General features: G+C 72.1%; 56 protein-coding genes and 1 tRNA gene (1 of these 57 running past the window's edge). 27 read left to right on the top strand and 30 right to left on the bottom strand.

Translation table 11 applies throughout. The annotated features are described in order from the left end of the window. On the top strand, nucleotides 1-257 hold the end of the coding sequence (locus tag DEJ21_RS16680) for an SDR family oxidoreductase (RefSeq protein WP_111225354.1). Its footprint begins 1,210 nt before the window's first position; only the last 257 of its 1,467 coding nucleotides appear in the window; its start codon lies off the left edge, out of view; its stop codon occupies nucleotides 255-257. Nucleotides 258-396: 139 nt separating this feature from the next. On the opposite strand, the gene DEJ21_RS16675 is transcribed toward DEJ21_RS16680, so the two are convergent. Beyond that, entirely contained in the window at nucleotides 397-1,008 is a 612-nt protein-coding gene (locus tag DEJ21_RS16675) for a nucleotidyltransferase family protein (RefSeq protein ID WP_181435940.1), read from the bottom strand. Nucleotides 1,009-1,188: 180 nt separating this feature from the next. After that, nucleotides 1,189-1,260 (bottom strand) — tRNA-Gln (locus DEJ21_RS16670). A gap of 79 nt (nucleotides 1,261-1,339) precedes the next feature. Here DEJ21_RS16670 and DEJ21_RS16665 point away from each other — a divergent pair. Together DEJ21_RS16665 and DEJ21_RS16660 are read left to right on the top strand one after the other, a co-directional pair. Next, on the top strand, nucleotides 1,340-1,834 hold the full coding sequence (locus tag DEJ21_RS16665; protein ID WP_071406000.1) for a MarR family winged helix-turn-helix transcriptional regulator: 495 nt from the start codon (nucleotides 1,340-1,342) through the stop codon (nucleotides 1,832-1,834). Between the two features lie 47 nt (nucleotides 1,835-1,881). Beyond that, nucleotides 1,882-2,358, top strand: coding sequence for a VOC family protein (locus DEJ21_RS16660; RefSeq protein WP_146247825.1), 477 nt, complete (start codon nucleotides 1,882-1,884; stop codon nucleotides 2,356-2,358). Between the two features lie 15 nt (nucleotides 2,359-2,373). Here DEJ21_RS16660 and DEJ21_RS16655 read toward each other — a convergent pair whose 3' ends face one another. From DEJ21_RS16655 to glp, 7 genes are all read right to left on the bottom strand, one after another. Then, a complete protein-coding gene (locus tag DEJ21_RS16655; RefSeq protein WP_111225351.1) occupies nucleotides 2,374-4,221 on the bottom strand; it encodes an ABC-F family ATP-binding cassette domain-containing protein in 1,848 nt (615 codons plus the stop codon). A 178-nt stretch (nucleotides 4,222-4,399) separates the two neighbouring features. Then, entirely contained in the window at nucleotides 4,400-5,074 is a 675-nt protein-coding gene (locus DEJ21_RS16650) for a hypothetical protein (protein WP_111225350.1), read from the bottom strand. 2 nt (nucleotides 5,075-5,076) lie between these two features. Next, complete coding sequence (locus tag DEJ21_RS16645; protein WP_042537802.1) at nucleotides 5,077-5,475, bottom strand: PLDc N-terminal domain-containing protein; 399 nt, start codon at nucleotides 5,473-5,475, stop codon at nucleotides 5,077-5,079. Nucleotides 5,476-5,560: 85 nt separating this feature from the next. Further along, entirely contained in the window at nucleotides 5,561-6,001 is a 441-nt protein-coding gene (locus DEJ21_RS16640) for a molybdenum cofactor biosynthesis protein MoaE (RefSeq protein ID WP_111225349.1), read from the bottom strand. Beyond that, nucleotides 5,998-6,510: a molybdenum cofactor biosynthesis protein B gene (locus DEJ21_RS16635; protein WP_111225348.1), complete on the bottom strand. Its 513-nt coding sequence runs from the start codon at nucleotides 6,508-6,510 to the stop codon at nucleotides 5,998-6,000. The genes DEJ21_RS16640 and DEJ21_RS16635 overlap by 4 nt, the downstream gene beginning before the upstream one ends. After that, the gene (gene moaC / locus DEJ21_RS16630; RefSeq protein WP_111056875.1) at nucleotides 6,507-6,995 is read right to left on the bottom strand and encodes a cyclic pyranopterin monophosphate synthase MoaC; all 489 of its coding nucleotides are present in this window, start codon (nucleotides 6,993-6,995) and stop codon (nucleotides 6,507-6,509) included. Before moaC ends, DEJ21_RS16635 begins: the two co-directional genes overlap by 4 nt. Further along, entirely contained in the window at nucleotides 6,992-8,218 is a 1,227-nt protein-coding gene (gene glp / locus DEJ21_RS16625) for a gephyrin-like molybdotransferase Glp (RefSeq protein ID WP_258375120.1), read from the bottom strand. The genes moaC and glp overlap by 4 nt, the downstream gene beginning before the upstream one ends. A 106-nt stretch (nucleotides 8,219-8,324) precedes the next feature. Between glp and DEJ21_RS16620 the strand changes: the two genes are divergently transcribed. From DEJ21_RS16620 to DEJ21_RS16585, 8 genes are all read left to right on the top strand, one after another. Then, nucleotides 8,325-9,260, top strand: a complete 936-nt coding sequence (locus tag DEJ21_RS16620) for an MTAP family purine nucleoside phosphorylase (protein WP_111225346.1) — start codon at nucleotides 8,325-8,327, stop codon at nucleotides 9,258-9,260. Continuing rightward, nucleotides 9,257-10,327, top strand: coding sequence for an NAD(P)-dependent oxidoreductase (locus DEJ21_RS16615; protein WP_111225345.1), 1,071 nt, complete (start codon nucleotides 9,257-9,259; stop codon nucleotides 10,325-10,327). The genes DEJ21_RS16620 and DEJ21_RS16615 overlap by 4 nt, the downstream gene beginning before the upstream one ends. A 347-nt stretch (nucleotides 10,328-10,674) precedes the next feature. Beyond that, a complete protein-coding gene (locus DEJ21_RS16610) occupies nucleotides 10,675-11,424 on the top strand; it encodes a glycosyltransferase family 2 protein (protein ID WP_027465082.1) in 750 nt (249 codons plus the stop codon). Continuing rightward, entirely contained in the window at nucleotides 11,421-12,092 is a 672-nt protein-coding gene (locus tag DEJ21_RS16605; RefSeq protein ID WP_111225344.1) for a DUF2064 domain-containing protein, read from the top strand. Before DEJ21_RS16610 ends, DEJ21_RS16605 begins: the two co-directional genes overlap by 4 nt. Further along, nucleotides 12,089-12,751: a bifunctional 2-polyprenyl-6-hydroxyphenol methylase/3-demethylubiquinol 3-O-methyltransferase UbiG gene (locus DEJ21_RS16600; protein ID WP_071406012.1), complete on the top strand. Its 663-nt coding sequence runs from the start codon at nucleotides 12,089-12,091 to the stop codon at nucleotides 12,749-12,751. Before DEJ21_RS16605 ends, DEJ21_RS16600 begins: the two co-directional genes overlap by 4 nt. A 126-nt stretch (nucleotides 12,752-12,877) precedes the next feature. Then, nucleotides 12,878-13,123, top strand: coding sequence for a hypothetical protein (locus DEJ21_RS16595; RefSeq protein WP_111225343.1), 246 nt, complete (start codon nucleotides 12,878-12,880; stop codon nucleotides 13,121-13,123). A gap of 143 nt (nucleotides 13,124-13,266) precedes the next feature. Next, the gene (pgm, locus tag DEJ21_RS16590) at nucleotides 13,267-14,886 is read left to right on the top strand and encodes a phosphoglucomutase (alpha-D-glucose-1,6-bisphosphate-dependent) (protein WP_111225342.1); all 1,620 of its coding nucleotides are present in this window, start codon (nucleotides 13,267-13,269) and stop codon (nucleotides 14,884-14,886) included. Nucleotides 14,887-15,108: 222 nt separating this feature from the next. Next, nucleotides 15,109-17,568, top strand: coding sequence for an MDR family MFS transporter (locus tag DEJ21_RS16585; protein ID WP_111225341.1), 2,460 nt, complete (start codon nucleotides 15,109-15,111; stop codon nucleotides 17,566-17,568). Between the two features lie 193 nt (nucleotides 17,569-17,761). Here the strand turns inward: DEJ21_RS16585 and DEJ21_RS16580 are convergent, their stop codons facing one another. Further along, entirely contained in the window at nucleotides 17,762-18,652 is an 891-nt protein-coding gene (locus DEJ21_RS16580) for a site-specific DNA-methyltransferase (RefSeq protein ID WP_111225364.1), read from the bottom strand. A gap of 114 nt (nucleotides 18,653-18,766) precedes the next feature. On the opposite strand from DEJ21_RS16580, the gene DEJ21_RS16575 reads away from it, so the two are divergent. Then, nucleotides 18,767-19,057: a GNAT family N-acetyltransferase gene (locus tag DEJ21_RS16575; RefSeq protein ID WP_027465074.1), complete on the top strand. Its 291-nt coding sequence runs from the start codon at nucleotides 18,767-18,769 to the stop codon at nucleotides 19,055-19,057. Between the two features lie 37 nt (nucleotides 19,058-19,094). Here DEJ21_RS16575 and DEJ21_RS16570 read toward each other — a convergent pair whose 3' ends face one another. From DEJ21_RS16570 to DEJ21_RS16560, 3 genes are all read right to left on the bottom strand, one after another. Then, a complete protein-coding gene (locus tag DEJ21_RS16570) occupies nucleotides 19,095-19,424 on the bottom strand; it encodes a hypothetical protein (protein WP_111225340.1) in 330 nt (109 codons plus the stop codon). Between the two features lie 166 nt (nucleotides 19,425-19,590). After that, nucleotides 19,591-20,640 (bottom strand): biotin/lipoate A/B protein ligase family protein, encoded by a 1,050-nt coding sequence (locus DEJ21_RS16565; RefSeq protein ID WP_027465073.1) that lies wholly within the window; start codon nucleotides 20,638-20,640, stop codon nucleotides 19,591-19,593. A gap of 131 nt (nucleotides 20,641-20,771) precedes the next feature. Beyond that, on the bottom strand, nucleotides 20,772-21,641 hold the full coding sequence (locus tag DEJ21_RS16560; protein ID WP_181435939.1) for an alpha/beta hydrolase: 870 nt from the start codon (nucleotides 21,639-21,641) through the stop codon (nucleotides 20,772-20,774). A gap of 87 nt (nucleotides 21,642-21,728) precedes the next feature. On the opposite strand from DEJ21_RS16560, the gene DEJ21_RS16555 reads away from it, so the two are divergent. The 5 genes from DEJ21_RS16555 to DEJ21_RS16535 all read left to right on the top strand — a co-directional run bounded on the left by DEJ21_RS16555 (nucleotide 21,729) and on the right by DEJ21_RS16535 (nucleotide 26,213). Then, on the top strand, nucleotides 21,729-22,889 hold the full coding sequence (locus DEJ21_RS16555) for an inorganic phosphate transporter (protein WP_111225338.1): 1,161 nt from the start codon (nucleotides 21,729-21,731) through the stop codon (nucleotides 22,887-22,889). Between the two features lie 11 nt (nucleotides 22,890-22,900). Continuing rightward, nucleotides 22,901-23,170, top strand: a complete 270-nt coding sequence (locus tag DEJ21_RS16550; protein ID WP_017886192.1) for a hypothetical protein — start codon at nucleotides 22,901-22,903, stop codon at nucleotides 23,168-23,170. A gap of 156 nt (nucleotides 23,171-23,326) precedes the next feature. Further along, the gene (locus tag DEJ21_RS16545) at nucleotides 23,327-24,268 is read left to right on the top strand and encodes an acetamidase/formamidase family protein (protein ID WP_111225337.1); all 942 of its coding nucleotides are present in this window, start codon (nucleotides 23,327-23,329) and stop codon (nucleotides 24,266-24,268) included. Nucleotides 24,269-24,468: 200 nt separating this feature from the next. Next, nucleotides 24,469-24,879, top strand: coding sequence for a MarR family winged helix-turn-helix transcriptional regulator (locus DEJ21_RS16540; protein WP_071406022.1), 411 nt, complete (start codon nucleotides 24,469-24,471; stop codon nucleotides 24,877-24,879). Beyond that, nucleotides 24,876-26,213, top strand: a complete 1,338-nt coding sequence (locus tag DEJ21_RS16535) for an MFS transporter (protein ID WP_372444931.1) — start codon at nucleotides 24,876-24,878, stop codon at nucleotides 26,211-26,213. The genes DEJ21_RS16540 and DEJ21_RS16535 overlap by 4 nt, the downstream gene beginning before the upstream one ends. Before the next feature lie 194 nt (nucleotides 26,214-26,407). On the opposite strand, the gene DEJ21_RS16530 is transcribed toward DEJ21_RS16535, so the two are convergent. Further along, nucleotides 26,408-27,301 carry an alpha-E domain-containing protein gene (locus DEJ21_RS16530; RefSeq protein WP_071406023.1) on the bottom strand — a complete coding sequence of 298 codons (894 nt, stop codon included), beginning with the start codon at nucleotides 27,299-27,301 and terminating at the stop codon, nucleotides 26,408-26,410. A 131-nt stretch (nucleotides 27,302-27,432) separates the two neighbouring features. Here DEJ21_RS16530 and DEJ21_RS16525 point away from each other — a divergent pair, with 131 nt between their 5' ends. Together DEJ21_RS16525 and DEJ21_RS16520 are read left to right on the top strand one after the other, a co-directional pair. Continuing rightward, nucleotides 27,433-27,951: a MarR family winged helix-turn-helix transcriptional regulator gene (locus tag DEJ21_RS16525; protein WP_111225336.1), complete on the top strand. Its 519-nt coding sequence runs from the start codon at nucleotides 27,433-27,435 to the stop codon at nucleotides 27,949-27,951. A 10-nt stretch (nucleotides 27,952-27,961) separates the two neighbouring features. Further along, complete coding sequence (locus DEJ21_RS16520; RefSeq protein ID WP_017886198.1) at nucleotides 27,962-28,165, top strand: hypothetical protein; 204 nt, start codon at nucleotides 27,962-27,964, stop codon at nucleotides 28,163-28,165. A 60-nt stretch (nucleotides 28,166-28,225) separates the two neighbouring features. Here DEJ21_RS16520 and DEJ21_RS16515 read toward each other — a convergent pair whose 3' ends face one another. From DEJ21_RS16515 to DEJ21_RS16490, 6 genes are all read right to left on the bottom strand, one after another. Next, nucleotides 28,226-29,062: an NAD(P)-dependent oxidoreductase gene (locus tag DEJ21_RS16515; RefSeq protein WP_258375125.1), complete on the bottom strand. Its 837-nt coding sequence runs from the start codon at nucleotides 29,060-29,062 to the stop codon at nucleotides 28,226-28,228. 73 nt (nucleotides 29,063-29,135) lie between these two features. Next, nucleotides 29,136-30,056, bottom strand: coding sequence for a M23 family metallopeptidase (locus tag DEJ21_RS16510; protein ID WP_146247824.1), 921 nt, complete (start codon nucleotides 30,054-30,056; stop codon nucleotides 29,136-29,138). Between the two features lie 19 nt (nucleotides 30,057-30,075). Continuing rightward, nucleotides 30,076-30,432, bottom strand: coding sequence for a hypothetical protein (locus DEJ21_RS16505; RefSeq protein ID WP_111225333.1), 357 nt, complete (start codon nucleotides 30,430-30,432; stop codon nucleotides 30,076-30,078). Nucleotides 30,433-30,567: 135 nt separating this feature from the next. After that, complete coding sequence (locus tag DEJ21_RS16500) at nucleotides 30,568-31,314, bottom strand: 1-acyl-sn-glycerol-3-phosphate acyltransferase (protein ID WP_111030846.1); 747 nt, start codon at nucleotides 31,312-31,314, stop codon at nucleotides 30,568-30,570. Between the two features lie 87 nt (nucleotides 31,315-31,401). Beyond that, complete coding sequence (gene recQ / locus DEJ21_RS16495; RefSeq protein WP_111225332.1) at nucleotides 31,402-33,270, bottom strand: DNA helicase RecQ; 1,869 nt, start codon at nucleotides 33,268-33,270, stop codon at nucleotides 31,402-31,404. Nucleotides 33,271-33,279: 9 nt separating this feature from the next. Continuing rightward, nucleotides 33,280-34,428 carry a CPBP family intramembrane glutamic endopeptidase gene (locus tag DEJ21_RS16490; protein ID WP_111225331.1) on the bottom strand — a complete coding sequence of 383 codons (1,149 nt, stop codon included), beginning with the start codon at nucleotides 34,426-34,428 and terminating at the stop codon, nucleotides 33,280-33,282. A gap of 36 nt (nucleotides 34,429-34,464) precedes the next feature. Here DEJ21_RS16490 and DEJ21_RS16485 point away from each other — a divergent pair, with 36 nt between their 5' ends. Continuing rightward, the gene (locus tag DEJ21_RS16485) at nucleotides 34,465-35,487 is read left to right on the top strand and encodes an EamA family transporter (protein WP_181435938.1); all 1,023 of its coding nucleotides are present in this window, start codon (nucleotides 34,465-34,467) and stop codon (nucleotides 35,485-35,487) included. On the opposite strand, the gene DEJ21_RS16480 is transcribed toward DEJ21_RS16485, so the two are convergent. Continuing rightward, nucleotides 35,471-35,941: a GNAT family acetyltransferase gene (locus tag DEJ21_RS16480; protein ID WP_111225329.1), complete on the bottom strand. Its 471-nt coding sequence runs from the start codon at nucleotides 35,939-35,941 to the stop codon at nucleotides 35,471-35,473. The genes DEJ21_RS16485 and DEJ21_RS16480 overlap by 17 nt on opposite strands. A 94-nt stretch (nucleotides 35,942-36,035) precedes the next feature. On the opposite strand from DEJ21_RS16480, the gene DEJ21_RS16475 reads away from it, so the two are divergent. Together DEJ21_RS16475 and DEJ21_RS18400 are read left to right on the top strand one after the other, a co-directional pair. After that, nucleotides 36,036-36,845 carry a class E sortase gene (locus tag DEJ21_RS16475; protein WP_244993373.1) on the top strand — a complete coding sequence of 270 codons (810 nt, stop codon included), beginning with the start codon at nucleotides 36,036-36,038 and terminating at the stop codon, nucleotides 36,843-36,845. After that, nucleotides 36,842-37,018: a hypothetical protein gene (locus DEJ21_RS18400; protein WP_156463787.1), complete on the top strand. Its 177-nt coding sequence runs from the start codon at nucleotides 36,842-36,844 to the stop codon at nucleotides 37,016-37,018. The genes DEJ21_RS16475 and DEJ21_RS18400 overlap by 4 nt, the downstream gene beginning before the upstream one ends. Before the next feature lie 37 nt (nucleotides 37,019-37,055). Here DEJ21_RS18400 and DEJ21_RS16470 read toward each other — a convergent pair whose 3' ends face one another. The 4 genes from DEJ21_RS16470 to DEJ21_RS16455 form a co-directional block, all read right to left on the bottom strand. Continuing rightward, nucleotides 37,056-40,046 carry an AAA family ATPase gene (locus DEJ21_RS16470; RefSeq protein WP_111225328.1) on the bottom strand — a complete coding sequence of 997 codons (2,991 nt, stop codon included), beginning with the start codon at nucleotides 40,044-40,046 and terminating at the stop codon, nucleotides 37,056-37,058. Continuing rightward, on the bottom strand, nucleotides 40,046-41,209 hold the full coding sequence (locus tag DEJ21_RS16465) for an exonuclease SbcCD subunit D (protein WP_111225327.1): 1,164 nt from the start codon (nucleotides 41,207-41,209) through the stop codon (nucleotides 40,046-40,048). The genes DEJ21_RS16470 and DEJ21_RS16465 overlap by 1 nt, the downstream gene beginning before the upstream one ends. A 61-nt stretch (nucleotides 41,210-41,270) precedes the next feature. Beyond that, nucleotides 41,271-42,467 (bottom strand): S24/S26 family peptidase, encoded by a 1,197-nt coding sequence (locus tag DEJ21_RS16460; protein ID WP_111225326.1) that lies wholly within the window; start codon nucleotides 42,465-42,467, stop codon nucleotides 41,271-41,273. Nucleotides 42,468-42,535: 68 nt separating this feature from the next. Next, nucleotides 42,536-43,135, bottom strand: coding sequence for a hypothetical protein (locus tag DEJ21_RS16455; protein WP_110864334.1), 600 nt, complete (start codon nucleotides 43,133-43,135; stop codon nucleotides 42,536-42,538). A 208-nt stretch (nucleotides 43,136-43,343) separates the two neighbouring features. Here DEJ21_RS16455 and DEJ21_RS16450 point away from each other — a divergent pair, with 208 nt between their 5' ends. Together DEJ21_RS16450 and DEJ21_RS16445 are read left to right on the top strand one after the other, a co-directional pair. Next, entirely contained in the window at nucleotides 43,344-43,922 is a 579-nt protein-coding gene (locus tag DEJ21_RS16450; RefSeq protein WP_111225325.1) for a MarR family winged helix-turn-helix transcriptional regulator, read from the top strand. A gap of 36 nt (nucleotides 43,923-43,958) precedes the next feature. Further along, the gene (locus DEJ21_RS16445; RefSeq protein ID WP_111034010.1) at nucleotides 43,959-44,468 is read left to right on the top strand and encodes a DinB family protein; all 510 of its coding nucleotides are present in this window, start codon (nucleotides 43,959-43,961) and stop codon (nucleotides 44,466-44,468) included. A gap of 217 nt (nucleotides 44,469-44,685) precedes the next feature. Here the strand turns inward: DEJ21_RS16445 and DEJ21_RS16440 are convergent, their stop codons facing one another. Then, nucleotides 44,686-46,872: a DEAD/DEAH box helicase gene (locus DEJ21_RS16440; protein ID WP_111225324.1), complete on the bottom strand. Its 2,187-nt coding sequence runs from the start codon at nucleotides 46,870-46,872 to the stop codon at nucleotides 44,686-44,688. 270 nt (nucleotides 46,873-47,142) lie between these two features. Then, nucleotides 47,143-47,997 carry a polyphosphate kinase 2 family protein gene (locus tag DEJ21_RS16435; RefSeq protein ID WP_181433175.1) on the bottom strand — a complete coding sequence of 285 codons (855 nt, stop codon included), beginning with the start codon at nucleotides 47,995-47,997 and terminating at the stop codon, nucleotides 47,143-47,145. A gap of 106 nt (nucleotides 47,998-48,103) precedes the next feature. Here DEJ21_RS16435 and DEJ21_RS16430 point away from each other — a divergent pair, with 106 nt between their 5' ends. Next, complete coding sequence (locus tag DEJ21_RS16430) at nucleotides 48,104-49,120, top strand: alpha/beta hydrolase (protein WP_146247823.1); 1,017 nt, start codon at nucleotides 48,104-48,106, stop codon at nucleotides 49,118-49,120. Nucleotides 49,121-49,299: 179 nt separating this feature from the next. Further along, nucleotides 49,300-49,596: a hypothetical protein gene (locus tag DEJ21_RS16420; RefSeq protein WP_111225321.1), complete on the top strand. Its 297-nt coding sequence runs from the start codon at nucleotides 49,300-49,302 to the stop codon at nucleotides 49,594-49,596. Here DEJ21_RS16420 and DEJ21_RS16415 read toward each other — a convergent pair. From DEJ21_RS16415 to DEJ21_RS16405, 3 genes are all read right to left on the bottom strand, one after another. Further along, nucleotides 49,593-53,054, bottom strand: coding sequence for an efflux RND transporter permease subunit (locus tag DEJ21_RS16415; protein WP_111225320.1), 3,462 nt, complete (start codon nucleotides 53,052-53,054; stop codon nucleotides 49,593-49,595). The two genes, DEJ21_RS16420 and DEJ21_RS16415, sit on opposite strands and share 4 nt — an antisense overlap. 77 nt (nucleotides 53,055-53,131) lie before the next feature. Next, nucleotides 53,132-53,806, bottom strand: a complete 675-nt coding sequence (locus DEJ21_RS16410) for a DUF6518 family protein (RefSeq protein WP_111024961.1) — start codon at nucleotides 53,804-53,806, stop codon at nucleotides 53,132-53,134. A 127-nt stretch (nucleotides 53,807-53,933) separates the two neighbouring features. Then, the gene (locus DEJ21_RS16405; protein ID WP_258375118.1) at nucleotides 53,934-55,385 is read right to left on the bottom strand and encodes a PLP-dependent aminotransferase family protein; all 1,452 of its coding nucleotides are present in this window, start codon (nucleotides 55,383-55,385) and stop codon (nucleotides 53,934-53,936) included. A 61-nt stretch (nucleotides 55,386-55,446) separates the two neighbouring features. Here DEJ21_RS16405 and DEJ21_RS16400 point away from each other — a divergent pair. After that, on the top strand, nucleotides 55,447-56,108 hold a 662-nt coding region (locus DEJ21_RS16400), incomplete at its 3' end, for a YitT family protein (RefSeq protein WP_111225318.1).

Raw genomic sequence — 56,108 nt, 5'->3', positions numbered from 1 at the left:
CCGTGAACATGCTCACCCGCACGAGCGCGCAGGAGATGTTCGAGACCGACAACATCCTGATGACGAGCGTCGACACCGGCTGGATCACCGACGAACGGCCGCACCCGACCAAGGTCCGGCTCGCCGAAGAGGGCTTCCACGCGCCGCTCGACCTGGTCGACGGGGCAGCCCGTGTCTACGACCCGATCGTCCGGGGCGAAGCCGGCGAGGACGTGTTCGGTGTCTTCCTGAAGGACTACGCGCCGAGTTCGTGGTGACGAGCGGCTGACCGGACCGGTCTAGTCAGCTTTACGACGGAGAGCGTCTCGGCTGACTCGAGGAAGCCCTTGGCCTTCTCGAGCCGACCGCGCATGAAAGCGCTGTCGCCGTCAGTGGTCGACGGCAGTTTCGGTGGAGTCAACGTGCGGCCTTCCTGAGGTGGGCTTGGAGCCATCGACGGTCTTCCACCAGGGGAATGCCCTCACGCGCGATGGAACCGATGAGCGGGTCATCGGGGCTGACCCCCGAGACGTCGTACACGATGGGGTTCACCTGGTTGCCGGTCCACCGGTGAACGGCAACGGTGAGGTCGTAGATGCGGTCCTCGGCATCCGTCCGCGAAACGGCATCCACGGCGAAGAACAGATCGATGTCGCTGTCCGGTCGCATCGCGCCTCGCGCGGCCGAGCCGAACAACGCTGCGTAGCGGACCGGCATCGATGCGATCTCCCCGCGGACCCTCTCGAGGAAGCGGGTACGAGCTCTGGCGACCTCGAGGACCGCCGACGCGAGGAGATGGTCTCGGTTGAGCGCGTACGTGCTCACGCCGCCGATGTCGTCGAACACGACGATGCCCTGCTCTGTCAGACGGTCAAGCACCTTCTTCACGCCGTTTCGAGAACGGCCTCCGGGGACGAGCCGCTGGACAGCGGACACCGTGAAGGGGCGGTCCGACAGGCCGCTCAGCACCATCAGGACGTCACCATCGAGGCCGCTCGACAACGCCGCGAATGGGCTCTGCAGCTGCACGACGCCTTCCTCACCTCGGTCATCCAGCATCACTATAGTGACGCGTACATCACTATAGTGATGGGAAGCAATCAGAAGGAACCTTTTCCGGGCAATCCCTGGAAAGATGCAGCGCACTCGCCCCTGCGGTCGGGTTGCTCGAATTGAGCAGCGAAGATGCGACCGGTCAGCGCGGAGTTGCTCCGCCTCCAGGATTCGAACCCGGACCTAACGGCACCAAAGGCCGTCGTGCTGCCATTACACCAAGGCGGAACGCACCCGGAGGTGCTCCTCCATCCTCCCACGACCGACGAGGCTGGCTGTCCGCTCCGGGTTCGGCCAAGATGGAGGGATGCCGCATGAGGACGAGGTCGATCGCATCGTCGCGGCGTGGGGTCGTGAGCGTGCCGACCTCGACTTCGGCCCGCTCGAGGTGCTGTCCCGCGTGGACCGGCTCGCCCGGCACCTGGACCGCGCCAGGCGGACCGCGTTCGACGCGAGCGACATGGAGCCGTGGGAGTTCGACGTCCTGTCGGCCCTGCGGCGCGCGGGTGAGCCGTACGAGCTGAGCCCGAAGACCCTGCTGCAGCAGACCCTGGTGTCGAGCGGCACGATGACGAACCGGGTGGACCGCCTGGCGGCCCGCGGCTTCGTGGGGCGGCGGACCGACCCGAAGGACGGCCGCGGCATCCTCGTCTCGCTCACGAGCAAGGGCCGGGTGGCGGTGGACGCGGCGATCGCGGACCTGCTGGCCGCCGAGCGCGACATCCTCTCCGGGGTCTCGGCCGACGAGCAGGGCCAGTTGGCCGGGCTGCTCCGCCGACTCATCCTGGGTCTCGGGGACTGACCGACAGCGTGACACGGGCCGAGCGGCCCCGGCGTAGCGTGCGGCGCATGCACGCCATCACCCTCGCCGTCGCCGACGTCGCTCGATCGGCTGAGTTCTACCGCGCCCTGCTCGGCATCGAGGGCAGCGGCGTCATCGGCACCGAGTACTCCGCCACGGACACGCAAGCCGGCGGCACCACGGCGATGTTCACCCTCGACGACGGCCTGATCATCAGCGTCTACGGCAGTGACGACATGGCGAAGGACTCCGGCGTGCAGTTGGCCACGGCACCGAGCAGCACGATCGGGCACTTCACGAGCAGCCAGGCCGAGGCCGAGGCGTTCCTCGAGCGAGCGCAGGCAGCGGGCGCCACGATGCCCGAACCGCCCTACACGCGCCCGTGGGGCATGTGGTCCGGCTTCTTCCAGGACCCGGACGGGCACCTGTGGGAGGTCGTGGCGAACCCCGGCGGCGGAGCCCCCGAGGACGCCACACCGACGGATGCAGACCAGGACGCGGTCGACCCCGCGTCCGTCGAGTAGTCCGCTCAGTCCGGCTCAGACCCCGAGCAGCTCCGCGACCTCGAGCCAGCGCTCCTCGAGCTGCTCGACCTCGGCCTCGAGCGCACCGAGCTTCGACTGCAGTTCGCCGAGCCCGGCGTAGTCGGACTGGTCGTGCGTCGCGAACTGGTCGAGCAGCTTCTTGCGGTCCGCGCCGACCTTCGCGATCTTGCGGTCGAGCGCCGACATCTCCTTCTCGGCCGTCCGCCGGTCCGCTCCCGACAGGGCGGACGCACCGGCGGCCGTGGACCCGGCCACGGCACCAGCCGAGCCGCTCCCGCCCACGGTGTCGGGCCTCCCGGCAGACGCGGCGGCAGCCGCAGAGGCGGTCCCGCCACCGGTGCCGGCCTCGCGCAGACGCATGTACTCGTCGACGCCGCCGGGCAGGTGGCGCAGGTGCCCGCCGAGCACGGCGTACTGCTGGTCGGTGACGCGCTCGAGCAGGTACCGGTCGTGGCTGACGACCAGCAGGGTGCCGGGCCAGGTGTCGAGCAGGTCCTCCATGGCGGCGAGCATGTCGGTGTCGAGGTCGTTGGTGGGCTCGTCGAGGATGAGCACGTTCGGCTCGTCGAGCAGGATGAGCATGAGCTGCAGACGACGCTTCTGCCCACCGGACAGGTCCTTGACGGGCGTGGAGAGCTGCTCCGAGGTGAAGCCGAGCCGCTCGAGCAGCTGCGATGGCGTCATCTCCTTGCCGTCGGCGACGTAGCTCGTCTTCTTGCGGGCCACGACCTCGCGCACGCGGTCGTCGGCGAACTGCTGCAGGTCGGCGAGCTGCTGGTCGAGCACCGCGACCTGCACCGTCTTGCCGGTCTTCACCCGCCCGCTCGTCGGCTGCAGCCGCCCGGAGACCAGGTTGAGGAGCGTGGACTTGCCGGCGCCGTTCGGGCCGAGGATGCCGGTCCGCTCCCCCGGTGCGATGCGCCACTCGATGCGGTCGAGGATCTGCGTGCCGTCGAACGAGACGCTCACGTCGAGCAGGTCGACGACGTCCTTGCCGAGGCGTGCGGTCGCCGTCCGGGACAGCGCGACCGTGTCGCGGATCGGCGGGACGTCGTCGATCAGGGCGTTCGCCGCGTCGATGCGGAACTTTGGCTTGCTCGTGCGGGCCGGGGCACCGCGGCGGAGCCACGCGAGCTCCTTGCGGGCCAGGTTCTGGCGGCGCTGCTCGATCGTGGCAGCCTGCCGGTCACGCTCGACGCGCTGCAGGATGTACGCGGCGTAGCCACCTTCGAAGGGGTCGACGACGCCGTCGTGGACCTCCCACGTGTCGGTCGACACGGCGTCGAGGAACCACCGGTCGTGCGTCACGACGACCATGCCGCCCTGGTTCGACGACCAGCGGCGGTTGATGTGCCCGGCGAGCCACTCGATGCCCTCGACGTCCAGGTGGTTGGTCGGCTCGTCCAGGAACAGGACGTCCCAGTCGCCGACCAGCAGCCGCGCGAGTGCCACGCGGCGACGCTGCCCACCGGACAGCTCGTCGACGCTGACGTCCCACGGGATGTCCGAGACCAGACCGCCGATGATGTCGCGGATCTTCGGGTCACCAGCCCACTCGTGCTCCTCGAGGTCGCCGACGACGGTGCTGCCGACGGTCGCGCCCTCGGGCAGGATGTCGCGCTGGTCCAGGTAGCCGATGGTCAGCCCGCGGCGGTGCGTGACGCGGCCGCCGTCCGGCTCGAGTCGCTGGGACAGCAGTGCGAGGAGGGTCGACTTGCCGTCGCCGTTCCGGCCGACGACGCCGATCCGGTCACCCTCGTCGATGCCGAGGGTGACGTTGTCGAAGACGACCTTGGTGGGGAACTCGAGATGCAGGTTCTCGGCGCCGAGGAGATGTGCCACGCGTCAAGGGTAGGTGGCGCGGCGGGGTGGTGGGTGCGGGGCGGGTGGTTGGGGGCGTGCGCACTTGTTCGAGTGGTGCGAGGTTGCCCGCTCGGTGCGAGCCTGGAGCGGCACACGGAACGCGCAACCTCGCACCAGCCGACGGACCGCGCACGGTGCGACGGCCGGGAGGCCCGGGTCAGCTCGCGGGGGCCGGCTCGGCTCCGGCGCGGGGCTCGGTCTCCTGCAGGAACGCTCGCCACCGCTTCCGCTTGCTGACGGTCCAGAGCAGCATCGCGAGGAAGAACACGGTGAGGAGCGCGTACAGCAGCCCGAACATCGTCGCCCAGTTGAGCAGGAACTGCGCGAACGCGAACGGCGTCCATCCGAGGGCGAGCCAGAACGTCGATGTCGATTGACCGAGCCGACGGCCGGCGAGTGCGACGAGCGCGGTCCGGTGCTGTGGATCGGCGGGCTGCTGCCCACGAGCCATGCGCTCGATCCGTCGGCGGTCGGCACAGGGAAGCCCGAGCAGCGGGTCGGAGATCGCGCTCTGGAACTGCCCACCGCCCCGGACAATGGCGATCACCCAGCAGACCGGGCCAACGATCATGAGCGGGACGATGACGAAGAACGCCCAGTCCGGCATGCCACTTCCGGTCGAGGGCAGCTCGAAGCGCGGCAGGTGTTCGGCGCTCAGCCACCCGGCTGCAACCGCGGCGACGACGGCCAGCACGATCCAGATGACCCGCCGGACCATCGAACGGCGGACACGCGGTCCGACTGGCGCCCCCGCGAGACGGTCCTCCACCTGCTGCCAGGTCTCCTCGGAGACCGTGGCTCCGGCGAACTCATGCGGGGCCGGCGTGGACACGATCAGCTCGCGGGGGCGGTGTCGCCCTCGCCCGCGGCTTCCTTCGCGCGCTTCAGGCGGGCCTGCGCCTCCCAGTACTCGATCTCGCGCTCGAGCTCGGCGAGCTCCTGCTCGGTACCGGTGACGCGCTTGGCGCCGTGCGCACTGCGGGCGTCGCCGAGGGTGGCGTACCGGTCCTCGTGGCGGGTGGGCTCGATGTAGCGACCGTGGTTCCGTTCGCCCGGAGCCCAGTCGTGGCCGATGGCGAACCAGACGATGCTGCCGACGACGGGGACCAGGATCACGAGGATCACCCACGCGATCTTCGGCAGGCCCCGGATCTGGTCATCCGTCTTCGTCAGGATGTCGATCAGGGCGAAGACCAGCAGGATGACGGTGATCCCGGGCAGCAAGACGCTCATGTTCGCGATTCTATGGATCCGCTTGGAGTGTCACCATTCCCCGAACGAGCGTCGTGGTTGCGAAGGTGCACAGGGTGGGGGCCGGTCACAGCGCCGCGACCCACTCGTCCGTCCCGTCGGTGAACCGCTGGTGCTTCCAGATCGGCACGCGCTCCTTCACCAGGTCGACCAGGGCACCGCACGCGGCGAACGCCTGCGCCCGGTGCGACGACGACACCGCTGCGGCGAGCGCGACGTCCCCGATGCCGAGCGCCCCGACCCGGTGCAGCACGGCGATCCGGACGTCGGGGTGGTCCTCGGCGATGGTCCGGGCGACCTCGGTGATGACCTCGCCGGCGCTGGGGTGCCGCTCGTAGTCGAGCGTGGTGACGCCCTTGCCACCGTCGTGGTCACGGACGATGCCGGCGAAGGTCACCACGGCGCCGTCCTGATCGGTGGCCACCACGGCTGCGACCTCGTCGACGCTGATGTCGCGGTCGACGACGTCGGCGAGCACGACCCGTGCGGCGGACTCGGTGGTGCTCACGAGGCGCTCCGCGGGGCGTGGCCCTCGCCGTGCACCTGGGCGACCACATGGTCGAGCACACCGTCGAGCACGGCAAGCCCGTCGGACACCCCACCGCGCGACCCGGGCAGGGTGACGAGCAGGCAACCGGCGTTCGTGACCCCGGCGACGCCGCGGGTGAGCAGCGCGGTGGGGCCGGCACCCGCGAGCCCGCGTCGACGGATCTCCTCGGTGATGCCGGGTAGTTCGAGGTCGATCAGCCCCGCCACCGCCTCGGGGGTCCGGTCGGTCGGGGTGACTCCGGTGCCGCCGGTGGTGATGACCACACGTGCGTCGGCCAGGAGTTCGGCGGTGACGGTCTCGGTGATCGCGCCGCCGTCGGGGACGATGATCGGGTCGCTCGTCGCGAACCCGCGGTCGCGCAGCCAGTCGACGATGACGGGTCCGGTGCGGTCGAGTGCGGGGTCGGCGGCGGCCTGCGTGGACACCACGACGACGGCGGCCCGGCCCCTGGTCGGCTCGGCGGTCATCGGTTGCTCCAGTCCCCGGAGCGCCCGCCGTGCTTCTCGAGCACGCGCACGTCCGTGATCACGGCCGCTCGGTCGACGGCCTTCACCATGTCGTACACCGTCAGGGCGGCGACGCTCGCCCCGGTCAGGGCTTCCATCTCGACCCCGGTGCGCGACGTCGTGCGGACCGACACCTCGATCAGCACGCGGTCGTCGGTGCCGGTGATGTCGACCTGCACGCCGGCGATCGGCAGCGGGTGGCACAGCGGGATCAGGTCGGAGGTCTTCTTCACCGCCATGATCGCGGCGATCCGGGCGGTGCCGACCACCTCGCCCTTGGGCAGCGAGCCGTCGAGGATGCGTGCGACGACGTCGGGACGGGTGACGACGGTGGCGGTGGCGGTGGCCGACCGGTCGGTGACGTCCTTCGCGGAGACGTCGACCATGTGCGCGCTGCCGTCGGCACGGACGTGCGACAGCTGGTCGGAGGCGGACGGGTCGGTCATCGGAGGCTCCAGACGGTCAGGGGGTCGCCGACCTCGACGGTGTCGACGCCGACGGGGACGTGCACCAGGTGGGTGGCGGCGGCGTAGTGCACGAGCAGGTGCGAACTCGGCCCACCGACGAAGTGCACGGCCCCGTTCTGCACCCGGCCGCGACGGACCTGGTGCTTGCCGACGGGTGAGCCGGCAGCGGACGCCGCCGGCAGGACCTGCGTGGGGCGGTCCGGCGTGAGTCCGACGGCGGCGGCGAGCAGGGGGCGCAGGAACACCTCAAACGAGACGAGCGCCGACACCGGGTTGCCGGGGAAGGACACGACCGGCACGGCGCGACCGGCACCGAACACGACGCTGCCGAACGCCTGCGGCCCACCCGGTTGCATCGCGACCGGCGTCACCGCGAGCCCCCGGGGTTCGAGCGCCTGTCGAACGACCTCGTACGCCCCGGCGCTGATGCCCCCGGTGGTCAGCACGAGGTCGGCCCAGTCCCCCACGGCTGCATCGAGGGCCCGGTCGAAGGCAGCGACGTCGTCGGGCACCCGGACGGCCCGTGAGTCCGCACCGACCTGGGCGAGGGCTGCCCGCAGCGCGATGCCGTTCGCGTCGCCGATGGTCGCCGCGTCCGTGTCGGCGCCCTGCAGCTCCGAGCCGGTCGACACGACGAGGACCCGCAGCGGTCGGCGCACCGACACGGTCGTCACCCCCGCAGCAGCCAGGGCCCCGAGCAACGCCGGCGTGACCGCGGAACCGGCCGGAGCGAGCTCGGCACCGGCGGGCAGGTCGCTGCCGGTGACCCGCACGAACGTGCCGGCGGTCAGGTCAGCGGGCACCGTCACCCGGGGCAGCTCGAGCGCCGCCGGGAACGCCCCGGGCTCGGTCGCCTCGACCGGGAACACCGCGTCGGCGCCGGTCGGGATCCGTGCACCGGTCATGATCGGCGCGGCCGTGCCGGGCTCGAGCGGTTCGGGCACCACGCCGGCCGGGATGGGGGCGACGACCCGGACGGCCTGCCCCGCGTCCGCGGCCCGCACGGCGAACCCGTCCATCTGACTGTTGTCGAACGGCGGCAGCGGAACGGGCGACAGAACGGCCGACGCGATCACGCGGTGTGCGAACCCGGCACCCGCACCGGCGAGTTCGTCGAGTGGCAGTTCTTCTGCTCCGAGGCCCGCCACCACCGGCGCGAGCAACGCCGCCAGGTCGTCGCGGTGTTGACCGATCGTTCGCACAGGTGCCTCCGAACAGGGGTTGGTGGCGCCGTTCCCGGTTCGCCCGGTGGCGCCGTCAGTAGCGTATCCAGCGCGCAGCCCGCGCCGACGACCAACCGGAGGACCTGTGGAGAACGACGAAGCCGTGACGATCGGTGTCATCGGAGGCTCCGGCCTCTACCAGCTGTTCGAGGAGGGCACCGCCGACGAGCTCGACGTCCCGACCCCGTTCGGCCCGACGTCGAGCCCGATCAGCATCGGCAGGATGGCCGGACGACGGGTCGCGTTCCTGACCCGCCACGGCCGTGAGCACTCCGTCGCCCCGCACCGCATCAACCACCGTGCGAACGTCTGGGCGCTCCGTTCGCTCGGTGTCCGCGCCATCGTGTCCTCGAGTGCCGTCGGCGGCCTGCACCCTGACTACGCGCCTGGGACCTTCGTCGTGACCGACCAGCTCATCGACCGCACCTGGGGCCGCGCCGACACGTTCTTCGAGGACGACGTGCAGCACCTGTCCTTCGCCGACCCGTTCGACCCGACGCTCCGCCGCGCTGCGATCGACGCCGTCGCCGGACTCGACGTGCCGTTCCGTCCGACCGGCACGTGCGTCGTCATCCAGGGTCCCCGGTTCTCCACCCGTGCCGAGTCCGTCTGGCTCCGCCAGGCCGGCGGCCACACGATCAACATGACGATGACGCCCGAGGTCCCCCTGGCCGCCGAACTCGGCATCGCCACCGTGAACCTGTCGTTCGTCACCGACGCCGACGCCGGCCTGGCCCCGACCGAGGACGAAGCCGCAGCCGCAGCCGCCGCCAGCGGCCCCGACGTCGACGACGCCGGCGCCGTCGTCACCCACGCCCTCGTCATGGAACGCCTCGCCCGCGCCAACGAGATCATCGTCCGAGCCATCGGCCAGATCGTCGCCGCCATCCCCGCCGGCTTCACCCCGCGCGAGCTCGTCCCGACCAGCGCGAGCGCCAGCATCATGCAGACCCAGCCGACCGCCGCCGCCACCACCACGAAGGCCCAGCCCGCCACCACCACCACGGGCGCCACCGCATGACCCGCCTCCTCGTCACCGGCGGCGCCGGCTTCATCGGCTCCGCGATCGTCCGCCGCGCCCTGGCCGACGGCCACGAGGTCCGCGTCCTCGACTCCCTGCGCGACGACGTGCACGGCGACCCCGCCGAGGTCATCCGCGCCCACCAGCAGCAGGGCATCGCGTTCGTGCACGGCGACGTCCGCGACCGGGTCGCCCTCGACGCCGCCCTCGACGGCATCGACGTCGTGTGCCACCAGGCCGCGAAGGTCGGCCTCGGCGTGGACTTCCAGGACGCCCCCGACTACGTCTCGTCGAACGACGCCGGCACGGCCCACGTCCTCGCCGGCATGGACCGGCACGACATCGGCCGGCTCGTCGTCGCCAGCTCGATGGTCGTCTACGGCGAGGGCGCGTACACCACCGCCTCCGGCGAACCCACCCGTCCGCCGGCTCGCCGCCGCGAGGACCTCGACGCCGGCCGCTTCGACCCCATCGGCCCCGACGGTGAGCCCCTGCTGCCCGGCCTGATCGACGAGTCCGCGGCGCTCGACCCCCGCAACGTGTACGCGCAGACCAAGGTCGCGCAGGAGCACCTCGCCTCCAGTTGGGCCCGCGCCACAGGAGGGCGCGCGATCGCGCTCCGGTACCACAACGTCTACGGACCGGGCATGCCCGCGAACACCCCCTACGCCGGTGTCGCGTCCCTGTTCCGCTCGGCACTGGCCCGCGGCGAGGCACCCCGCGTCTTCGAGGACGGCGCCCAGCGACGCGACTTCGTGCACGTCGACGACGTCGCCGGCGCGAACGCCGCCTCCATCGCAGCGACCGCCGACCTGCCGTCGGACACGTTCCGCGCGTACAACGTCGGCTCCGGCACCGTGCACACCATCGGCGACATGGCCGCAGCGATCGCCGGACCCGACGGCCCGCAGCCGATCGTCACGGGCGAGTACCGCCTGGGCGACGTCCGCCACGTCACCGCGAGTTCGGCACGCATCGCCGCCGAGCTCGGCTGGCACGCCGAGGTCGACTTCGAGGCCGGCATGCGCGACTTCGCGACGGCACCGCTCCGCAGCGCCGTCCGCTAGCCGGAACGCGTGCACGAGCGGCGCACCGCTGGCCGTGCCTGAGAGCGCGACCAGCCACCGGACGGGAGGCCCGTGACGGCCCCGCCCCGCGCCTCCCGTCCGCAGTCCCCGCCCCCAGGGCCACGCGAGACGCCGCCATATTCGGCGGCGTCTCGACGACACGACGGCGTCTTGTGCAACCACTCGCGGACCCCACGCGCGCACCCTGTCCCCCGTTCTGGGGACCGGCCGCGAACCGGACGCGCTGAACGACCAGGACCCGGCAGTTTCCTGTACCCCGCAGCGCGTCGTCGTGTTGTGTCGAGTGCATGCCAGGACAGACCCGTCGATCCGACCGACCGCACCGAATGACGGACATGACTGTCGACGTGATCCTGCCGTGCCTCGACGAGGCGGACGCCCTGCCGAAGGTCATCGCACGGCTCCCCACGGGCTACCGAGCCATCGTCGTCGACAACGGATCGACCGACGGATCGGCCGACGTCGCCCGTGCCCACGGTGCCCTGGTGGTGACGGAACCCGTCAAGGGCTTCGGTTCGGCCTGCGCCGCCGGGGTCGCCGCGGCGACCGCCGACTTCGTCGCGTTCTGCGACGCCGACGCCTCGATGGACCCCGCCGAGCTCCCGCCCCTGGTCGACCGCGTGGCCAGTGGCCGCGTCGACCTGGCCCTCGGCCGTCGCGTCCCGACGGGCCGCGGTGCGTGGGCTCCGCACGCACGCTTCGCGAACCGCGTCCTCGCCGTCCTCATGCACCGCGCGACCGGCTACCGCCTGCGCGACCTCGGCCCGATGCGCGTGATGCGCCGCGAGGACCTCGTCTCCCTCGACCTGCGCGACCGCCGCAGCGGCTACCCGCTCGAGATGGTCCTGGCCGCGCACGCCGCCGGCTGGCGCGTCGACGAATCCGACATCGGGTACGCGCAGCGCATCGGCGACAGCAAGGTCACCGGCACGCTCCGCGGCACGATCAACGCGGTGCGCGACATGTCCCGTCTGCTCCGTGCGTACCGCCGGGAGGCCCGTGTCCGGGTGGTCGCACCGGGACCGCTCCGCCAGGCGGCCGAGTCCACCCCCGTGGTCGAGGAGGCCCGCTCGTGACCGCCGACCCCACCCACGTCCACGCCGGCGACGCTTCGCGCACCGACGTCACCGTCGCCGTCGTGGCGAAGGAGTGCCTGCCCGGCAAGGTGAAGACCCGGCTGACGCCGGCGCTCTCCCCCGAGGGCGCCGCACGCGTCGCGTCCGCGAGCCTCGCCGACACCCTGGCGACCGTCCGCGCACTGCCCGCGGCACGCCGGGTCCTGTTCTTCGACGGCGACGTCGTGCCCGCCGCGGCCGAGGGGTTCGACGTGCTGCACCAGCCCGGCGGCGGTCTCGACGAGCGCCTCGGGTTCCTGTTCGACGCCGTCGACGGTCCGCTGCTGCTCGTCGGCATGGACACCCCACAGGTGTCCACCGCGGACCTCGCACCGGTGTTCGACGACGCCGAGCGCGACGCCTGGTTCGGCCCGGCCGAGGACGGCGGCTTCTGGTCGCTGTACCTGCGGCAGCCCACCGGCGACCTGCTGCGCGGCGTCCCCATGTCGCGCGACGACACCGGAGCCGTGCAGCGCGCACGCCTGACCGACGCCGGACTCGACGTGGGCGTGCTCGGCGAGCTGCTCGACGTCGACACCATGCCGGACGCCGAGCGGGTCGCCGACCTCGCACCCGACTCTGACTTCACCCGGGCACTCCGTGCCGAGACCGTGGGGAGCACCCGATGACCATGCACGCACCCGTCTCGTTCGGTGCCGGCGGCGGCGAGCCGTACGCCCGTGCGCTCCGCACCGACGGCCACCTGCGCCTGACCGACGCCGATCGTCCCGACGCCGTCACCACGATGGACGTCGGCCGCTGGAGCGCCGCCGCCGACCGTGTCGACCGCTCGCTGCTCGACGACGTCGACGGCGGGGTCATCGACATCGGCTGCGGCCCGGGCCGGATGCTCGTCGCCGCACGGTCCCGGGGCATCCCGGCGCTCGGCGTGGACGTCTCCGCCGAGGCCGTCGCCATCGCGCAGCGCTCCGGCGGCACCGCCCTGCAGGGTTCCGTGTTCGACGCCGTGCCCGACGAGGGCCACTGGGACACCGCGCTCGTGATCGACGGGAACATCGGCATCGGCGGCGACCCCACGGCCCTGCTCGCCCGTTGCCGCGAGATCGTACGAGCCGGTGGCCGGGTCATCGTGGAGACGAACCCCGAGGTCACGGCCGACCGCGTGTACACCGCCCGGGTGGTCGACGCCGACGGCAACGAGAGCGCCGGGTTCCCGTGGGCCGAGGTCGGCCTCGACGCCCTACACCGGCACGCGGCGGAAGCCGGACTGGTCGCGCGGCAGAGCTGGACGGCCGAGGGCCGGAACTTCTGCGAGCTGCTCGCCTGAGGCTCCGACACGCGCTTGTTTTGCATGATGCAAGACAAGCGCGTAAAGTGGTGCTCATCCAGCCGACGGCGTCGCGGTCGCCGGCTCGGTGACCTGCGGACCTCGGCACGACGACGAGGAGCACCCATGCAGAACCGTCAGAACCCCCTGGGCGGCGCCTACGTGACCGGCCTCGAAAGCCGCGCCGAGCTCGGCGCCTTCACCGGCGACGCGACCCGCAGCCCGATCGGCAGCTACACCGGCACCGGCATCGGCCGCGCACTCGGCCGCTTCGTCGACACGCAGTTCCGCCGTCCCGGCACCGCGACGTCCTCGACGCGCACCGTGACCGGTTCGTTCCGCACGGCGACGGGTTCGTTCCGCACCGCCTGAGGCACCTGCCTCCACAGACCGCGAGCGGTCGTCCACGCCGGGGGTCCCCCCTCAACCCGGGTGGGGCGGCCGCTCGCTCGCGTTCCCGACCTCTGGTGCACTTCCCCCGAACGCGCCAGGGCGGCCGATGCCAGGATGGACGCATGAACGACCGCGCCGGCACCCCAGCGACCGCAGACGACCTCGTCGACCTCGACGAGCTCCTCGCCGCCTACCACGACCGAGTGCCCGACGTCTCGGTCCCCGAGCAGAAGGTCGTGTTCGGCACGTCCGGACACCGCGGGTCGTCGCTCGACACCGCCTTCAACGACACGCACATCGCCGCCATCACGCAGGCGATCGTGGAGTACCGCCGCGACCAGGGCACCGACGGGCCGCTCTTCATCGGCCGCGACACCCACGCGCTCTCCGCCCCCGCGGAGCAGACCGCCCTGGAGGTCCTCGCCGCCAACGGCGTGCGCGTGCTCGCCGACAGCCAGGACGGTTTCGTGCCGACGCCCGCGCTGAGCCACGCGATCATCCGCTACAACCGCGCCGGCAACCCGGACACTGCCGACGGCATCGTCATCACGCCGAGCCACAACCCGCCCCGCGACGGCGGCTTCAAGTACAACCCGCCGCACGGTGGACCCGCCGACAGCGACGCCACGAGCTGGATCGCGAACCGGGCGAACGCGATCATCGAGGGCGGCAACGCCGAGGTGCAGCGCACCGAGGACGCCGAGCCCGAGCGCTACGACTTCCTGAACACGTACGTCGCCGACCTCGAGAACATCATCGACATCGCTGCCATCAAGCGTGCCGGCGTGAAGATCGGCGCCGACCCGCTCGGTGGCGCCTCGCTGCCGTACTGGAACGCCATCCGCGACCACTACGGCCTCGACCTGACCGTCGTGAACCCCGAGGTCGACCCCACGTGGGCGTTCATGACGCTCGACTGGGACGGCAAGATCCGGATGGACCCGTCGAGCCCCTCGGCGATGGCCTCGGTGCTCGCCCGCAAGGACGACTTCGACGTCCTCACCGGCAACGACGCCGACTCCGACCGGCACGGGATCGTCACGCCCGACGGCGGGCTGATGAACCCGAACCACTACCTCGCGGTCGCGATCGAGTACCTCTACGCGCACCGGCCCGAGTGGCGCGACGACGCTGCGATCGGCAAGACCCTGGTGTCGTCGAGCATCATCGACCGCGTCGCCGAGTCCCTGGGCCGTCGCCTGTGGGAGGTCCCGGTCGGCTTCAAGTGGTTCGTCCCCGGCCTGATCGACGGTTCCGTGGCCTTCGGCGGCGAAGAGTCCGCGGGTGCGTCGTTCCTGCGCACCGACGGCACCGCGTGGACCACCGACAAGGACGGCATCATCCTGGCGCTCCTGGCGTCCGAGATCGTCGCCGTCACCGGCAAGACCCCCTCGCAGCTCTACGCCGAGCTGACCGAGCGCTTCGGCGCGCCGGTCTACCAGCGCGTCGACGCCGCGGCGTCGAAGGAGCAGAAGGCCCGCCTCGGCAAGCTCGACGGCGACGCCATCACCGCGGACACCCTGGCCGGCGACCCGATCACCGCGAAGCTGTCGAAGGCCCCGGGCAACGACGCAGCCGTCGGCGGCGTCAAGGTCGTCACCGACAAGGCGTGGTTCGCCGCGCGCCCGTCGGGCACCGAGGACGTCTACAAGATCTACGCGGAGAGCTTCGTCGGGCAGGAGCACCTCGAGCAGGTGCAGCGCGAGGCCAAGGAGATCGTCGACGCAGCACTGGGCGCGTAGCGCCCTCGTCGGACGGGCTGCGGGTCTCGGACACCGCAGCCCGTCCGCCGGAGCCGAGCCGGGCCTCCAGGCCGTGTGCCGCCGGGGCGTACCGGGCGTACCGTGACTGCCGATCCACTCAGGAAGCCGTCTCGGTGCGACCGAGCACTTGCGGCAGTTGTAACTTTGCAGGCAGCGCAAAAATCGTTCTGCCAGCGCATCGGTACCCGGGAGACCCTGCTCATGACCCAGACGGCGACCGCACCCGCGGCCCCCACCACGGCGTCCAACGTCGTGATGAACCACCGACAGATCCTGTTGGTGATCTACGGCCTGATGGCCGGCATGTTCCTCGGCGCCCTCGACCAGACGATCGTCGGCACCGCGATCCGCACCATCGGTGACGACCTGCACGGGCTCGACCAGCAGGCCTGGGTCACCACCGGGTACCTCATCGCGTCGACGGTGACGACCCCGATCTACGGCAAGCTCTCCGACATCTTCGGTCGCCGGCCGCTCTTCATCACCGCGATCGGCATCTTCATCGTCGGTTCGTTCGCGGCGTCGTTCTCCGACTCGATGCTCATGCTCGCCGGGTTCCGCGCACTGCAGGGCCTGGGTGCCGGTGGTCTGATGTCCCTGCCGCTGGCGATCATGGGCGACATGCTCGCCCCACGCGAGCGGGCGAAGTACCAGGGCTACTTCCTGGCGGTCTTCGGCATCTCGTCCGTCATCGGACCGCTCGTCGGTGGCGTCTTCGCCGGCGCGGACCAGCTGCTGTTCATCGCCGGCTGGCGCTGGGTGTTCCTGATCAACGTGCCGATCGGCATCATCGCCCTGTTCATGGTGCTGACGTTCCTGCACCTGCCGAAGTTCGGCGACCGGGGCAAGCCCCGCATCGACTGGTGGGGCGCGACGCTCGTCATCGTCACGCTCGTGCCGCTGCTGCTCATCGCCGAGCAGGGCCGCGAGTGGGGCTGGGACTCCCCCGCCGCCTTCGCCTGCTACGCCATCGGCGCCCTCGGCCTGATCGCGTTCATCATCGTCGAGCGGGCCATGGGCGACGACGCGATCCTGCCGATGAAGCTGTTCGGGTCACGGGTGTTCTCGATGTCCGCGATCCTGTCCGTGCTCGTCGGCTTCGGCATGTTCGGCGCGATGCTGACGATCCCGCTCTACCTGCAGATCGTCAAGGGCGTGACCCCGACCGAGTCCGGGTTCGCCATGCTGCCGATGGTGCTCGGCCTGATGATCTCGTCGATCGCCTCCGGCCAGATCATCTCGAAGACCGGCAACTACCAGGTCTTCCCGATCACCGGAACGGCGTTCACGGCGATCGGCTTCACGGTCCTGACGTTCCTGACCGCCGACCGACCCCTGTGGTTCCTGATGCTCGGCATGTTCGGCATCGGGCTCGGACTCGGGCAGCTCATGCAGACGCTGACCCTCGCCGCGCAGAACTCGGTCTCGCCGCGGGACATCGGTGTCGCGACGAGCGCGGCGACGTTCTTCCGTCAGATCGGCGGCACCATGGGTACCGCCGTCCTGCTCTCCGTGCTGTTCACCCTGATGCCGACGAACATCAGCGCCGCGATGCAGAACGAGTCCGACCTGAAGAGCGCGCTCAACGCCGCGATGACACCCTCGGTCGCGAACGCGTCCAAGAACCAGGGCGTGATGGACGAGATCTGGACGAAGATCGTCGACCCGGTGCAGAAGAACGTGCAGGACGGTCTCGACCAGGGCACCGCGCAGGCGAAGCAGGCCGCCGACGCCGCCGTGACCAAGCAGGTGACCGCAGCCGTGCAGCGGCAGGTCGCCGCGGGCACGGTCCCCGCCGCCGCAGCGGACACGATCATCGCCCAGCAGGTCGACGACGCGAAGCCAGCAGCCGAGCAGCAGGCGCTCGAGACGGCAGCCACGAAGGCGAACGCCTCGGTCGTCGACGGCACGCTGCAGATCGACTACTCGGACAAGGGGCAGCGGGAGAACGTCGTCGACCAGGTCGCCCCGACGCTCATCAAGCAGCTGAAGAGCGGCGACTCGGCCGCGAGCTCGTCCACCGATTCGGCGACGAGCGACACGTCGTTCCTGAACGGCGCGGACCCCCGGCTCAGCCGTCCGTTCCTGGTCGGGTTCAGCGACTCGGCAGTCCGCGTCTACTACGTCGGCCTCGCGGTGATCCTGATCGCGTTCGTGCTGACGTGGTTCTTCCGGGTGCCGCCGCTCCGCAAGACCTCGGCGCTGCAGGAGCAGGCGGACGCTGCACGCACCGCTGCCGGTGCGGGATCGGACGGGAGTGCCGCCGCAGCCGCTGCCGCCGCGGCGCCCGGGGCCGGTCCGGTGCCGACGGGGTCGTCCTCCGCCGAAGTCCCGACCTCGCCCGACGTTCCGACGTCGCCGGACGTGCAGCCGCGGTCCGCCCGGGCCGCCGGAGCGTCGGACGTCTCGGTGCTACCGCACGGGGTCGACAACACCCGCGCGCCGCTGCCGAACGCCACCACGCACGGTGCGCACTCGGCGGCTGCGCCGGTCGACGAGCCACCGACGACGACCGGTGCCATCCGGACCCGGGCTGCCCACGCGGCTGCGGTCGTGGAGCCGGACGCCCCCGGGGCCGGAGCCGACGCGGCGGAGGCGAGCCGGGCCTCCCGGCCGGACGCTGGCGACGCGCACGCGCACGGGCGGCACTCCGCGGAGTAGTCGGTGCGGGCGCTCGCTCGGCGCGTGCGCATGTTCCGACGATCCACGCGTCGAACGACTCGTGGATCGTCGCAGCATGCACCCGCATCGCGTGCGTGTGCATCTTCCGACAGAACGCGCGTCGAACGACTCGTGGGTTGTCGCTCGATGCACCCGTATGCACCACGCGCACCAGTCGCCGACCGCGCCCGCCTCAGACCGCCGGCGCCGCGTCCCCCGCCGCTGCCGCCGGTGCTGCGGCCACCTCGAACGACGCCCCCGGCAACCGCTTTCGCATCACGTCGATCGCCGCCGGGTTGTCGTCCACCAGCACGTACCGCCGCCCCAACGCCTGTGCCACGGCGCCCGTGGTCCCGCTGCCCGCGAAGAAGTCGAGCACCCAGTCCCCCTCGCGTGAGGACGCCTGCACGATCCGCCGCAGCACTCCCTCGGGCTTCTGCGTGGGGTAGCCGGTCTTCTCTCGGCCGGTCGGCGAGACGATCGTGTGCCACCAGACGTCGGTGGGCAGCTTGCCGCGCTCGCGCTTCTCGGGTGTGACGAGCCCCGGCGCCATGTACGGCTCGCGGTCGACGGCCTCGGAGTCGAACCAGTACCGCGACGGGTCCTTCACGTAGACCAGGATCGTGTCGTGCTTCGTGGGCCAGCGCGTCTTGGACTTGGCGCCGAAGTCGTAGGCCCACACGATCTCGTTCAGGAACGACTCGCGGCCGAACAGCGCGTCGAGCAGCACCTTGGCGTAGTGCGACTCGCGGTAGTCGAGGTGCAGGTACAGCGTGCCGTCAGTGGCGAGCAGCCGCCAGGCCTCGATGAGTCGGGGTTCGAGGAACGACCAGTAGTCCTCGAACCGGTCGTCGAAGCGCATCAGGTCGCCGCGCACCCGCTCGTAGGTCCGGCCGTGGAACCCCATCACCGGGCCGTCGGCCTTCGGCACGGCGGACGTCGCGTGCCGCCGCTGGTACCGGCCGGTGTTGAACGGCGGGTCGAGGTACACCAGCGTGAAGGACCCGTCCGGGTAGGCGGGGACCACGTCGAGGGCGTCGCCGAGGACGACGCGGTCCGGCCCTCGGTCGTCTCCCCTGCGCACGGACCCATTGTCGCGCACCGAGCGAGCACGCTCGACGCGCACCGCACCGCGCAGTGCACGGAGCCAGCGTGCAGCACAGAGCGCGCGCTCAGGCCCCGGCGTACGGTCGAGTGCATGGCAGCAGCACCCGAGGTCCGCAACGACACCGACAAGCAGCAGTACTCCCTGATCGAGGACGGCGAGGTCATCGGCCTCGCGGCGTACGAGATCGACGGCGACGAGATCCGCTTCGTGCACACCGAGGTCGATCCCGAGCACCGCGGTGGTGGGCACGCGTCGATCCTGGTGCAGCACGCCCTCGACGACGTGCGTGCGAGTTCGTCACGCCGGGTCGTCGCGCAGTGCAGCTACGTGCACGCGTGGATCGAGCGGCACCCGGACTACCAGGAGCTCACGACGCGCTGACGCGAGCGACGCACAGACGAGCGCGGCACCCGTCCGCTCAGTACGAGCGGTCGTGCGTCCCCACGCGGGCCTCGTGCCGCCCAGCGCTCCGCACCGTCGGCACCCGGATGAGCACGCTGCCGCTGAGCAGGTCGTGATCGTCGTCCGCCGGTGTCGGGGCCTGCTTCGGCAGGCGCGCCTGCCGTTCGTACTCGGCTTGCGTCTCGTGCCGAGTCGGTGCGAACACCTCGTCCAGCATCCCGCCCATGCCTCCGGATCCACCGCTCCGCTGGGACTTGTTCGACAGGTCGATCCACCCCATGCGATCGGCGATCCACACCACGACGGCCACGGCGGCCACCGCCCCCAGGAAGATCAACCAGTTCACGGCAGCGACGCTACGTGGGCCGGGCGGCGAGCGGATCAGCCGCGCGGGGGATTCTCATCATCCACACGTCTGGTTCATGAGGTCGAGGCGCAGACTCGACAGCAGCGGCGGCCGGGACGTCCCCCCTCAGCTCCGGCCGTCGCGTCCACCGTCGACCGAGCAGGGCTCACGGCACCCGCTCGAGCCACTCCTTCGTCGCGAACTTCGTCCGGACCAGCTCCTGCGCCCGCTCCCGCTCGGCCTCGGTCACGTGCCCCTCGGTCGCCCCGTACAGGCGGGTGAAGGTGCCGATCAGCCGCTCGATGATCTCGGCGCGGGACAGCCCGGTCTGCGAGCGGAGCGGGTCGACGCGCTTCGCGGCGCTGGTGGTGCCCTTGTCGCTCATCTTCTCGCGCCCGATCCGCAGCACCTGGACCATCTTCTCGCCGTCCATGTCGTAGCTCATGGTGGCGTGGTGCAGCAGCGACCCGGTGCCGAGGCGCTTCTGTGCGGCCCCGCCGATCTTGCCCTTGGTCGAGGTGATGTCGTTGAGCGGCTGGTAGTACGCCTCGATGCCGAGCGACTTGAGCGCCTCGATCACCCACTCGTCGAGGAACGCGTACGAGTCGGCGAAGGTCATGCCCTGCACCAGGTCGGACGGCACGTACAGCGAGTAGGAGATGACGGCGCCGGCGTCCATGAACATCGCGCCGCCGCCGGAGATGCGTCGGACCACCTGCACGCCGTACTTCTCGGCGCCGGCGGGATCGACCTCGTTCTTGAGCGACTGGAACGAGCCGATCACGACGGCCGGCTGGTCCCACTCCCAGATGCGCAGCGTGGGCCCACGACGGCCGGCACCGACCTCTTCGGTCAGCACCTGGTCGAGCGCGAGGTGCTCGTTCGGGCTGATCGGCCCCTCGTGCACGATCTGCCAGTCGTGGTCGCGCCAGGTCGAGGCCCGCGACAGCGCGCGGCGCACCGCGACGCCGACGGACTCGGGCGTGAAGCCGAGCAGCACCGCATCGGTCGGCAGGGCCGCCCGCACGGCTGCGGCGATGCCCGCGGCGTCGGTGGTGGCGGGGAGCCCGTTCACGGCCGCGTCGATGAGCGGCAGCGCGTCGTCGGGTTCCAGGAAGAAGTCACCCGCCAGGCGGAACTGCTGGATCGTGCCGTCGACGACCTCGAGGTCGACGACGACCAGCTTGCCTCCGGGGACCTTGTACTCACCGTGCATGCCGCAACCCTATTCCGGACGGCCGACGGCCCGGCAGTGAGCCGGCCTGGTGACGGCCTGGAGGCGCGTGGCGGCGCCGCCACGGGCCTCCAGTCCGTCGCCGGTCGCGTCGCAGGACGCGGCGAGCGCCGTCAGCGCGTCGTCACCCGGTCGAGCCACGCGACCAGGTCGCCGATGACCTCTGCGCGGTTCGTCTCGTTGTAGACCTCGTGGCGCGCGCCCTCGTACACCTGCACGGTCACGTCGGACAGCCGGCCGCGTCGGCGGTACGCCTGCGCCAGACGCTCGATCGAGCGCGGACCCCCGAGGGTGTCGTCGGAGCCGACCTGCAGCAGCATCGGCAGGTCGTGCGGGATGCCCCGTCGCGGCACACCGAGCAGCCGGAGGGTGTCGGCGAGCCCGAACAGCCCGATGACGTCGGCCTCGACCGCCAGGGGGTCGACCGCCATCGCGTCGATGATCGTGCGGTCGCGGGTGAGCCACTCGTACTTGGTGGGCCCGGACCCCGCGTGCCGGGCGTTGAGGTCGCCGCTGTTCATCCAGCCGGGCAGCCGGTAGGCACTCGCGGACAGGACGACGCCGTCGTAGCGGTCCGACGAGGTGTTCACGATCCGCTGCGCCATCAGCGACCCCCACGAGTGCCCGAGCAGCACGAGCGGCAACCCGGGTTCGTCGGCCCGCGCGACTGCGCTCATCTGCTCGACCGCGGCGATCGCCGCGCGCAGGCCGCCCGGGCCGAGCCGACCGAGCTTGGCGTGATCGCCGTCCCACTGGGTCAAGCCGGTGCGTCCGTGCCCGCGGTGGTCGTTCGCGTGCACGGTGTAGCCGGCGCGCACCAGGTCCTGCGCGAGCGGTTCGTACCGGAGTCCGTGCTCCCCGACCCCGTGCGCGATCTGCACGACACCCTTCGGCCGCGCCGCACGCCAGGTCGAGTAGACGATCTCGACGCCGTGGGCGTCGGTGAACGAGGCGTCGCCGCGAGCGGCGGAGAAGGTGGGCACGTGAGCATCCTCGCAGACGCGCTCCATCACGGACCTGTTCACCCGGCGTTCACGCAGGGGGTTCCAGGCGGGCCTAGCGTCCTGCGCATGGACGTCATCGTCATCGTCACGCTGGTGATCGTCGTGGCCCTCGTGTTCGACTTCACGAACGGCTTCCACGACACCGCGAACGCCATGGCCACGTCGGTCGCCACGGGAGCGCTCAAGCCCCGGACCGCCGTGCTCATCTCCGCCGTGCTCAACGTGGTCGGCGCGTTCCTGTCCACCGAGGTCGCCAAGACCGTCTCGCAGGGCATCATCCGCGAGGGGCAGGACGGCATCCACATCTCCCCCACGATGATCTTCGCGGGGCTCGTCGGCGCGGTGCTCTGGAACCTGGCGACCTGGTACCTCGGGCTGCCGTCCTCGTCCACCCATGCGCTGTTCGGCGGGCTCATCGGCGCCTCGATCATCGGGGCGGGTCTGAACTCGATCAGCTGGGCGACGGTGGTGTCGAAGGTCGTGCTGCCGGCGCTGCTCTCCCCGGTCATCGCCGGGGTGATCGCCCTGGTCGCGACGTACCTGGCGTACGTGCTCACGAAGAACGCGACCACCCACGGTGCGGCGACCGGGTTCCGGCACGGGCAGACGATCTCGGCGTCGCTGGTGTCGCTCGCGCACGGCACGAACGACGCGCAGAAGACGATGGGCGTCATCACGCTGACCCTCATCGCCGCGAACTACCAGGCCGCCGGCACCGGTCCGGCGCTCTGGGTGATCCTGGCCTGCGGGCTCGCGATCGGCCTCGGCACGTACATGGGCGGCTGGCGGATCATGCAGACCGTCGGCAAGAAGATCTCCGACGTGCAGTCGCCGCAGGGCTTCGCCGCCGAGACGAGCTCCGCCGCGACGATCCTCATCTCGTCGCACCTGGGCTTCGCGCTCTCGACGACCCACGTGACGAGCGGCGCGGTCGTCGGCTCGGGCCTCGGCAAGAAGCTCGCCGACGTGCACTGGTCGGTCGTCGGCCGCATCGTCATCGCATGGGTGATCACGCTGCCCGCCGCTGCGGTGGTCGGGGCGCTCGCGACCTGGCTCGCGTCGACCTCGGCGTTCGGGCTGGTGCTCGTCGCGGTCCTCGCCCTGGCCGGCGGGCTCACCTTCTACGTCCTGGCGAAGCGCAAGCCGATCTCGCACGAGGACATCACGACCGACGCAGCCGGGCCGACCGAGCAGCCCGAGCCGCAGCCGACCGGCGCAGCGAACTGAGGGGAACGACGATGGACATCGACTTCACCGCGATCGGCACGGTCGCCGGCGTCGGCTTCGTGGCCGCCGTGGGCCTGGTGCTCGTGTACACGCTCGGCCTGCGCCTGCTCGGCACGGGGCAGCCGGACGACGCCGGCGGCGAGCGCACGCAGTACTCCGACGAGAGCCCGCGCTCCGGGCACACCCCGCCGGCGGCGCTGGCCGGTGCCGTGCTGTGCTTCGCGCTGTGCATCGCCGCCGTGCTGGCGGGCATCTGGCTCACGATCCCCCAGTTCCACTGAGGACGTTCCTTCCCAGAACACCCGCGATGGCTGGTGGAACCGGGCGTACCTGGTCAGAACTCCCGACCAGGTACGCCCGTTCCGACCAGGTACGCCCGATTCCGCGAGGTACGCCCAGAACCGCCCCGCACCCGCCCCGCCTGGGATGATCGAACGGTGACCACCCACCACCTCGACGCCGCGGTCGACTCCGCCGTCGACGTCTTCACCGCCGAACGCCAGCCGGTCCTGACCGTCGAACCGGGCGACACGGTGACCGTCCGCACCCTGAGCGCCGCGGGCTACACCGAACGCCAGCCGGGCCCGGGCCTCGACGCTCCGACCCTGATCGACCCGCGCCGGGGCCACTGCCTGGTCGGGCCGATCGCCGTCGCGGGAGCACGTCCGGGGATGGTCCTGGCGGTGCGCTTCGACGACCTCGTGCCCGACGACTGGGGTTACACGGCCTCGGGCGGGGTCGACTCCCCCGTGAACCGCGCACTCGGCCTGACCGATCCGGCGTCGCGCGGCCCGCTGCTCTGGGACATCGACGTTTCCGCCGGCGTCGCCGTGAACCAGCTCGGCCTCGGGGTGCGGACGGCACCGTTCCTCGGCGTCGTCGGCGTCCCACCCGAGCCCACCGGCGAACACTCCACGATCCCGCCCCGCACGGTCGGCGGCGGCAACATCGACTGCCGCGAGCTCGTCGCCGGCTCCACCCTGTACCTGCCCGTGACGGTGCCGGACGCCCTGCTCCACGTCGGCGACGGGCACGCGGCCCAGGGCGACGGCGAGGTCTCCGGCACGGCGGTCGAGTGCGGCATGACCACGACGATGACCCTGACGCTCCTCGATGCGGCCCCGGTCGAGGGTGTGCACGCCGACACCCCCGCCGGACGCATCACCTTCGGCTTCGATGCCGATCTCAACGTCGCGACGGCCACGGCGCTCGACCGGATGGTCGACTGGATCGTCGGGCTGCACGGGATCGGCCGCGCCGAGGCACTCGCGATGGCGAGCGTGGCGGTGAGCATGCGCATCACGCAGGTCGCGAACCGCACGTGGGGCGTGCACGCCCTGCTCCCGCACGACGCGATCCTGACGGACGCGCGGCTCTGAAGGCCGGGAGGCCCGCCCAGCGCGAGCCGACCGGCGCACGCAGGGCGGGCCTCCCGTCCGACCTTTCTTCCCATCGCACCCGCGCTGGAAAGCGGAAACGGGCGTGCCTGGTCAGAAGAACCGACCAGGTACGCCCGTTTCGACCAGGTACGTCCGAAATCAAGTTCGTTCGCTGAACTAATGAGATAGGCTAACGAACGATGACCGACGCCACCGACCTCCGCATCGCGGTGAACCGGCTGTCCCGCACACTCCGTGCCCAGAAGGCCGACTCGAGCGTCACGGACGCACAGTTCTCCGCCCTCGCCCGCCTGCACCGCGACGGCGCCATGACCCTGGCCGACCTGAGCCGACAGGACGGCGTCACGCCGCCCTCGATGACGAAGACCATCGCGGTGCTGGTCGAGCGGGGCCTGGTGTCGAAGTGCGGGCACGGCGACGACCGCCGCAAGGTGCTGCTCGGTGCGACGCCAGCCGGAGCCGCCTTCGTCGAGGAGACCCGACGCCGCCGCGACGGCTGGCTCTCCCCGCGACTCGCAGCACTCACCGCCGACGAGCGGAGCACCCTCGCCGACGCCACCGAGATCATGAGGAGGCTGGCCCAGCAGTGACCGCCATGTTCCGCTCCCTCGCCGGACGCAACTACCGCATCTGGTTCGCCGGCGCCCTGGTGTCGAACGTCGGCACCTGGATGCAGCGCACCGCCCAGGACTGGATCGTCCTGACCCAGCTCTCGGACAACAACGCCGTCGCGGTGGGCATCACGATGGCCCTGCAGTTCGGCCCCCAGCTGCTGCTCCTGCCGCTCACCGGGCTCGCCGCCGACCGGTTCGACCGCCGGAAGATGCTCATGCTCACCCAGGGCCTGATGGGACTGCTCGGGCTGGGGCTCGGCGTCATGGTCCTCACGCACACCGCCACCCTGCTCGCGCTGTACGGCTTCGCGCTGGCACTCGGCATCGTCGCCGCGTTCGACGCTCCGATCCGGCAGGCCTTCGTCTCCGACGTCGTGCAGGGCGAGGACGTCTCGAACGCCGTCGCCCTGAACTCCGCGTCGTTCAACGCCGCACGCCTGATCGGCCCCGCGGTCGCCGGTGTGCTCATCGCGGCGATCGGCTCCGGATGGGTGTTCGTCATCAACGCCGGGTCGTTCCTGGCCGTCCTGCTCGCACTCCGGTTCGTCGACCCCGCCCAGCTCGCCGAGCGGGTCCGGGCGGGCCGCGGCAAGGGGCAGATCGTCGCCGGTTTCCGGTACGTCCGCACCCGGCCGGACATCGTGGTCGTGCTCTGCATGATCTTCGTCGTCGGCACGTTCGGCGTGAACTTCCCGATCTTCACCTCGACGATGGCGCGGGTCGAGTTCCACCAGGGCGCCGGCGAGTTCGGGCTGCTCAACTCGGTGATGGCGATCGGCTCGGTGCTCGGTGCGCTGCTGTCCGCCCGCCGGGACAAGCCGCGGATGCGCACCCTCGTGCTCGCCGCCGGCGGGTTCGGGCTCGCGTGCACGGCCGCTGCCCTCGCCCCGACGTACTGGACCTTCGCGATCGTGCTGGTGTTCGTCGGGCTCGCGTCCCTGACCTTCATGACCACGGCGAACGCCCTGGTGCAGACCACGACGAAGCCCGCGATGCGCGGACGCGTCATGGCGCTCTACATGGCGATCTTCGCGGGCGGCACCCCCATCGGCGCCCCGCTCGTCGGTGCCGTCGCCGACGCCTTCGGCCCACGCTGGGCGATCGTCGTCGGCGCGGCCTCGGGCTTCGTCGCACTCGGGATCGCGCTCGTCTGGCTCGTCCGGTACCAGCGGGTCCGGCTGCGCTACGACGCCGACTCGAGACTGCACCTGGCGATCACGCACGCCGTGCCGGTGGTCGGCTCGCGCGCGGCGCTCCGCCGCGAGCTGGAACGCGACGAGACGCTCGCCGACCGCTCCAGCGCCGTCTGACGGACCGGCGGGTCGCCCTGCCCGTCGGCCGACGGCCCGTGACGCACCGACCGTCGGACGGGAGGCCCGCACCGGCGCCGCCACGGGCCTCCCGTCCGGCGCCACCCGGGCACACGGCCTCGCTCGCGACGTGCGGACCGGCCCGGTCCCGCCACACGCGACGACCCGGGTCCGGACACGCGCGCCGGGTGAGCTCAGAGCACGGGCGCGGACGACGCGAAGACGCGCTCGTCGAGCGCTGCGGCGACGCGGTCGGCAGCCACTGCCAGCCGTTGCCCGACGTCACCCGCCACCGCCAGCGCCGACTCTTCCGGGATCCCGTCGAGCAGTGCCCGGACCTCGTCGAACCCGGCGACCTCGTCCGCGACGCAGGACGGGGCGACGTCGGCCAGGCACTCGGCCGCGCGGTGCACCGTGAAGCGCAACGACCGCGGGCTGTGCGCGTCGAGGAGCAGGAAGGCGGCGGCGTCGGACGGCACCGGGGCGTGGTCACGGCCGCGCAGGAAGGCCTCGCCCGCACCGCACGCCCGGAGCGCCGCCGTCCACGAGGTGACCGCGTCCGGCTCGAGCAGCCGCGACGCCAGCAGCCGTGCGGTGGAGGCGCAGCGGGTGAGTGATCGCCCGAGGGTGAAGAACTCCCACACCTCGTCACGGCTGGCGTCTCCCTCGACCACACCGATGGCGAGGGCACTGCGCTCCCGCACCCAGCCGAGGAACTCGTGCGCCCGGTCGGGGGCGATCTTCCGGGGCATCCGCGACCGCGTGACGTCGAGGCAGTCCCAGAGCTCGCTCGAGACGACCTCGCGGGCACGGCGTGCGTGGTCGCGGGCGACGGCGACCGCGGCGGCGATGGACGCGGGTTCGTGCCGGTCGAGCGCGAGGGCGTCGACGGTGGCGGCACGGTCCGGGTCGTTCGCGGGGCCGGTGGTCCCGATGACGCTGCGGAGCTCGGTGGACACGAGCCGGTCGTCGTCGAGGGTGCCCGGTTCTCGGCGGGCGACGTAGACGTCGAGCAACCGTGCGACGACGTCGGTGCGCTCCACCGCGCTCCCCACGTGGAAGACGTTCCCCGCGAGGCGGCTCAGCACGGCTGCTCCTGCATGTCCAGAACCTAACGAGCCGGCGTTGCCGGGGTGTTACAGAACCGCGTCACGGGTGTTGCAGGTGTCCCGTCTCCGCGCTCGCTAGACAATCTAACTAGAGCGTCTAGCATTGGGGCATGACGTCCGAGGTGATGACCAGCACCGCGGGGTACTGGTACGAGGACTCCGAGGTCTCCGCCGTGGACGTCCTCAACGCCCTGCGGCGGTACCGGACGGCCGAGAGCGCCGCCCAGCGCCGAGCGCGCGAGGCACTGGGGATCGGCGAGAACGCCCTGCTGGCGATCCGGTTCCTGATCGACGCCCAGCACGACGGCCGCACCGTCAACGCGAAGGACCTCGCCGAGCGGCTCGAGATCACCGCGGCGTCGACGTCGGCGCTCGTCGACCGACTCGTCCGCAGCGGTCACGTCGAACGGCACGCCGACCCGAACGACCGCCGTGGCGTGATCCTCACCGCCACCGGCACCTCGATGCGGCACGCGCTCCGGGTCATCGAGGAGCTCGACACCCGCGCGCTCGAGGTCACCGAGCACCTGCCGAGCAACGAGATGGCCGTCGTCGTGGAGTTCCTGGACGAGATGGTCCGCGTCGTGGACGAGCTCGACGCCGGGCCGCACCACCCCCGTCGCGCGTAACCTGGACCGCATGGACCCTCGTGGCGAGCACCACCCCGAGGACGACATGCCGTTCGCGGAGCTCGACTCGCGAGCCCGTGCCGACGCAGCACTCCGGCGCATCCAGGCCGGGTCCGATCCGGCTCGTGAGGCCTTCGACCTCGCCAACACCATGAACGACGAGGCCGTCGGGCGGCTCACGAAGCGTCTGCGGCAGTTGTTCCGTCGGGGCTGATCGGTCGGCCGGTCGGCCGGTCCGTGCGTGTGCCCGTGCGCGCGTGCGTGGGCCCGTGCGTCAGAACGCGGTGCCGACCGCAGCGATGTCGTCGCCCCCGTGCCCGGCTGCGCTGGCATCGGCGTAGACGCGGCCGAGTGCCTCGAGCAGCGTGGTTGACACCCCCGCGGTCCGGGCGGCATCGGTGATGAGCCCGATGTCCTTCCGCAGGCCGTCGAGTGCGAACTGGGCGGGGAACTCGCGGGCGATCATCGCGGCGCCCTTGGTGTGGGCGTAGGCGGAGTCGCTCGCGCTGCCCTCGATGGCCTGCAGGAACAGCGCGGGGTCCAGCCCGAGCGCCGCCGCGAGGGCCAGGGACTGCCCGGTCGCCGCGGTGATCGAGGCGATCCAGGCGTTCGCGGCGAGCTTGAGAGCGGTGCCGTCGCCGACGTGGTCACCGGCGCGGACGGTCTTCGCGCCGATCGCGTCGAGCACGGGGTCGACACGGTCGAGCAGGTCCGCCGGACCGGCCGCGAGCATCGTGAGCGTGCCCTGTTCGGCGGGGGCCTTCGTGCCGAGCATCATCGCCTCGACCAGGGTGATGCCGTACTTCTCGGCCAGCTGCACGATCGTCGCGGTGCCGTCGACCCCGATCGTCGAGGCCTGCACCCACACGGCGTCGGTCGGGGCGTCGCCGGCAGCCTGCTCGAGGACGTCGACGACCGCATCGGTGTCGAACAGGGTGAGCAGGACGACCTCGGCGTGCTCGACGGCAGTGCCAGGGTCGCTCGCCACCGTCGCGCCGCGGTCACCCAGGGGCGAGGCCTTGTCGGCACTGCGGTTCCAGACCGTCACCTCGTGGCCGTCGCGGAGCAGTGATCCCGCCACGCCGGCACCCATCGCACCCGTCCCCAACACCGTCACTCGCACGTGCGTCTCCGTCCTGGCGCGACACCGTGCCGCGACCGCTCCGACGCTACGCCCGACGCCGTCAGAGGAGCCCGCGAGCCTGCAGCCAGGCGGCCGGGTCGATCGGGGTACCGGCCACGATGACCTCGAAGTGCAGGTGGGCGCCGGTCGAGACGCCCGTGTTGCCGACGGCCCCGAGGCGCTCTCCCGCGCCGAGGACCTGGCCGGGGCGGACGTCGATCACCGACAGGTGTCCGTACCGGGTCGCGGTGCCGTCGGCGTGCTGCAGGAGGACCTGGTTGCCGTAGCCACCCAGGGCCCCCGCCGAGACGACCCGGCCGGGCAGCGCGGCGACGACCGGGGTTCCGATGGCCGCGGCGAAGTCGACCCCCTGGTGGTTCGACGAGCAGGCCGCACAGCCGACGACCCAGCGGGAGCCGAAGCCACCGGCGTCCGGGATCGCACCGACCGTGGGGCGGGCGGCGCCACCGGTCGGACCCGAGCCACCGGGGACCCGGAGCGCTGCCGCTGCACGGCCGACCGAGAAGTCGTCGCGGCCGGCGGTCGGCCCGGACGAACCGTCGGCGACGAAGTGCTGCGTGCCGGTGGCTGCCGACGTGGGTTCCGGAGCGGCCGGAGCTGCGACGGCGGTCTGCGGGGAGCCGACCGCGACGAACAGGCACGTGACGGCAGTGACCGCCGCGGCGGGGAGGGTCCGCCGGGCGGGGATCCGGAAGGACGCGGGGCGGCGGCGCGCGGGAGCGGCGGGATGCTCGGGTGCGGCGGGATGCTCGGGAGCGGCAGGCTGCGTGGGCCGGATGCGTCGTGTGGGCTGGGTGGAAGCCGGGGTGACGGGAGGGGGCACCGCCACCCCGGCGGCTCGGAGCGGCCCCGGCTGTGCAGCGTGCCGTGCACGGCGCGGCCGGGGCGCGGTCGGTGGGGCGGCGGCGCGGCGCTCGGCACCGCGTGGGCGCCGGGGCAGGTCGTCGTCGAGGGTCGTCATCGTGGGGCGCCCGGCCCGGTCAGACGCGGACGACGCCGTCACGGGCGATCCGGTCCAGCTCGCACACGACGGCGTCGACGACCGCGCGGGTGATCGCGTCGGCGACGGTCTCGACCAGGACGAGGTGCTCGGGGCGGATCGTGACCTCGGTCACCAGGGCCGATGCCACCCGGACCGGGATCTCGTCGATCGCGGCGACGAGGGCGGCCGGCACCAGCGTGGAGTCACCCGGGCGGACGGGTGCGGACATCGGCGAGGTCGGCGCCGGGGTCACGACGGCGATCGCCGGCGACGGGGTGGAGCGCACGGTGGAGTGCGGAGCGTCGGCCTGATCGCGACGCTGGGCGATGGAGTCGAAGAGCGGGGTGGAGGACATGCTGCGGACGGTCCGATCTGGATGTCGTGGCTGGTCGTTCTCGGGCGACCGGCGATGGCGGCGTGCCGAGCGGCACGTCCGCCATTCAACCATCGATATTTCAGATGTGCAATAGTGACCGGACAGTCGCGGTGATCAGTCCGGGTCGACGGCGGCCGCGGTCGGGTCGTCCGGCTGCAGCGCCCGACGGACCCGTTCCACGATCGTCGCGGGCGGGTTGTTGTAGGTGTTCGCCGGCTCCTGGCCGCTGAGCTCCTGGATCGCCGCCATCACCGCATCGGTCGCGTGGCGCCGAGCACGACCGGACGACGCCTCGCCGAAGGACGACAGGTCGATCGGCTGCCCGAACTCGATCGTCACGCGGGCGAGCTTCGGCAGCCGGGACCCGACCGGCTGGACGTCCTCGGTGCCGGTGAGCGCGACGGGCACCACGGGGGCGCCGCTCGTCAGCGCCAGCCACGCCACACCTGTGCGTCCCTTGTAGATCCGGCCGTCGAGCGAGCGTGTGCCCTCCGGGTAGATCGCGAACGCCTCGCCCTCCTGCAGGCGTGCCAGCCCGAGGTCGAGGGCCTGCTGCGCCGCCGCACCCGCGCCACGTTCGACCCCGATGGCGCCGATGCCACCGAAGAACGCCCGCGAGACGGCTCCCTTGAGACCCGAACCCGTGAAGTATTCCTGCTTCGCCAGGAACGACACCTTGCGCGGTGCCATGAGCGTGATCGCGGGCGAGTCGATGAACGAGCGGTGGTTGCTCGCGAGGATCACCGCACCACGCTTCGGGACGTTCCGACGACCGATGATCTTCGGGCGCCACAGCAACCGGGCGAGCGGGGTCACCACCGCGCGACTGAGCACGGTGGCGAACTTCGTCGAACCGGACACCGGACCTCCTCGTGGTGACGAGCTACCGAGTGTAATGAGGTGCGCGGAGGGCACATGCCCGGAACGGCATGCAGTAGTGGCCGGGCGTCAGTCGGCCGCGGCGACGACGTCGAGGACCGCGCGCCCGTACCGCTCGAGCTTCGCCGCGCCGACGCCGGAGATCTCGCCGAGCTGGTCGACGTCGGCAGGTCGGACGGCGGAGATGCCCCGGAGCGTCGCGTCGTTGAACACCACGTACGCGGGGACGCCCTGCTCGCGGGCCTCGGCTGCACGCCAGGCACGCAGGGCCTCGAACAGGCCGACGGCTTCCTGCGGCATGTCGGTGACGACCGTCCGTCGACTGCTGCGTCCGGCTCGCGGAGCCTTGACCGGGTCGCGACGCATCCGCACCTGCACCTTGCCGGTCAGGACCTCGGCGCTCGTGGGACTGAGGACGACCGTGCCGAAGCCGTCGCCTGACACCGCCGCGTAGCCCTGGGCCAGCACCTGTCGTGCGACCGCGCGCCACTCGCCCTCGGACAGGTCCGCGCCGATGCCGAAGGTCGCCAGGGTGTCGTGTTGGAGTTCCTGCACGCGGGGCGACTGCTTGCCGATCAGGATGTCGACGAGGTGCGAGACGCCGTACCGCTGGCGGCGCTCACGCTCGAGCCGCACGACGGTGGACAGCAGCTTCTGCGCGGGGACGGTGCCGTCCCACGACTCCGGCGGCGCGATGCACGTGTCGCAGTTGCCGCACGCCGTGCTCTCCTGCCCGAAGTACGCGAGCAGCCGCACCCGGCGGCACTCGATCGTCTCGCACAGGCTGAGCATGGCGTCGAGGTGGGCGCTCAGCTGCCGACGGTGTGCGGCGTCGCCCTCGGACTGGTCGATCATCCGCCGCTGCTGCACGACGTCGTTCAGGCCGTACGCGAGCCACGCGGTGGCCGGCAGCCCGTCACGACCCGCACGGCCGGTCTCCTGGTAGTAGCCCTCGACCGACTTCGGCAGGTCGAGGTGCGCCACGAACCGGACGTCGGGCTTGTCGATGCCCATGCCGAACGCGATCGTCGCCACCATGACGACGCCGTCCTCGCGCAGGAACGTCGACTGGTTGCGGGCACGCACCCGGGCGTCGAGGCCCGCGTGGTACGGCAGGGCGTTGATCCCCTGCTCGGCCAGGGCGGACGCGGTGCGCTCCACGGAGTTGCGGGACAGGCAGTACACGATGCCGGCGTCGCCGCTGTGCTCCGTGCGGATGAAGGTGAGCAGCTGCTGCAGCGCCCCGGTCTTCGGCTCGATGCGGTACTGGATGTTCGGCCGGTCGAAGTCGGCGACGAAGTGCGCGGCGTCGTCGAGGCCGAGCCGTGCGGAGATCTCGCGGTGGGTCTGCGGCGTGGCGGTGGCGGTCAGGGCGATGCGCGGCACCGTCGGCCACCGCTCGTGCAGGACGCTCAGCTCGAGGTAGTCCGGGCGGAAGTCGTGCCCCCACTGGGCGACGCAGTGTGCCTCGTCGATGGCGAACAGCGAGACGCGCGCCCGGTCGAGGAGCGCACGGGTGGACTCGAGCCGGAGCCGCTCGGGCGCGAGGTAGAGCATGTCGACCTCGCCCTGCACGACGGCACGCTCGACCCGGGACCGTTCGTCGGGGCCCTGCGTGGAGTTGAGGAACGCGGCGCGCACGCCGTTCGCGGCCAGGGCGTCGACCTGGTCCTGCATGAGGGCGATGAGCGGCGACACCACGACCCCGACGCCGTCGCGGACGAGCGATGGCACCTGGTAGCAGAGGGACTTGCCGCCACCGGTCGGCATGAGCACCAGGGCGTCGCCACCGGCCACCACCTGGTCGATGATGGCCGCCTGCTCGCCGCGGAAGTCGTCGTAGCCCCACACACGGTGCAGCACGTCGAGCGCAGCGGCACGGGGTGCGGACACGGCGGCGGGAGCAGGCACGGCAGCGGACGCGGGCGTGGTGCTCATGCCACGAGCCTACGGGCGACCGGCGACACCCACCGCACTGTCCACAGCACCGTCCGTGTCGGAGCCGGCACGGTGGTCGGAACCGGCCACGTCGTCGGCGCGGGCCGGCGTGGTCGCCCAGCCCGTGCCTCCCGGCCGGGTCCAGCGGACGCCGCCCGCCCAGGCCGGGGTCACACCGCGGAACCGGGGCGCCTCGTGGCCGGCGAACCGGCGGTCCAGCCCACGCCACCACGCCAGGAACTCGACCATGCCCCAGAACGCGAGCGACGTGACGAGGGTGACGAGCGTTCCCTGCCACGTGCCGTTCGCGTCCGACGAGGTCAGGTCGATCCCGGACCAGCCGGGCGCCTGCAGCACGAAGATCATGATGTTGTTGAACGCGTGCTGCAGGACCGTGGCCTCGAGCCCGCCGGTCCGGAGGACGATGATCGCCGCGATCAGGCCGAACGAGCCGACGTCGAGGATGCCCCAGACGTTGTAGCCGTTCGGGATGTGCAGCACCGCGAAGACGACCGTCGAGACCGCCACGGCGATGACCGTGCCGACGCGACGCGGGATCCACGACGCGACCGTCTGCATCAGGAAGCCGCGGAAGATGTACTCCTCGGCAGCGCCCTGGAACGGGACGAGCAGGACGACGAGGACGATCGTCAGGGTGAGGGTGCCGAGGGAGACCGTCGACTGGCCGATCGCGTCGTGGTTCCAGGCGAAGCCGCCGTCGGTCGTGATCATCCCGCCGCCACTGAACAGGCCGGTCTGCCAGACGAACATGAACGCCGCGATGACGAGCGTCGGCAGCAGGCACCACGCCGTCCAGGCCCACCGGACCCGGAACCGCGTCGACGACAGGATGCCGGCCGGTCCGATCCGCGCGATCTTCACGGCGAGCAGGATCCCCGGCAGCAGGACCACGAGCGAGACGAGCGACAGCGACAGGATCAGCGGGTCGGTGGGGTCGAGCGCGCCTCCGGCCAGGTCGTTCTGCAGGTCGATCAGGGCTTGCGGCCCCTGCGTTGCGCCGATCGGCACGAAGTACGCGACCGCGATGACGATCTGCGACACGAGGTACCACCCCGCCAGGAACGCGAGGGCGACGAGCGGCCGCCACCACCTCCACCGTCCGTCGATCCGGGGCAGGCGCTGGTAGGGAACACTCACGCACCGCAGGGTACCGGGCCGGGCAGGATGGGAGCCGTGCTCACCGTCCTGTTCGGCCTGTCCGGCGCGATCGTCTACGGGTTCGCCGACTTCCTGGGCGGACTCGCCTCGCGCCGGGTCCGCCCGGTCGTCGTCACGGCGGTGGCCGCCGCGATCGGGATCGTGCCGCTGCTCGTCGGACTGGTGGTCCTGGGTGGCGTGTTCTCGTGGCCGGCCGCGGTCTGGGGCGCGGTCGCCGGCCTCTCCGGCGGCGTCGGGGTGCTGCTGCTCTACGCGGCACTCGCGATCGGGCCGATGAGCGTGCTCTCCCCCGTCACCGCCGTCTTCGCGGCCGTCGTGCCGGTGCTCGTCGCCGTGTTCCGCGGCACCGTGCTGTCGCCCGTGGCCACAAGCGCGCTCGTGGTCGCGGTCGTCGCGGTGGTCCTGGTCGCGGTGGTCCGGGACGCCTCGGGCGCGCGGCTCACCGCCCGGGGCGTCGCCGCCGCCGCCGTCGCCGGGTGCGGCTTCGGCGGGATCGTGCTGGCCTACGACATGACGCCGTCCGACTCGGGCATCGCGCCCCTCGTGGTCGCGCGGGTGCTGCAGGCGGTGCTGCTGGGTGCGGCGGCGCTCGTCGTCGTGCTCCGGACGGGAGGCCCGGTGTCCGCCCCGACGTCGGCCCGCCCCGACGGGGCCTCCGCCGTCCGCGGGCCTCGGTCGGGTCGCGCATGGGGTCCGCGGCTGCTGGTCACCGTCGCCGTGTGCGGCGTCTTCGACGCCATGGCGAACGTGTTCATCCAGGCGGGGCTGCACAGCAGCGACGATCCGGCGACCCTGCCCGTCGTGAGTGTGCTCAACGCGCTCTACCCGATCGGCACGGTGGTGCTGGCCGGGGTGGTGCTGCGGGAGCGGTTGACCGCGCAGCAGTGGATCGGCATCGTGCTGGCGTTCGTCGCGTCGGTGGCGCTGGCGTTGGCGTCTCGGTGCGGTGCTGCAAGTCCGCACCGAGCCGCCAACGCCGCAACGGATGAGCGAACCCGCACGGTGCGACGGGCGGGCGCGGTCAGGCGTCGGGGATGAGGCGCTTGCCGAGCGAGACCGTGCGGTCGTCGGTGTAGCCGAGGGACGCGTAGAACCCGAGCACCTGCTCGTTGCCCGCCCGCACCTGCAGGTTGAGCTTCGGGCAACCGAGGTCGGTCAGGAGCCGCTCGAACTCGGCCATCAGGGTGCGACCGAGGCCGGAGCCCTGCAGGTCGGGGCGCACGGCGAGGTAGTTCACCCAGCCGCGGTGCCCGTCGAAGCCGGCCATGCCCGCGGCGACGACGCCGGTGTCGGCGGTGTCGGTGTCGGTGTCGTCGGTACCGGTGCCGGCGGCCTGGGGCTCGGCGACCAGGAAGAGCTCGGGCTGGACGGTCAGCTTGCGGGCGATGTCACGTCGGGGGTCGTTCCAGGGTCGGACGAGGCCGCACGATTCCCACAGAGCGACGACCGCGTCGGTGTCCTCGGTGCGGAAGGGGCGGATCCGGTACTCCATGCCCCCACGTTAACGGGGGTGGGGAGAACGTCGTCACCGGCCTGTCGCCGTGATCTGATAGACCTGTCCGACCACCCAGCCGATCAGGAGCCCCGTGACCGCACACGACACCCTCCCGTCGCGCCGCAGCGCACGGGACGACGAAGCCGGTTCGCGGTCCCGGCGTTCCCCGCGCAGACGCCAGACGGTCGGCGGTGCGATCGTGTCGCTCATCGCCGAGTTGCTCATCATCGCGGGCGCCGGCACCGGCCTGTACGTCGTGTGGACGGCGTGGTGGACCGACGTGGTCGCCGTGAACGAGCAGACGAAGCTCGTGCAGGGCCTCGACCAGGTCAAGACCCCGAAGGTCGAGGGCACCGAGCACCGCGGCACCGCACCCGTGCTGGACGAACCGCCGGGGTTGTCGGACGTGTTCGGCACGATGCAGATCCCCCGCTTCGGCAAGGACTACAACCGGCCGATCGGCGAGGGCACGGATCGTGAGAAGGTCCTCAACACGATCGGGCTCGGCCATTACCAGGACACCGCGATGCCCGGCGCACCCGGCAACTTCGCCGTCGCCGGACACCGGGTCACCTACGGCAAGCCCCTCAACCAGATCGCGGAGCTCAAGAAGGGCGACTCGGTCGTGGTCCGGGTCACCGACGCGAAGACGAAGTTCGACGTCTGGTACGTCTACAAGGTCACCGACAGCCAGATCGTCACGCCCGACAAGATCGAGACGATCGCGCCGGTGCCGAACAAGCCCGGCGTGGAACCGACACCCCAGGACCGCTGGCTGACGCTGACCGCCTGCCACCCGATGTGGTCGGCGGCGGAGCGGTTCGTGACGCACGCGAAGCTCGACTACTGGATGCCCGCGTCCGAGGGCACCCCGAAGGAACTCTCGGAGACCGCCAAGTGATCTTCCCCCTGGTCTGGCGGCTGCTGCCCGGCCCCACCGCCCTGAAGGTGCTCGAGCTGCTCGTGCTCCTCGTCGCCATCGTGTTCGTGCTGTTCCAGTGGGTGTTCCCGTGGATCGCGGCGGACATCCTGCCGCCGCCGGACGGAACGGTGGAGTCGACGCCGACCCCGTAGCGTCCGGTCCGGTCCGGTGCGGTCAGGTCCGGTCTGGTCAGACCGTGGTCGTCACCTGCGACCCACCGGCCGGGGTGCGTCGCACGGCGATCCGCTCCGGGATCCGCTGCTTGAGTTCCTCGACGTGGCTGACGATCCCGACCTGTCGCCCGCCCGCGGTGAGTCGCGACAACTGCCCGATGACGTCGTCGAGGGTCTCGGGGTCGAGCGTGCCGAACCCCTCGTCGACGAACAGGGTGCCGAGCGAGACCCCGCCGGCCTCGGCCTGCACGACGTCGGCCAACCCGAGCGCCAGGCACAACGACACGGTGAACGTCTCGCCGCCGGACAGGCTGCGGGGATCACGGACGGTGTCGGTCGTGTGGTCGTGCACGGCGAGGGCGAGCCCCGTCCGTCGCGCCCGTGACCCGGATTCCCGTTCGTCGGAGGTCTCGAGGGTGAAGCGCCCGGCGAGCATGCCGCGCAACCGGTCGTTCGCCGCCGCCACGACGTCCTCGAAGCGCCGCATGAGCACGTAGGTGCCGAGCGTGATGCCGGTCGGGTTGACCGATGTCACCCCGTTCGCGACGTCGGCGAGCCGGACGACCGCGCGGCTGCGGGCCGAGGTCTCCTGTCGCGCACGGACGGTGCGGTCGACCTCGGTCGCACACTGCTCAACGGCCTCGGCGCGGTGCGCTGCGGTCACCGCGAGCCGGGTGGCCTCGTCGAGCTCGGCCGTCGCGCGGACCCGTTCGGCCTGGGCCGCCGGCACGTCGAGCTGCTCCGGATCGTCGTCGGCGGCCTGCACCACCGCGGGGTCCTCGAGCCCTGCTCGCACGACGGCGCGTTCGGCCTCGGCGGCGCTGATGCTGCTGCGGAAGCGTGCGACGGTGTCGGGGTCGAGCAGGCCGGCTCGTGCGGCGTCGACGTCGGGGAACCCCTGCTCGTCGAGGACCCGGGCGACCTCGGCGCTGCGCTCGTCGCGCGCGCGGGCAGCGGCAGCCGCGCGGTCGTCGGCCTCGGCGACGGCGCGGAGCACCGTCAGCCGTCCGTCGAGCTCGTCGACCACGGCCCGGAGCGACACCGGCGAGCTGCCGTCGTCGCTGTCGAGCAGTGCTGCGAGCCGGTCGATCGCCTCGTGCACGGATCGCAGGTCGGCCTCGAGCCGCTCGGCATCGGAGGCCGCGGTCGATGCGAGCACCGTGCGCCGGGCGTCGAGGTCGTTTCGCTCGCGCTCGAGCGCCCGCGTCGCGGTGTCGTGCGCCGTCCGCTCGCGCTCATGCTCCAGCACCAGCGCCGCGGCGTCGTGCGCCGCTCGGACCCGCTCGTCGGCGGCCACCGCCATGGCGTCGAGGGCGACCGTGTCGACGGCGCCGACGACGTCGGTCAGTCGGAGGTGCTCGGCACGCTCGACGGCCAGGTCGGCCGCGGCGTCGGCGAGCTGCTGGTCGGCCGTACGCGTGGCGTCGCCCGCGGACTCCACCGCCTGGATCGTCGGGTGGTCGTCCTGCGGCGCGGCCACCGACGGGTGCGCCGTCGATCCGCACACCGGGCAGGGGTCGCCGGGGGTCAGCGCGGCACCGAGCTCTCCGGCGAGTCCGGCGATCCGCCGCTCGCGCAGGGAGCGTTCGGCGTCGAGCGCCTCGGTGGCCCGACGGCGGGCATCGGCCACGATGCGTTCGGCACCGGCGACGCGCTGTTCGGCGCGGTCACGGGCGGCCAGGTCGGCGCGGAGCGCCTGCACCCGGGTGACCTCGTGCGCGGCGGCGTCGGCGTCGGCAGCGGTCGTCGCGGCGGTGCGGGCGGCCTCGACGATCCGTGCTCGTTCCGTCGGCCGGGCTTCGAGCGCGGTGTCGAGGGCGGCGAGGTCGTCGGTGAGCCGCGATGCGGTCGCGGTGGCCTCGGCGATGGCGGTGCGTCTGGTGTCTGCATCGGCCTCGACCGCGACGAGGTGCCGGACGTCGGACAGGGCGTCGGTCAGGGAGTCGCGGCGCCGGGCGACCTGCTGTGCGTCGACGGCGTCGAGTGCGTGCTGCTCGCGCAGTCGGGCGGCTGCCGCGGCGGAGTCGTCCGCCCGGACGGTTGCGGCGTCCAGGCCGTCGGCCACCGCGGCGACCCGGGCGGCGCGCTCGGCCGTCGCGACCGCGGCCCTCGCCTGCTCGATCGCCGGGGCGTCGTCGTTCAGGACCGTCTGCCGCCGCAGCAGCGCCGCTCGCCGTTCGAGGGCGGCCGCACGGGCCGTCACCGATCGCTCGTGTTCGGTCGCCGCCGTCGCAGCGGCAGCCGCAGCCGTCCGGGCCGCCCCGGCCGCGTCGGCCGTCGCACGGAGGGACGCCACCGTGCCGGCGACGACGGACTCGTCGGCCTCGGCGAGGTCGGCCGCCTGCGCGAACCGGGCCAGGGCGTCTCGGACACGGTCGTCGGCCCCCTCGACCTCGGCCTGCACGGCCCGGCGGCGAGCGGCGAGCTCGTCGGCGGTGCGGTCGTAGACCTGGGTGCCGAACAGCGACTGCAGGAGCTTCCGGCGGTCTTCCCCCGGGGAGCGGAGGAACCGTGCGAACTCGCCCTGCGGCAGCACCACGGTCTGCAGGAACTGCGCGCGGTCGAGTCCGACGATCCGGGCGATCTCGACCCCGACCTCGGGGATGCGGGACGACACGGGTTCGCCGGCGAAGTCGGTCGGCGCGGCGAGCCGGAACAGCTGCACGGACGCCTGCTGCTTCACCGTGCCGGTCCCCCGCTGCTTCGGGCGGTCGTACTGCGGGGTGCGACGGACCCGGTACGTGCCAGCACCGGTCTCGAACACGAGCTCGACGAACGGCTCGACCGCGGGGTCGGCGTGCTGGCTGTGCAGCCGGTCGGAGCTGGCGTCGGAACCGGCGAGTCCGCCGTACAGGGCGAACACGACGGCGTCGATGATCGTCGACTTGCCGGAACCGGTCGGCCCTTCGAGCAGGAAGACCCCGGACGCGGCCAGCGCCGCGAAGTCGATCGTCACGAGGTCGGGGTAGGGGCCGATGGCGCGCAGTTCGAGTCGGTGCAGGTACATCAGCGGTCCCCCTCACGCTGCAGGGCGAGCACCGCGGCCTCGTACGCCTCGGTGAGGACCGCCCGTTCGTCGTCGTCGGGCAGCCCGCCGGTGGCGAAGGCCACGAAGTCGCCGGCGACCTCGACCGGGTCGGACGTCGCGGTGACGGCCCGCGCGGCGGTGGCGGCCGGCCGGTCCGCCGGTTCGTGCGTGATCGCCAGGGCATGCGGGAAGTGGTCCTTCACGCGGGCGTACATGCGTTCCGGGTGCACGGTGTCGGTCACCGCGACACGGACCCAGGCGTCGGCATCGGCCCGGAACTCCCCGGACTCGATGGCGTCGATGCTGCCCCGCACGTCGACGAGCCGCCGCGGTACCGGGGTCGGCACGAGCTCGACGGTGACGGCACCGGCCGCGTCGAGGTCGGCGATGGTCACGGACTTCCGCTGGTGCCGCTCGCCGAACGAGAACGCCAGCGGCGACCCGGCGTACCGGATCCGGTCGCCCTCGCCGACGCGCTGCGGGCCGTGCAGGTGCCCGAGGGCGACGTAGTCGAACCCGTCGAACACCGACTCGGCCACGCGGTCGACGCCGCCGACGCGGATGTCCTGCTCGCTGTCGCTCGGGTCGGCACCCCCGACGAAGGCGTGCGCGACGACGACGCTGCGGGTGCCGGCCCGCGTCGCCAGGTCAGCGCGGATCCGTTCGGTGGCGGCGTGCACGACGGCGTGGTGCGAGCGGGCGAGGGGTTCGTCCGGGACCGCCGCCAGGGCGTACCGCGTGAGGTCGGGGTGCAGGTACGGGATGCCGTACACGGCCACCGGGCCGTCGTCGTCGGGCACGAGCACCGGATCGGCCACGTGGGCGGGCTCGGCGAGGATGCGCACACGCTGCCCCATCACGCCGGCACCGAAGCCGAGCCGTGCGGCGGAGTCGTGGTTGCCCGGCGTGAGGACCACCGTCGTGGTCTCGGCGAGACGCTCCAGCACACGGGAGAGCATGCGGACGGCGTCCACCGGCGGGATCGCACGGTCGTAGACGTCGCCGGCGATGACGACGAGGTCGACCGCGCGCTCGCGGGCGAGGTCGACGAGCCAGTCGGTGAACGCGGCCTGGTGCTCGAGCAGGTCGGCACCCAGCAGTGTGCGGCCGAGGTGCCAGTCGCCGGTGTGCAGGATGCGCATGCGGCCACGGTAACGCCGGCCGGGGACATCTCCGGACACCTCGCGGTGCCCTGTGGAGGACTCAGGCGGTCACGCAGCTCGCGGACGCCAGGCCGAGCACCGAGACGACCCGGACCTTGACGGTCGGGGTGCTCGTCGCGGTCCAGTTGTTGCCGAGGTTCGTGCGGAGGTGCAGCGTGTAGGTGGTGCCGAGGTTCAGGAGTCCGGCGCCCCCGTAGGTCATCGAACGGGCACCGACGGTCGTCGTGCTGGCCACCTGCGCCGTCCCGTTCATCAGGTCGAAGGACACCGGCACGGTCGCGCCGTTGTCGTAGGTCCAGGCGATCGTCACCGTGTTCGACCCGGCCGGGGCACAGGTGAGCGTGGGGACACCGGTCGCCGTGCCCGCCGTGAAGGTCGCGGTCGGTGCGACGGTGGTCCGCGACCACGGGGCCGCGTCCGCCGCTCCGGGCAGCAGGACGCCGGCGGCCGCCGCGAGCGCGAGCACCGCGGCGCCCCCACCGAGGCGGCGCAGCCGCCGCCTGCGACGGACTCGTCGACGCAGCGCGCGACGGGTGAGGACGGTGGGCGCGGCGGTCGGGAGGCCCGTGGCGGCGCCGTCCCGCGCCTCCAGGCCGTCGTCGGTACCGTCTGCCGGACCGGCGGCGTCATCCGGACCGGCCGCGTCCTCCGGACCACCGGCTGCGCCGTCGGTCTCGTCGGCTTCGACGAGTCGCCGGAGCGACCCGTCGATCGTGCAGAGCGCGAGCACCGCGGTCAGGCCGAGCGCGAGCATCGCGACCAGACCCCACTCCCCCGCGCTGATCCACCGGATCGGTGTCCCGATGAAGGGGATGCGCAGGAAGGCGATGCCGTGCACGGCGGAGCGCTCGATCGGCGTGGAGTCCTGCTGGGGGTTGGCGTCGCCCTTCGTGACCATGGTGCCGCCGGGGCCGTCCTCGACGTACCGGTGCATGCGCAGGTGGTCCGCCTGGTCCGGGTCGTCGGCCAGCAGCACCTTGCCCGTCGCGATCTCGCCCGAGCCGACCGGGCGCGAGACGACCACGTCGCCGGGGACGATCCGCGGCTCCATCGAACCGGTCATCACGGTGGTCGGCTGCCAGCCGATGAGCGCCGGCGCGGCCGCCCAGAGCGCGAGGCCGAGCAGCGTCGCGACCACGCCGCGGGCGAGGGTGGCGACGACGACGCGCCCCCAGTCGACGGCGTCACGGACCGCTGCGTGCGGTGCGGGACCACCGTGCACTGCGATGCTGCTCATGACTGCCTTCGACCGGGGGCGCGTTGCGGGGAGGGAACGGACGGGGCTGGTTCGGCCCCGGTCCCGGCTCAGCTGTTCTGGGCCTCCCAGGTGAAGCCGAGGGCTGCGGTGCCGCCCTGCACGGTGTTCGGGGCGGTGCTCGAGACCGTGTAGGTGACGCGGTAGACGCGCGTCTCGGACGCGGTGCCGGTCGGGGCCCAGGTGCCGACGCCGGTCGCGTAGTTGGTCGAGGCGGCGCCGAAGCCCGCGACGGTGCCGCTGTAGAGCGAGCCGCCGGTGGCGGCCGGGGTGAAGCCGGAGCAGGAGCCGAAGCCGCCGCCGGTGCCCTGCTCGACGGTCAGGTTGACGTTCGCCGCCAGGTCCTTCGTGGTCGAGACGTTCGTGCCGTAGAGCTTCACGGCCGAGGGCAGCGAACCGGTCGAGGTCACCGCGATGCAGTTCGCACCGGTCGAGCCGGGCTTCAGGTTGTTCGCCGTGAACAGCGCGGTGTTGTTGTCGTCGTCGGACAGGGCGACACTGCCGGCCGTCCAGTTGTTCGTCGGGTTGACGGTGGTCGAGGAGAAGGCCGCGTACGAGGCCGTCGAGACGACGACCCCCGAGGCGACGAGGGCGGCGGGGATAGCGATCCAGGCGGCGAGGCGGGCAGCACGAGGCGTGACACGAGACATGGTTGGACTCCGTGAGGAAGAGGTCTGATCGGTGGTTCGGACGGGCCCGCGGTGGTTGGTCGCGCTACGTGCCGAGGTGGTACGACGATCAAGCTACTTGGCGTTCGAGCGGCTCACAAGACCTGAGATGTCCCCACTGATGGGGGTATCTTGACGAGTGAGTTACTTGTTGACTGAACTTCCCACCCTGTACCCGAGAAGAGCTCCCATGACGGACACCGACCCGGTCGTCCTCCCCCCGCACGCACCCGCCGTCCCCGCGGCACGCGTCGCCCCCACCACACCGCCGGCACCGATGTCGCCCGACGTCACCGCGATGGACCCCGTCACCCTCGCCACGGACCCCGACGCCGACCTGCCGCGACTGCTCACCGCGTTCCGGGTGCTCCAGATGCAGCACGCACGGGTCCTGCACCACGAGAGCACGAGCCGCGGACTGAACGCCACGGACACCCGCTTCGTGTTCTTCCTCAACGCAGCCGGCGGCCACGGCGTGACCCCGAAGCAGGCCGGCGAGTACCTCGAGCTCACCACCGGGGCGATGACGTCGCTGATCGACCGGCTCGAGAAGCACGGACACCTGGAGCGTCGCCCGAACCCCGAGGACCGCCGGAGCGTGCTGCTGCACCTCACGCCCTCGGGCACGGCGGTCGCCCGCGAGGTCGGTGCCGTCTACTCGCAGGCGTTCCAGCAGGTCGTCGCACCGGCGGACCGCGCCGTGGTCGCGGCCGCCTTCGAGGGGTTCGCCGCCGCCCTGGAACGCCACCACCGGTCGTCCACAGCGTGACAGCCGGTGTCACGGCCCGCGCGTAGCGTGAGCGCCATGACCCCCTCTGAACTCCTCACCGAAGCGTTCTCCCGCATCCCCGAGACCGTCGAGCGGGCCGTCGACGGGCTCTCCGAAGACCAGCTCGCGGCACGACCGGCAGCCGGGGCGAACACCCTGGCGTGGCTCGCGTGGCACATCGCCCGCGGCCAGGACGTGCAGATCGCGGAGCTCGCCGGCTCCGAGCAGGTCTGGACGGCGGACGGCTGGTACGACCGGTTCGGGCTGCCGTTCCCGGCCGAGGCGCTCGGCTACGGCATGTCCCGCGACGACGTCGGTCGGGTGCGGGCCTCTGCCGAGCTGCTCACCGGGTACCTGCGCGCGGTGCACGAGCGCACCGTCGCGTACCTCGGCACGCTCGGCCCGGACGACCTCGACCCCGTCGTCGACGACGCGTGGGACCCGCCCGTCACGGCCGGCGCGCGACTCGTCAGCATCCTGGACGACTGCACGCAGCACGCCGGACAGGCGGGCTTCGTGCGCGGGCTGCTGTTCTTCAACCGCTGAGCGCGCGGGGGCGCGCGGTCGCGCGGTCGCGCGGTCGCTTCGTGAGCAGGAATGGTCGGGTCCGACGTCGCGACCCGACCATTGGTGCTCACCATGTGACGGACGGGAGGCCCGGTACCAGCTGGTACCGTCCCTCCCGTCACGGCCGTCGTGCCGCTGGCGCGTCACGCCGGTACCGGCGGGTGGGGCCCACCTCCCGTCCGTCGTGTGGTCGCGACTAGCGCGCGGCGAGCTCCGACACGATGCCGTCACCGGGTGCGGCCTGCACCAGGTCCGCCTCGATCTCGGCGCGCTCGAGGATGCCCTCGATCTTGCGGATGCGGCCACGCGGGACGATCGTCACGACCGTGCCCTCCTTGCCGGCACGACCCGTGCGGCCGGAGCGGTGCATGTACGCCTTGTAGTCGTCCGGGGCGTCCGCCTGCACGACGAGCGAGACGTCGTCGACGTGGATGCCGCGGGCGGCGACGTCGGTGGCGACGAGCACGTTCACCCGGCCGCTCGTGAGCAGCTGCAGGTTGCGCGTGCGGCGCGACTGGTTCAGGTCGCCGTGGAGCGAGGTCGCGCGGATGCCGGCGTCCTCGAACTGGTCGGCCAGACGCTCGGCGTAGGCGCGGGTCCGGGCGAAGACGATGGTCTTGCCGTCGCCGGCGACCAGCTCCTCGAGCAGACGGTCCTTCTCGCGCTGCTCGACCACGAGGACACGGTGGTCGATGGTCGAGGACGCCTGGTCCTCACCCGCGACCTCGTGCACGCTCGGCTCGTGCAGGAACTGCTCGACGAGCGCCGCGACCTGGGTGTCGAGCGTCGCGCTGAACAGCAGCTTCTGCGCGCGGTTGCCCTGCGGGGTGACCTCGGCCGTGGCGGAGAGGATCTCCTGCACCGGCTCGAGGAACCCGAGGTCGCACATGTGGTCGGCCTCGTCGAGCACGGAGATGATGACCTCGCTGAGGTCGAGCTTCCCCTTGTTCATGAGGTCCTGCACACGGCCGGGGGTGCCGACGATGATGTCGACGCCGCGCTCGAGCGCGCCCTCCTGACGGCCGTAGGGCACGCCGCCGTAGATCTGCGTCGTGAACAGGCCGACCGAACGGGCGATGGGCTGCACGGTGCGGTCGATCTGCAGGGCGAGCTCACGGGTCGGCGCGAGGATGAGCGCACGCGGGGCGCGGCCCATCTTGCGCTTGGTGCCGCCGCCGTGCTCCATGAGCTTCTCGACCAGGGGCGCACCGAAGGCGATGGTCTTGCCGGAGCCGGTGCGGCCACGGCCGAGGACGTCCTTGCCGGCGAGCACGTCGGGGATCGTCGCCGCCTGGATCGGGAACGGGCTCGAGGCGCCGAGCTCCTGCAGGGCGCGGGAGATGTTGCCACCGATGCCCAGGTCGCCGAAGGTCACGCCCTCGACGTCGGCCGCGATGGTGGCCTCGGCCTGGAGCTTCTCGAGCTTGACGTCGTCGGCCGGCACGAACTTGCCGCGCTCGGGCTCGTCGAACGAGCGGCGCGGGGTGCGGTCGCTGCGGTCGTCGCGGTCGAACTTGCGCGGAGCGTCGCGGTCGAACGAGCGACGCGGACGGTCGTCGTTGTCCCGACGGGGCGCACGGTCGTCGCGGTTGAACGAACGAGGAGCGCGGTCGTCGCGGTCGAACGAACGGCGCGGGCGGTCGTCGTTGTCACGACGCGGCGCACGGTCGTCACGGTTGAAGCTGCGGGGCGCGCGGTCGTCGCGGTCGAACGAACGACGCGGGCGGTCGTCGTTGTCCCGACGGGGCGCACGGTCGTCACGGTCGAAGCGACGCGGACGGTCGTCATTGTCACGACGGGGCGCACGGTCATCGCGGTTGAAGCTGCGCGGTGCACGGTCGTCACGGTTGAACGAACGCGGAGCGCGGTCATCGCGGTCGAACGAACGACGCGGACGGTCGTCGTTGTCACGACGAGGCGCACGGTCGTCACGGTCGAAGCGACGGGGACGGTCGTCGTTGTCCCGACGGGGCGCGCGGTCGTCACGATCTGAGCGACGCGGAGCACGGTCGTCACGATCGAAGCGACGCGGGGCGCTGGGCCCCTGCGAGCCGGTTCCGGCGCGACGCGGAGCCTGCGGAGCGTCGGGACGGCCGTGCGAGTAGGGAGCGTCGCGGTTGTAGCCGCGACCACGGTCGTCGCGGTCGGGGCGACGCTGGCCGCCACTGTCACGCGGCTCCCAGTTCGGACGGGCCGGGCGCTCGCCCTGCGACGCGCGACCGCGACGCTCCTCGGCGTCCCAGCGCTGCTTCTGACGCGGCTGCGACGAGTCGGCGGCGCGGAACCCGCGGTGCTTGCTGCTGCGGGCGGCGGGGGTGCCGTTCGGGTGGCGGACGCGGTCGGAGGCGCGGTTGTCCGCGCCGCCCTTGTTGTACGGGGCCATGGCTGCTTTCTCGGGTGCGCAACGTACCGCAGCGCCCGACAGCGACATCGGCGGGGGCTGCTTGCGGAGAGGGGGTTCATCCCGTCGCGAGTCGACGTGATTCCAGCCCTCGAGCAACACACACCCAGCAGAATTTCCGTGATCACAATGTCACGACGTCGAAGGCCGACCGAGCGAGTCTACGCGAGCCGGTGCCCTGACGCCAGCCCCACGCGGTCCGACGACGGCGTGCCGGGCGCGGGACGGGCCTCCAGGCCGGGGGTCGTGCGCTCAGGACTCCGCGAGCCGACGACGCTGCTCGGCGACGTCGAAGTCGGCCTTCGGCCAGGACAGGTGCATGTCCTCCAGCGCCCGGAGCAGGAGCTGCTGCACGGCGAGGCGGGCGTACCACTTGCGGTTCGCGGGGACGACGTACCAGGGCGCCTGCGGGGTCGACGTGCGGTCGAGGGCGATCTGGTACGCCTGCTGGTAGCGGTCCCAGAGCAGGCGGTCGTCGATGTCGCCCGGGTTGAACTTCCAGTGCTTGTCGGGGCGGTCGAGCCGGTCGCCGAGACGCTCGCGCTGCTCGTCCTTCGAGATGTGCAGCATCACCTTGACGATGGTCGTGCCGGCGGCGGCGAGGCCGTCCTCGAACGCGGTGATCGCGCCGTAGCGGCGTTCGATCTCGTCCGGCGCGGCGAGCCCACGGACCCGCTGGGCGAGCACGTCCTCGTAGTGCGAGCGGTCGAACACGCCGAGCTGCCCGGCTGCCGGCAGCTGCTTCTCGATGCGCCAGAGGAAGTCGTGCTCGCGCTCCTCGGCCGTCGGGGCCTTGAAGCCGGCGTAGTGCACGCCGTTCGGGTCGACCGCACCGACGACGTGCGAGACGATGCCGCCCTTGCCCGCGGTGTCCATCGCCTGCAGCACGAGCAGCACCCGGCGCTCGTCGCCGGCCGTCGATGCCGCGTACAGGCGTTCCTGCAGGGCGGCGAGACGCGAGGCGCCGGCGGCGAGGGCTTCGAGGCCGTCGATCTTGCGGCCGGGGAAGCCCGGGGTGCCGTCCGGGTCCACTTGGTCCAGGCGGAACCCGGGTTCGACGCGGAGCAGTGGTTCGGGATCGGCGTTCCAGGCCTTGCGATTGCTCACGTGTCCTCCTGCGGTGCTCCGGTCGGCGGCTGCCGTGCTCATCCTCGCACTGCCATCCTCCGCTCGGGTGACGTGGGCGGTCGCCGGGGCGGCTAGCGTGGACGTGATGAAGTCCGGCCGCCGCTCAGTGCTCGCGCTCGTCGCCGCGGTGGTGGCGCTCGGCGCGATGGCGTCCTGCAGCACGGACCCGGTCGGCGACGAGAACGCCACCGTGACCGCGGACAGCGTCATCTACCCGCTGTCGCTGCGGTACCACGGCATCGACGTGGTGGCCGACGTGCCCTACGGCACCGACCCGCTGCAGCGCCTCGACGTGTGCCTGCCCGCCGACAGCGACCCCGCGACGACGACGACGCCCACCGCGACGCCGTCAGCCTCGGCCACCGCCGACCCCGATGCCGAAGCGCTCGAGGCCACCACCGGACGCCCGGCGGTCCTGATGATCCACGGCGGCAGCTGGTCGCACGGTGACAAGGCGACGGCCGCGTACCGGTCCGTGTGCAAGTACCTGGCGTCCGAGGGCTTCGTGACGTTCAACGTCGACTACCGGCTGGCGCCGACGGACCCGTTCCCGGCGGGGCTCGACGACGTGCGCCGGGCGCTCGACTACGTGTTCCGTCCCGCGACACTCGAGACCTACGACGTCGACTCCCAGCGTGTGGGCGTGTTCGGCGGGAGCGCCGGCGGCAACCTCGCCGCGATGCTCGCCGTCACCGACCACGACTCCGCCGCGTACGCCGACGGTGACCGGATCCGTGCCGTGGTCGACCTGAGCGGGCCGACGAACCTGACCACCCGGTCCACCGAGCCCGACGGGGTGTCCGCGGCCTTCCAGCGCAAGCAGCTGCTCTACCTCGGGTGCCGGTCGTACGCCAGGTGTCCGGCAGCCACGCGGGCGTCGCCGGAGTTCCACGTCACCCCGGACACCGCGCCGTTCTTCATCGGGCACTCCACCGACGAGTTCATCCCGATGTGGGAGTCGCAGGAGTTCGCCGCGACGCTCCGGTCCCACGACGTCCCGGTGACGTTCGTGGCGGTCGAGGGCACGGCCCACTCGATCGCTCAGCTCGACGAGGCGATGAGCCGCCGCGTGGTCACGTTCCTGGGGACGCAGCTGGGCTGACCGCGGGCGGCCGACCCGCTGCCGACTGGGGCTGTCGGCTGTCGGCTGTCGGCTGTCGGCTGTCGGCTGTCGGCTGTCGGCTGTCGGCTGTCGGCGCAGGAGACCGACCGCGTGCCCCGGGTGGGTGCCACCCGGAGTCGGGACTGCCGCTGCCGACCCCCTGGCCGCAGACTTCGGGGGTGACCGACACCTCGACCCGCCCTGCCCGCGCCGCTGCGACCCGTTGGGACCGCCCTGCGCTGCAGACGTTCGGGGAGCTGCTGCTCGGGCTGTCGTTCGTCGCCGCGGTGTCGTTCGGCGGCTACGCCTCGGTCACCGGACAGCTGGCCGTCGTGTCGCAGGCCGCCGCCGTGGTGTTCCTCGTGACGCTGACCCTGGTGCTCGTGTCGTGGTTCCGAGCGGTCGAGCGCGAGGAGCGGACCGAGCGCGTCGTCGTCTCGCCCCTCGCCGCGATCGACGCCGAGTACCGCCGCTAGGCAGCGCTGCCGGAACGCGCCGCTCGTCGCCGCTGTCGTTCCTGCCGGAGTTCCACGCGTTCCTGGCGTCGCTCAGCGCGCGCCTGCTTCCGGGTCTTGCCCGCGGCGATCCGGTCGTCGTTGCGCTCGCGAGCCCGCTCGACCACGAAGTAGAGCGCCGGCAGCACCACGAGCGTCAGCAGCGTCGACGACACCAGGCCACCGATCACGACCAGCGCCAGCGGCTGCGAGATGAAGCCGGACTTGCCGGTCAGCCCGATCGCCATCGGCAGCAGCGCGAAGATCGTCGCCATCGCCGTCATCAGGATCGGACGGAGGCGTCGTGTGGCGCCCTCGATCAGGGCCTCGCGCACCCGCAACCCGCGCCGTCGGTACTGGTTGACGAGGTCGATGAGCACGATCGCGTTCGTCACGACGATGCCGACGAGCATGAGCAGACCGATCAGCGACGCGACACCGATCGGCACGCCCGACGCGATCTGCAGCAGGATCGCGCCCGTCGCCGCGAACGGCACCGACACGAGCAGCAGCAGCGGCTGGAGCAGGCTCCGGAACGTCGCGACCATGATCACGTAGACGATCAGCACGGCGACCAGCACCGCGAGCCCGAGCTGCGAGAACGCCGACGACTGGCTGGCGGCGACGCCACCGATCGAGGCGGTCGCACCCTTCGGCAGGTCGAGCTCGTCGACGGCGGTCGTGACGGACTGCACGGCCGCACCGAGGTTCGTGGCGTCCGGCGTCACGGTGATCGTGGCGGTGCGGGCCGCGTTCGTCGTGGTGACGGTGGTGGGGCCCTCGGACTCCTCGACCGTGGCGACGTCGGACAGCGGGACCGTGCCGGTGCTCGTCGGCACGTCGAGGGCACGGAGCGCGGCGATGGTGGTCGGCGGCTCCGGGTCGGCGATGTAGACGTCGAGCGTCGCGTCGTCGATCTCGATGCTGCCGGTGTCCCGCGGCGAGACCGCGGCGGCGACGAGGCCACCCACCTGGGTCTCGGTGAGGCCGAGTGACGCTGCCTCCTGGCGGTCGACCCGGACGGCGAGGAACGGTTCTGCGGCGGACAGGTTGCTCGTGGCGCCCGTGGTGTCCGGGACCGACTGCATGGTCTTCAGTACCTGGCGCGACGCCGTCTCGAGCTGCGACTGGGTCGGCGCGGTCACGTCGACCTCGATGTCGCTGCTGCCACCGAACCCGCCGCCGGAGGACGCGATGGTGACCTCGCCGACGTCCTTGATCTTCCCGATCGACTTCCGGGCGTCGGCCTGGATCGTGGGCTGGTCGGCCTCGGCGTCGGTCGTGACGGCGTACTGCACCGAGGCGCTGCCGCTCCCGCCGAACGCCGCCTGGATCGACTGGCCGCTCGTGCCGATGGTGGTCTGCACGGTCTCGACGCCGTCGACGTCCTGCAGTGCCCGCTCGACCTTGCGTGCGGACTCGGACTGGACGGCGAGGCTCGAACCGGCCTTCAGGTCCTGCGTGACCGTGAACGTGTTCTGCCCCGAGTCGCCGAGGTAGTTCGTGGTGACGAACGGCAGCGTGGCGACCGTTCCGCCGAGCACGATCACGGCGAGCAGGATGACGACGACCGGCTTGCGGACGACCCACCGGAGCACCGGCAGGTAGACGCGGCGCAGGCGGTCGACCCGGCCGGCGTCGTGCAGGTCCGCGGCGGAGGCGAGCGCACCCTCCGAGCGGTCGCCCTCGTGCGCGCGCTCGGCATCGATCGCCGACGGTGCCGCTTCCGCGTCCGTGGGTGCTTCCGCTGCCGCCGTCGCGTCGCCCGGCTTCGCCTTCGGCGGGCGCAGCCACCAGTACGCCAGCACCGGCACGATGGTGAGCGAGACGAACAGCGACGCGACGAGCGCCAGGGTGACCGTCACGGCGAACGGTCGGAACAGCTCCCCCACGAGTTCTGCGACGAAGGCGACCGGCAGGAACACCGCGACGGTCGTCAGGGTCGAGGCGGTGACCGCTCCGGCGACCTCGCGCACGGCGTCTCGCACGGCCTGGCCGCGGTCGACACCGGGGAGCATGTGCCGCTTGATGTTCTCGATGACGACGATGGAGTCGTCGACCACGCGGCCGATCGCGATCGTGAGGGCCGCCAGCGTGATGATGTTGAGGGTGTACCCGGCGGCGCGCATGCCGATCGCGGCGAGGAGCACCGACGTCGGGATCGAGATCGCGGTGACGAGCGTGGAGCGCCACGACAGCAGGAAGACCAGGATGACGAGCACCGCGAAGGCGAGCCCGAGCAGGCCTTCCTCGGCCAGGGAGTCGATGGACTGCTGGATGTAGGGCGCCTGGTCGAAGACGACGGTGAAGCGGGGGTCGCCCTCGATCTTGTCCTCGATGCCGGGCAGGGCGTCGCGGACGGTGTTCGAGACGTCGACGGTGTTGGCTTCCTGCGTCTTCGTGATCGAGATCGTCAGGGCCTGCTGCCCGTCCACACGGCTGATGGAGGTGCGCGGCGACTCGGTGATGGCGACCTTCGCGACGTCGCCCAGGGTGGTGTCCGTCGGCGTGGCCGCGGTCGTCGACCCGCCCGTCGCGGCGTCACCCGTGGGCGCGGCACCGGTCGCATCCGTACCGGTTCCGGTCGCACCGGCGCCGGTCGCCCCCGTACCGGCCGCACCCGCCGCCGTGCCGTCACCGGACGAGGCTGTCCCGTCGGCACCGGCGGCACCCGACCCGGACCCGTCCGAACCGGACGAACTCGACGAGCTCGTGAGTGGCAGGGCGCGGATGTCCTTGAGCGAAGCGATCCGCTCGCCCGTCTGCACCGACAGGGTCGAGCCGTCCTCGGTGATGGTTCCGCCGGGGATCAGGGTGCCGTTGTCGTCGAGCGCGTCGGAGATCGCCGTCTGGCTGAGGCCGCGCGCGGCGAGCTCGTCCTGGTCCGGCGTGATGACGACGCGACGACCCGGGTTGCCGAAGACGTCCGCCTGCCGCACGCCGTCGAGCTTCTCGAGGTCGGGGATCGCCGAGGCCTGCAGCCGGTCGACGAGCTGTTCCTGGTTGCCGGACGCCGAGACGGCGACCTGCAGCACCGGCAGGTCGTCGAAGGACCCGGTGACGATCTGCGTCTGCACCGAGTCGGGCAGCGACAGCGCGTTCACCGCGGTCTGGATCTTGTCCTCGGCACTGGCCAGGTTCGATCCGTACTGGAACGACGCCGACACCACGCTCTGGCCGGTCGACGAGGTCGCACTGGTCGACTCGAGGTCCGGGACGACCTGGATCGCCTGTTCGATCTCGGTCGAGACGTCGTTCGACACGACCTCTGGCGTGGCTCCGGGGTAGGCGCTGACGATCGCGACCTGCGGGAACTCGACGCTGGGGATCAGCTCCTGTTTGAGGCTCGAGAGCGCGATGCCGCCGAAGACCGCGACCACGATCGTGACGAGCGCGATGAGGGCCCGGTTGCGCAGGCTGAAGACCGAGAGGAGGTGCACGGCATCGATCCTCGCAGGACCGACCGACGAACGTTCGGCTGGCAGCCAGAACCCGCCGTCGGATCAGGACTGCAGGGTCAGAACCCGCCGAGCAACAGGTACGCCCCGAGCACCGCGACCGTCCCGACCACCCCGGTGCCGAGCGCCACCACGCGCGCGACGGGTGAGCGGGTGCCGACGACCCCGATGCCGAGGAGCACCACCCCGACGACGATCTCGACGGCCCAGGTGACGTGCCCCGTCGTCGCGGCGACCTGCAGCAGCCCGCGGATCCCCTCGCCGACGAGCACCGCGGCCGTCACACCGAGCGCCCCCGCGCGCCACCGGGCCTCGCGGGACCGCACCGCCACGGCGGCCGCTCCGGCCAGCAGCCCGGCCGGCACCCCGAGCAGCACCCAGGGGTTCGTGATCGACAGCACGTCGGGGAACCCACGCAGGACCGTCGTGGCCCAGTACCCGACGTGCATGAGCTCGAGGAGCACGACGCCGAGCACCATCGCCAGCGGCAGGGCGACCCGGCCCCCTCGTGCTCCGGCCACCAGGCACAGCAGCGCGGCGACGAGGAACCACGGCCCGGCCGAGTTCGACACGGAGGCGAGTGCGGGTACCGCCTGCCCGAACGAGGTCAGGACGCCCGCCAGGAACGCCCCGCTCAGCGCGATGGTGACCCGCACCACGGCGGGGACCGCCGCGGGCGGCTCGACGGACGTCGGCACAGCGGAGCGGGTTCCGGCGGACAGGGTCGCGTTCATGGCACCAGCCTCGCCGGATCCCGCCGGAGCCGCATCACCCCGAGGAGCGAGAACCCCCGACCCGGCCTCACCCCAGAGGATGACGCCGAGCCCGGCGGACGACGCCGACCCCCGGACGACGCACGTCTCAGACCACCGCCGCCAACGACCCCCGCACCCCGCTCGTCTCGCCGCCCACCCGTTCCCACGACCGCGACAGCACGTCCACCAACCGCCCCCGATCGGCCGGGGCCATCGTGAACGGCACCCGCAGGAACCGCTCGAACCCCCCGTCCGGCCCGAACACCCCGCCCGAGGCCAGCACCACACCCTCGGCCCGCGCGGCGAGCACGAGCGCGCTCGACACCGGTTGGCCGAGCCCCACCCACGTCGTCAACCCGCCCGCCGGCGCCGGGACGTCCCACTCCGGGAGCCGCGCCCGGAGCGCCCCCACGACCGCGTCGCGACCTTCGCGCAGGGACGCACGCCGCGCCTCCAGGACGGCCGCCGTGCGCGGGACCAGCTCGCGCACGACCAGCTGGTCGAGCACGGGGGTGCCGAGGTCGCCCGTCGGGCGGGCGAGCAGCAGCCGCTGCAGCAGCGCCGGGTCGGCACGGATCCAGCCGATCCGCAGGCCGCCCCAGAAGACCTTGGCGGCCGACCCGATCATCACGACCGACGACCCCGACGGGTCCGCCGCCGCCAACGGCGGCGACGGCTCCCCGTCGATCCGCAGCTCCCCCATCGTCTCGTCGGCGATGACGATCGTGCCGACCGAAGACGCGACCGACAGCAGGAGCCGGCGGGTCGACGCGGACATGGTCGCACCGGTCGGGTTGTGGAGCTCGGGCATGACGTACGCGACGGAGGGCGCGGTGCGACGCAGCGTCGTCTCGAGCGCGGCGGCGTCCCACCCCGTCCGCGCGTCGACGGGGACGCCGACCAAGCGGCCGCCGGCCTCGCGGAAGGCCTCGTGCGCGTGCGGGTAGGTCGGGGACTCGGCGAGCACGGCGTCGCCACGGCGGACGAGCACGCGCGCGAGCAAGGCGATCGCGTGCTGCGCGCCGAGGGTGACGATGACCTGGGCGGGCTCCGTCGGCAGTCCGCGCTCGGTGTAGCGCGCGGCGATCGCGGCGCGGAGGCCGGGGTCGCCGACGGTGTCGTAGCCGATCCCGGCGAGCGCCGCGGGCACGTGCCGGACCGCCCGCTCGACCGCCTCGTCGATGCCGGGGGCTGCGTGCAGGGCCGCCTTGCGCAGGTCGAGCAGGTCCCCCTCGACGACCCCGCCCAGGCGTTCGGGGTCGGGCCGGCCGACCAGGTCACGGGGCAGGTGGACCACGCTGCCGGAGCCACGGACGGACACCAGGAACCCGTCGGAGCGCAGGCGGGCGTAGGCGTTCGCGACGGTGGTGCGCGAGACGCCGAGGGCTGCGGCCAGGCCACGCTCGGCCGGCAGCCGGACGCCCTGGGCGACCCGTCCGTCGATGACGAGGACCCGGAGGGCATCGGCGAGCGCCTCGTAGGCCGGGGCGTCGGTCCCGGCGCGCCAGTCGGTCAGCAGGTGGGCGGCGGCGCGGGCACTGATCAGGACAGGGGGCACGGGTCCACGGTAGCGCGATTGGCTCTCGACCAGCAGGCCAATCTGTCGGGACGATGGCCACATGCCCCGTCGCACCGCCCTCACCCTGCGCTTCGTCCAGCTCTTCGTCGGACTGTTCCTCTACGGCGCGTCGACCGCACTGCAGGTCCGCGCGGTGGTCGGTGTGAGCTCGTGGACGGTGCTGACCCAGGGGCTCGAGAACGTCGTGCCGTGGTCGTTCGGCGTCATCACGGTGGTGTCGAGCGGCGTCATCCTGCTGCTGTGGATCCCACTCCGCCAGAAGCCGGGCATCGGGACGCTGCTGAACGCCCTGGCGATCGGTCCGAGTGCCGACCTGGTGCTCTGGCTGGTGCCGGAGCCGTCGGGGATCGTCGCCCGGATCGGGCTGTTCACCGCGGGACTCGTGCTGCTCGCGGTCGCGACCGCGTTCTACATCGGTGCAGGCTTCGGCACCGGGGCGCGGGACGGCCTGATGGTGGGGTTGCACCAGCGGCTCGGCTGGCCGATCTGGCTCGCCCGGACCCTGGTCGAGGTCACCGTCGTGATCGTCGGGTGGATCCTCGGCGGGGACGTCGGTGCCGGCACCGTCATCGCGGCGTTCGCGATCGGCCCGATGGTCCAGCCGCTCATGCCCTCCTTCCGCCGGTTCCCGTGGAGTCCCGAGCGCACGGCGGCAGCGCCCGCAGCGAACGTCGCCACCCCCACCCTGGAGGCCCGCCCCAC

Source organism: Curtobacterium sp. MCSS17_006 (assembly GCF_003234215.1).
GTDB classification, from domain to species: domain Bacteria; phylum Actinomycetota; class Actinomycetes; order Actinomycetales; family Microbacteriaceae; genus Curtobacterium; species Curtobacterium flaccumfaciens.
This window is presented reverse-complemented; position numbering and strand designations above follow the sequence as displayed.

Excerpts from the sequence above, each read along its gene's own strand:
- DEJ21_RS16585 (WP_111225341.1), top strand. The coding sequence starts at position 15,109 with ATGACCCAGACGGCGACCGCACCCGCGGCCCCCACCACGGCGTCCAAC.
- DEJ21_RS16595 (WP_111225343.1), top strand. The coding sequence starts at position 12,878 with ATGCAGAACCGTCAGAACCCCCTGGGCGGCGCCTACGTGACCGGCCTC.
- DEJ21_RS16635 (WP_111225348.1), bottom strand. The coding sequence starts at position 6,510 with ATGACCGCCGAGCCGACCAGGGGCCGGGCCGCCGTCGTCGTGGTGTCC.
- DEJ21_RS16660 (WP_146247825.1), top strand. The coding sequence starts at position 1,882 with ATGCACGCCATCACCCTCGCCGTCGCCGACGTCGCTCGATCGGCTGAG.
- DEJ21_RS16525 (WP_111225336.1), top strand. The coding sequence starts at position 27,433 with ATGACGTCCGAGGTGATGACCAGCACCGCGGGGTACTGGTACGAGGAC.
- DEJ21_RS16645 (WP_042537802.1), bottom strand. The coding sequence starts at position 5,475 with ATGAGCGTCTTGCTGCCCGGGATCACCGTCATCCTGCTGGTCTTCGCC.
- DEJ21_RS16450 (WP_111225325.1), top strand. The coding sequence starts at position 43,344 with ATGACGGACACCGACCCGGTCGTCCTCCCCCCGCACGCACCCGCCGTC.
- recQ (WP_111225332.1), bottom strand. The coding sequence starts at position 33,270 with ATGAGCACCACGCCCGCGTCCGCTGCCGTGCCTGCTCCCGCCGCCGTG.
- DEJ21_RS16470 (WP_111225328.1), bottom strand. The coding sequence starts at position 40,046 with ATGTACCTGCACCGACTCGAACTGCGCGCCATCGGCCCCTACCCCGAC.
- DEJ21_RS16445 (WP_111034010.1), top strand. The coding sequence starts at position 43,959 with ATGACCCCCTCTGAACTCCTCACCGAAGCGTTCTCCCGCATCCCCGAG.
- DEJ21_RS16440 (WP_111225324.1), bottom strand. The coding sequence starts at position 46,872 with ATGGCCCCGTACAACAAGGGCGGCGCGGACAACCGCGCCTCCGACCGC.
- DEJ21_RS16540 (WP_071406022.1), top strand. The coding sequence starts at position 24,469 with ATGACCGACGCCACCGACCTCCGCATCGCGGTGAACCGGCTGTCCCGC.
- DEJ21_RS16610 (WP_027465082.1), top strand. The coding sequence starts at position 10,675 with ATGACGGACATGACTGTCGACGTGATCCTGCCGTGCCTCGACGAGGCG.
- DEJ21_RS16455 (WP_110864334.1), bottom strand. The coding sequence starts at position 43,135 with ATGTCTCGTGTCACGCCTCGTGCTGCCCGCCTCGCCGCCTGGATCGCT.
- DEJ21_RS16430 (WP_146247823.1), top strand. The coding sequence starts at position 48,104 with ATGAAGTCCGGCCGCCGCTCAGTGCTCGCGCTCGTCGCCGCGGTGGTG.
- DEJ21_RS16600 (WP_071406012.1), top strand. The coding sequence starts at position 12,089 with ATGACCATGCACGCACCCGTCTCGTTCGGTGCCGGCGGCGGCGAGCCG.
- DEJ21_RS16555 (WP_111225338.1), top strand. The coding sequence starts at position 21,729 with ATGGACGTCATCGTCATCGTCACGCTGGTGATCGTCGTGGCCCTCGTG.
- DEJ21_RS16550 (WP_017886192.1), top strand. The coding sequence starts at position 22,901 with ATGGACATCGACTTCACCGCGATCGGCACGGTCGCCGGCGTCGGCTTC.
- DEJ21_RS16665 (WP_071406000.1), top strand. The coding sequence starts at position 1,340 with ATGCCGCATGAGGACGAGGTCGATCGCATCGTCGCGGCGTGGGGTCGT.
- DEJ21_RS16520 (WP_017886198.1), top strand. The coding sequence starts at position 27,962 with ATGGACCCTCGTGGCGAGCACCACCCCGAGGACGACATGCCGTTCGCG.
- DEJ21_RS16465 (WP_111225327.1), bottom strand. The coding sequence starts at position 41,209 with ATGCGCATCCTGCACACCGGCGACTGGCACCTCGGCCGCACACTGCTG.
- DEJ21_RS16510 (WP_146247824.1), bottom strand. The coding sequence starts at position 30,056 with ATGACGACCCTCGACGACGACCTGCCCCGGCGCCCACGCGGTGCCGAG.
- DEJ21_RS16410 (WP_111024961.1), bottom strand. The coding sequence starts at position 53,806 with ATGAACGCGACCCTGTCCGCCGGAACCCGCTCCGCTGTGCCGACGTCC.
- pgm (WP_111225342.1), top strand. The coding sequence starts at position 13,267 with ATGAACGACCGCGCCGGCACCCCAGCGACCGCAGACGACCTCGTCGAC.
- DEJ21_RS16575 (WP_027465074.1), top strand. The coding sequence starts at position 18,767 with ATGGCAGCAGCACCCGAGGTCCGCAACGACACCGACAAGCAGCAGTAC.
- DEJ21_RS16565 (WP_027465073.1), bottom strand. The coding sequence starts at position 20,640 with ATGCACGGTGAGTACAAGGTCCCCGGAGGCAAGCTGGTCGTCGTCGAC.
- DEJ21_RS16505 (WP_111225333.1), bottom strand. The coding sequence starts at position 30,432 with ATGTCCTCCACCCCGCTCTTCGACTCCATCGCCCAGCGTCGCGATCAG.
- moaC (WP_111056875.1), bottom strand. The coding sequence starts at position 6,995 with ATGACCGACCCGTCCGCCTCCGACCAGCTGTCGCACGTCCGTGCCGAC.
- DEJ21_RS16460 (WP_111225326.1), bottom strand. The coding sequence starts at position 42,467 with ATGAGCAGCATCGCAGTGCACGGTGGTCCCGCACCGCACGCAGCGGTC.
- DEJ21_RS16615 (WP_111225345.1), top strand. The coding sequence starts at position 9,257 with ATGACCCGCCTCCTCGTCACCGGCGGCGCCGGCTTCATCGGCTCCGCG.
- DEJ21_RS16480 (WP_111225329.1), bottom strand. The coding sequence starts at position 35,941 with ATGGAGTACCGGATCCGCCCCTTCCGCACCGAGGACACCGACGCGGTC.